43 protein-coding genes and 1 pseudogene (2 of these 44 running past the window's edge) are annotated in these 57,671 nt (G+C 59.6%); 11 read left to right on the forward strand and 33 right to left on the reverse strand.

Annotated features, from left to right (window positions below):
- The 20 genes and pseudogenes from HMPREF2971_RS08740 to dinB form a co-directional block, all read right to left on the reverse strand.
- On the reverse strand, window positions 1-73 hold the start of the coding sequence (locus HMPREF2971_RS08740) for a DivIVA domain-containing protein (protein WP_049360269.1). It extends 467 nt beyond the left edge of the window; the window shows 73 of its 540 coding nt (coding positions 1-73); it begins with the start codon at window positions 71-73; its stop codon lies beyond the left edge, outside the window.
- A gap of 456 nt (window positions 74-529) precedes the next feature.
- Window positions 530-829 (reverse strand): YggT family protein, encoded by a 300-nt coding sequence (locus tag HMPREF2971_RS08745; RefSeq protein ID WP_049360266.1) that lies wholly within the window; start codon window positions 827-829, stop codon window positions 530-532.
- Between the two features lie 10 nt (window positions 830-839).
- Window positions 840-1,148, reverse strand: a pseudogene (locus HMPREF2971_RS09430) (cell division protein SepF); the annotation flags it as partial.
- 792 nt (window positions 1,149-1,940) lie between these two features.
- Entirely contained in the window at window positions 1,941-2,774 is an 834-nt protein-coding gene (locus HMPREF2971_RS08755; protein WP_070692583.1) for a YggS family pyridoxal phosphate-dependent enzyme, read from the reverse strand.
- Window positions 2,775-2,810: 36 nt separating this feature from the next.
- Window positions 2,811-3,659 carry a purine nucleoside phosphorylase YfiH/LACC1 family protein gene (locus HMPREF2971_RS08760; protein ID WP_070692586.1) on the reverse strand — a complete coding sequence of 283 codons (849 nt, stop codon included), beginning with the start codon at window positions 3,657-3,659 and terminating at the stop codon, window positions 2,811-2,813.
- Window positions 3,660-3,811: 152 nt separating this feature from the next.
- A complete protein-coding gene (gene ftsZ / locus HMPREF2971_RS08765; RefSeq protein WP_005506541.1) occupies window positions 3,812-4,993 on the reverse strand; it encodes a cell division protein FtsZ in 1,182 nt (393 codons plus the stop codon).
- A 196-nt stretch (window positions 4,994-5,189) separates the two neighbouring features.
- Window positions 5,190-6,860 carry a cell division protein FtsQ/DivIB gene (locus HMPREF2971_RS08770; protein ID WP_246825109.1) on the reverse strand — a complete coding sequence of 557 codons (1,671 nt, stop codon included), beginning with the start codon at window positions 6,858-6,860 and terminating at the stop codon, window positions 5,190-5,192.
- A 9-nt stretch (window positions 6,861-6,869) separates the two neighbouring features.
- Window positions 6,870-8,369: a UDP-N-acetylmuramate--L-alanine ligase gene (gene murC, locus HMPREF2971_RS08775; RefSeq protein ID WP_049360250.1), complete on the reverse strand. Its 1,500-nt coding sequence runs from the start codon at window positions 8,367-8,369 to the stop codon at window positions 6,870-6,872.
- Window positions 8,369-9,469, reverse strand: coding sequence for an undecaprenyldiphospho-muramoylpentapeptide beta-N-acetylglucosaminyltransferase (murG, locus tag HMPREF2971_RS08780; RefSeq protein WP_070692591.1), 1,101 nt, complete (start codon window positions 9,467-9,469; stop codon window positions 8,369-8,371). Before murG ends, murC begins: the two co-directional genes overlap by 1 nt.
- Window positions 9,470-9,679: 210 nt before the next feature.
- The gene (locus HMPREF2971_RS08785) at window positions 9,680-11,851 is read right to left on the reverse strand and encodes an FtsW/RodA/SpoVE family cell cycle protein (RefSeq protein WP_070692594.1); all 2,172 of its coding nucleotides are present in this window, start codon (window positions 11,849-11,851) and stop codon (window positions 9,680-9,682) included.
- Window positions 11,852-12,000: 149 nt separating this feature from the next.
- Window positions 12,001-13,587 (reverse strand): UDP-N-acetylmuramoyl-L-alanine--D-glutamate ligase, encoded by a 1,587-nt coding sequence (murD, locus tag HMPREF2971_RS08790; RefSeq protein WP_049337565.1) that lies wholly within the window; start codon window positions 13,585-13,587, stop codon window positions 12,001-12,003.
- Window positions 13,587-14,792, reverse strand: coding sequence for a phospho-N-acetylmuramoyl-pentapeptide-transferase (mraY, locus tag HMPREF2971_RS08795; RefSeq protein WP_049337563.1), 1,206 nt, complete (start codon window positions 14,790-14,792; stop codon window positions 13,587-13,589). Before mraY ends, murD begins: the two co-directional genes overlap by 1 nt.
- A gap of 6 nt (window positions 14,793-14,798) precedes the next feature.
- Entirely contained in the window at window positions 14,799-16,418 is a 1,620-nt protein-coding gene (gene murF / locus HMPREF2971_RS08800; RefSeq protein ID WP_049345233.1) for a UDP-N-acetylmuramoyl-tripeptide--D-alanyl-D-alanine ligase, read from the reverse strand.
- Window positions 16,411-18,156 (reverse strand): Mur ligase family protein, encoded by a 1,746-nt coding sequence (locus HMPREF2971_RS08805; RefSeq protein WP_049345234.1) that lies wholly within the window; start codon window positions 18,154-18,156, stop codon window positions 16,411-16,413. Before HMPREF2971_RS08805 ends, murF begins: the two co-directional genes overlap by 8 nt.
- A gap of 168 nt (window positions 18,157-18,324) precedes the next feature.
- Entirely contained in the window at window positions 18,325-20,190 is a 1,866-nt protein-coding gene (locus tag HMPREF2971_RS08810; RefSeq protein WP_049345236.1) for a peptidoglycan D,D-transpeptidase FtsI family protein, read from the reverse strand.
- Between the two features lie 62 nt (window positions 20,191-20,252).
- Window positions 20,253-21,251, reverse strand: coding sequence for a cell division protein FtsL (locus HMPREF2971_RS08815; protein ID WP_049345237.1), 999 nt, complete (start codon window positions 21,249-21,251; stop codon window positions 20,253-20,255).
- 20 nt (window positions 21,252-21,271) lie between these two features.
- Window positions 21,272-22,336 (reverse strand): 16S rRNA (cytosine(1402)-N(4))-methyltransferase RsmH, encoded by a 1,065-nt coding sequence (gene rsmH / locus HMPREF2971_RS08820; RefSeq protein WP_070592910.1) that lies wholly within the window; start codon window positions 22,334-22,336, stop codon window positions 21,272-21,274.
- Between the two features lie 104 nt (window positions 22,337-22,440).
- On the reverse strand, window positions 22,441-22,872 hold the full coding sequence (mraZ, locus tag HMPREF2971_RS08825; RefSeq protein ID WP_005506565.1) for a division/cell wall cluster transcriptional repressor MraZ: 432 nt from the start codon (window positions 22,870-22,872) through the stop codon (window positions 22,441-22,443).
- A gap of 529 nt (window positions 22,873-23,401) precedes the next feature.
- Window positions 23,402-23,803, reverse strand: coding sequence for a DUF3040 domain-containing protein (locus HMPREF2971_RS08830; RefSeq protein WP_049350360.1), 402 nt, complete (start codon window positions 23,801-23,803; stop codon window positions 23,402-23,404).
- Window positions 23,804-24,042: 239 nt separating this feature from the next.
- Window positions 24,043-25,452: a DNA polymerase IV gene (dinB, locus tag HMPREF2971_RS08835; protein ID WP_049350361.1), complete on the reverse strand. Its 1,410-nt coding sequence runs from the start codon at window positions 25,450-25,452 to the stop codon at window positions 24,043-24,045.
- 185 nt (window positions 25,453-25,637) lie between these two features.
- Between dinB and HMPREF2971_RS08840 the strand changes: the two genes are divergently transcribed.
- Window positions 25,638-26,870 carry a polyprenyl synthetase family protein gene (locus tag HMPREF2971_RS08840; protein WP_049350362.1) on the forward strand — a complete coding sequence of 411 codons (1,233 nt, stop codon included), beginning with the start codon at window positions 25,638-25,640 and terminating at the stop codon, window positions 26,868-26,870.
- A 125-nt stretch (window positions 26,871-26,995) separates the two neighbouring features.
- Here the strand turns inward: HMPREF2971_RS08840 and HMPREF2971_RS08845 are convergent, their stop codons facing one another.
- Window positions 26,996-27,364: an Rv2175c family DNA-binding protein gene (locus HMPREF2971_RS08845; protein ID WP_005506572.1), complete on the reverse strand. Its 369-nt coding sequence runs from the start codon at window positions 27,362-27,364 to the stop codon at window positions 26,996-26,998.
- Window positions 27,365-27,612: 248 nt separating this feature from the next.
- Here HMPREF2971_RS08845 and HMPREF2971_RS08850 point away from each other — a divergent pair, with 248 nt between their 5' ends.
- Complete coding sequence (locus HMPREF2971_RS08850) at window positions 27,613-29,313, forward strand: serine/threonine protein kinase (protein ID WP_239663355.1); 1,701 nt, start codon at window positions 27,613-27,615, stop codon at window positions 29,311-29,313.
- A gap of 167 nt (window positions 29,314-29,480) precedes the next feature.
- Here HMPREF2971_RS08850 and HMPREF2971_RS08855 read toward each other — a convergent pair whose 3' ends face one another.
- On the reverse strand, window positions 29,481-30,845 hold the full coding sequence (locus HMPREF2971_RS08855; protein WP_070692596.1) for a class II 3-deoxy-7-phosphoheptulonate synthase: 1,365 nt from the start codon (window positions 30,843-30,845) through the stop codon (window positions 29,481-29,483).
- 335 nt (window positions 30,846-31,180) lie between these two features.
- On the reverse strand, window positions 31,181-31,930 hold the full coding sequence (locus HMPREF2971_RS08860) for a lysophospholipid acyltransferase family protein (RefSeq protein WP_049353010.1): 750 nt from the start codon (window positions 31,928-31,930) through the stop codon (window positions 31,181-31,183).
- A gap of 225 nt (window positions 31,931-32,155) precedes the next feature.
- Between HMPREF2971_RS08860 and HMPREF2971_RS08865 the strand changes: the two genes are divergently transcribed.
- Both HMPREF2971_RS08865 and HMPREF2971_RS08870 read left to right on the forward strand, forming a co-directional pair.
- Window positions 32,156-33,022 (forward strand): alpha/beta hydrolase, encoded by an 867-nt coding sequence (locus tag HMPREF2971_RS08865; protein ID WP_070692598.1) that lies wholly within the window; start codon window positions 32,156-32,158, stop codon window positions 33,020-33,022.
- Window positions 33,023-33,172: 150 nt separating this feature from the next.
- A complete protein-coding gene (locus tag HMPREF2971_RS08870) occupies window positions 33,173-35,335 on the forward strand; it encodes an AMP-dependent synthetase/ligase (protein ID WP_070692602.1) in 2,163 nt (720 codons plus the stop codon).
- A gap of 126 nt (window positions 35,336-35,461) precedes the next feature.
- On the opposite strand, the gene HMPREF2971_RS08875 is transcribed toward HMPREF2971_RS08870, so the two are convergent.
- From HMPREF2971_RS08875 to HMPREF2971_RS08900, 6 genes are all read right to left on the reverse strand, one after another.
- Entirely contained in the window at window positions 35,462-36,919 is a 1,458-nt protein-coding gene (locus HMPREF2971_RS08875; protein ID WP_070692606.1) for a mycothione reductase, read from the reverse strand.
- 286 nt (window positions 36,920-37,205) lie between these two features.
- Window positions 37,206-38,018: a ParA family protein gene (locus tag HMPREF2971_RS08880; RefSeq protein WP_049345252.1), complete on the reverse strand. Its 813-nt coding sequence runs from the start codon at window positions 38,016-38,018 to the stop codon at window positions 37,206-37,208.
- Window positions 38,019-38,222: 204 nt separating this feature from the next.
- Window positions 38,223-38,870, reverse strand: coding sequence for a MerR family transcriptional regulator (locus HMPREF2971_RS08885; protein WP_049350369.1), 648 nt, complete (start codon window positions 38,868-38,870; stop codon window positions 38,223-38,225).
- A 716-nt stretch (window positions 38,871-39,586) separates the two neighbouring features.
- Window positions 39,587-40,360, reverse strand: coding sequence for a transcriptional regulator FtsR (locus tag HMPREF2971_RS08890; protein WP_049337539.1), 774 nt, complete (start codon window positions 40,358-40,360; stop codon window positions 39,587-39,589).
- Window positions 40,361-40,957: 597 nt separating this feature from the next.
- Window positions 40,958-41,350 carry a glycine cleavage system protein GcvH gene (gene gcvH, locus HMPREF2971_RS08895; RefSeq protein ID WP_049337538.1) on the reverse strand — a complete coding sequence of 131 codons (393 nt, stop codon included), beginning with the start codon at window positions 41,348-41,350 and terminating at the stop codon, window positions 40,958-40,960.
- 334 nt (window positions 41,351-41,684) lie between these two features.
- Complete coding sequence (locus HMPREF2971_RS08900) at window positions 41,685-45,176, reverse strand: bifunctional proline dehydrogenase/L-glutamate gamma-semialdehyde dehydrogenase (protein WP_070692610.1); 3,492 nt, start codon at window positions 45,174-45,176, stop codon at window positions 41,685-41,687.
- A gap of 513 nt (window positions 45,177-45,689) precedes the next feature.
- On the opposite strand from HMPREF2971_RS08900, the gene HMPREF2971_RS08905 reads away from it, so the two are divergent.
- Window positions 45,690-46,616, forward strand: coding sequence for a LysR family transcriptional regulator (locus tag HMPREF2971_RS08905; protein ID WP_044150600.1), 927 nt, complete (start codon window positions 45,690-45,692; stop codon window positions 46,614-46,616).
- 181 nt (window positions 46,617-46,797) lie between these two features.
- On the opposite strand, the gene HMPREF2971_RS08910 is transcribed toward HMPREF2971_RS08905, so the two are convergent.
- The 3 genes from HMPREF2971_RS08910 to HMPREF2971_RS08920 form a co-directional block, all read right to left on the reverse strand.
- A complete protein-coding gene (locus tag HMPREF2971_RS08910; protein WP_049359850.1) occupies window positions 46,798-47,577 on the reverse strand; it encodes a hypothetical protein in 780 nt (259 codons plus the stop codon).
- Between the two features lie 11 nt (window positions 47,578-47,588).
- Window positions 47,589-48,965 (reverse strand): hypothetical protein, encoded by a 1,377-nt coding sequence (locus tag HMPREF2971_RS08915; protein WP_005507717.1) that lies wholly within the window; start codon window positions 48,963-48,965, stop codon window positions 47,589-47,591.
- Window positions 48,966-49,227: 262 nt separating this feature from the next.
- Complete coding sequence (locus HMPREF2971_RS08920; protein ID WP_049359844.1) at window positions 49,228-50,175, reverse strand: sugar-binding transcriptional regulator; 948 nt, start codon at window positions 50,173-50,175, stop codon at window positions 49,228-49,230.
- Window positions 50,176-50,297: 122 nt separating this feature from the next.
- Here HMPREF2971_RS08920 and HMPREF2971_RS08925 point away from each other — a divergent pair, with 122 nt between their 5' ends.
- From HMPREF2971_RS08925 to HMPREF2971_RS08940, 4 genes are all read left to right on the forward strand, one after another.
- Window positions 50,298-52,043 carry a glycerol-3-phosphate dehydrogenase/oxidase gene (locus HMPREF2971_RS08925; protein ID WP_070692614.1) on the forward strand — a complete coding sequence of 582 codons (1,746 nt, stop codon included), beginning with the start codon at window positions 50,298-50,300 and terminating at the stop codon, window positions 52,041-52,043.
- Between the two features lie 343 nt (window positions 52,044-52,386).
- The gene (locus HMPREF2971_RS08930) at window positions 52,387-53,184 is read left to right on the forward strand and encodes an MIP/aquaporin family protein (RefSeq protein ID WP_049362827.1); all 798 of its coding nucleotides are present in this window, start codon (window positions 52,387-52,389) and stop codon (window positions 53,182-53,184) included.
- Window positions 53,185-53,227: 43 nt separating this feature from the next.
- A complete protein-coding gene (gene glpK, locus HMPREF2971_RS08935; protein WP_070692617.1) occupies window positions 53,228-54,784 on the forward strand; it encodes a glycerol kinase GlpK in 1,557 nt (518 codons plus the stop codon).
- Window positions 54,785-55,450: 666 nt separating this feature from the next.
- The gene (locus tag HMPREF2971_RS08940; protein ID WP_246823643.1) at window positions 55,451-55,765 is read left to right on the forward strand and encodes an N-acyl-D-glutamate deacylase; all 315 of its coding nucleotides are present in this window, start codon (window positions 55,451-55,453) and stop codon (window positions 55,763-55,765) included.
- Between the two features lie 107 nt (window positions 55,766-55,872).
- Here HMPREF2971_RS08940 and HMPREF2971_RS08945 read toward each other — a convergent pair whose 3' ends face one another.
- Entirely contained in the window at window positions 55,873-56,454 is a 582-nt protein-coding gene (locus tag HMPREF2971_RS08945; protein ID WP_049362804.1) for a hypothetical protein, read from the reverse strand.
- Between the two features lie 337 nt (window positions 56,455-56,791).
- On the opposite strand from HMPREF2971_RS08945, the gene HMPREF2971_RS08950 reads away from it, so the two are divergent.
- Window positions 56,792-57,403 carry a methylated-DNA--[protein]-cysteine S-methyltransferase gene (locus HMPREF2971_RS08950; RefSeq protein WP_049337520.1) on the forward strand — a complete coding sequence of 204 codons (612 nt, stop codon included), beginning with the start codon at window positions 56,792-56,794 and terminating at the stop codon, window positions 57,401-57,403.
- Between the two features lie 215 nt (window positions 57,404-57,618).
- A protein-coding gene (locus HMPREF2971_RS08955; RefSeq protein ID WP_070692620.1) for a DNA-3-methyladenine glycosylase I crosses the window boundary here: on the forward strand, window positions 57,619-57,671 show its 5' end (the start). Its footprint extends 736 nt past the window's final position; only the first 53 of its 789 coding nucleotides appear in the window; its start codon is at window positions 57,619-57,621; the stop codon falls past the right edge of the window.

The raw sequence follows: 57,671 nt of genomic DNA on the forward strand, positions 1-57,671 counted from the left end.
TGCGGTCGTAACCGGCCTCTTCGGTCACGATCTTGAAGCTCTTAGTGATTAGGTCTTCAGGGGTGATTGCCATGGGCTTCTCCTCTAGGTATCCCTACGGGGTTTGGTGATGAAGTTGAGTGCCGCGGATTCACCAGCCAGATAGCTCGTGGTCCCAATAATTCAGGGTCCCGATGGCTCAGGGCACGGCTATACCGCGATGCAGTCGTTGGCACCAATTCTACTATTCTTTGGGTTCTGCACCGGGTTTTATATCGGTTGAACCGTAAAATATTCGCTCTGCGCAAGGGTGGGATTCACCACGTCTAATATCCTCCCTAGTCCCCGCTTGTCCCCCTTGTATTTTCTGCCCTGCGGCGCATTTTGAGAAGGTTGTCGAGAAGACATTTTGACGATCCCCCAGGTAGAACACAGGCGCAAAACACAGGCACAGAAAACCCCCGCTCTGCACTCAACCCGTGAACGGGTCAGGCAGGCGGGGGTCTATCGTTTGTGCTCGTCAGCTGTCGCCTCTTAGCGGAGTACGCGCTTACGAGAAGGCCGCGGTCATCCGCATCATGACGCTCAGCAGCAAAGACAACAGAACAATCAGAATCAGGAAGCCGGTGTCCAACGCAACGTTACCCACACGAACTGGCGGGATCAGGCGGCGCAGCTGGTTCATCGGCCAGTCAGTCACCGCATACACACCGCTGGCGAAGAGCAACACAATGCCCTTGGGTCGCCACTCCGGAGCGAACATGCGCACCCAGTCAAAGAGCATGCGCAGCAGCATCGCAATGTAGAGAACGTAGACAACGATCGTAATGAGGGCGAAAATATAACCCATCTATCAGTCCTTAGCCCTGGTCGAAGGGGAATTCGCCGTCGGTCTCAAAGCCGGCGGGAACCTCGGAGTTAGCCACACCCAGAACCTCCAGGTTGGAGGGGGTCAGCAGGAACACCTTAGCGGTGACGCGCTCAATGCGGCCCTCCAGTGCGAATGCCAGACCGGATGCGAAGTCCACCAGGCGCTTTGCGTCTGCGTCAGGCATTTCTTCCACGTTCATAATCACGGGGATGTTCTCGCGGAATGCCTCACCAATGATCTTTGCGTCATTGTAGGAGCGGGGGTGGATAGTGGTGATGCGACGCAATTCGTCCTCTTCTTCCTCGTAACCGTAGGTGTATCCGTTGGTTTCTTCGGGCTCGTAGCCCTGGTCGTAGTAGCCGTCGTTGGAGTACGTCTCGGCGTACTGCTCGGTGTATTCGGTATTCGGCACCGGGGTGTCCTCCCAATTATCTGCGCTGGCGTCGTCCCAAGTCTGCTCGGTTTCTGCCAGATCAGCTGTGGTTTCAGGTGTATGAGCGGTGGCGTATGCCGCTGCATCTACGGTTGCTCGTCCGTCGGCAGATTCTTCTGCGTCCAGATACTCGGTTTCTGTACCGTCATCGTAGCTATCAGCCTGCAGGTACTCTTCCTGTTCAGTATAGGCGGGTTCGTCCTGCAGGTGGTAGGTTTCGCTCTGCGACTCGGCATCGCTGTACTGTGCCGAGCCGGGCAGCACTGAGAGCCTGTTGGCGCTGTCGGTCTTCTGCGCTGTAGCAGCCTGCCCTGCGGAGGCGTTTGCCTCCCGGCGGGAGTCAGCCTGCACAGCCTGCGGGGATTCTTCCGGCATCGTCTCAGCGTTCTGGTATCGTTCCAGGCCGAGGAAACCCGCCAGACGGCTTTGTTTCGCCATGATTCTCTCGCTGTTCTTTCACGTTGGTGGTGTACAGGTTCTGCCGTAGTGCGTCATCAGAAGGTGTGTGCGTAACGGTACGCCATGCACCGGCATGTATATATTACCAGCGCCCACCCCGCGCAGGCGGTCAAGGGCACCGATGAGTATGCCGCCAGTCTGCATCTAAAGTAGCCCAGCGCTCGAAGAGACAACGCACGGCGCGTAGCTTAGGCGAGGCTAGAGCGCCGGGCGCTTACCCATGATGTCGCTACCCACGCGCACGCAGGTCGAGCCCCAACGCACCGCCGCCTCCAAATCCCCGCTCATGCCGGCAGAAATCTCGGTCGCGTGCGGCACCTGCTCACGCACCAGCGACGCCAAACCGTAAAGCTTCTCAAACGCCTCATCCGGGTTCATGCCCAGAGGCGCCACCGCCATCACGCCACCGCAGCGCAGATGCTCGTGATTCTCGATGCGCTCCACCAGCTCCAGCAGCTCGGAGGCGCTCGTACCGCCGCGCGCGCCCTCAGCGGCGTGGCCAGCCGTCGCAACCTCCGCCAGGGACACCTGCACCAGGCAGGTCAGCGCGCCATGCTCCGCCGCCGCGGGTGCGGGCGCCTCTCCCGCCTCAAAGCGGGAGAGCTGGTTCGCGTACGCCTTCGCCAGCGCGTCCGCCAGGGAGGGGCGGTCCACCGAATGCACGCTGGAGGCGTACTTGACCACAGACTTCGCCTTGTTCGTCTGCAGCTGACCGATAAACGCCCAATGCGGGGGCTGCACCTCACGCTGGGCGCAGTAGGCGGCAAGCTCACGAGCCTTCCCGCTCGCCTCCTGGTCGCGGTTCTCACCGAAGAGGGTCACTCCCCCATCCAGCAGTGCCGCCGCGTCGGAGGCGGGGAAGAACTTCGTGACCGTCACCAGCTGCACCGGGGCGCTCGCCTCGGTACGCACAGCGCTGTGGTCCTGCTCCGCAGTGCGGATACGCTCAAGCACGCGGCGGTAGTTCTGCAGCAGCTGCTCGGCGCGTTCGGGAGTGTACTGCAGGTTCTCTTCTACGTTCATTTCAGACATCTTCTCTCCTTCAGCGGCTTTCTATCTTTAGCAGCTCTAGGCGGCGGGCTCTGCCGCCTTCTCAATCCACACCAGACCCGCAATACGGCCTGGCTTCTCACCGCGGTTCGTGAACCCGCGATGCGAATACACCTCGGGCTCCTCAAACGTGCACTGCGCACAGTCCATGCTCACCTGCACGCCCGCCTCCTCCAGCACGGCGCGGGCACCGGCGGGCAGATCCAGGCCGGGGGTCTGCTGGCTGGTCACCGAATGCACCTGCGGAATCAGTTCGGTGGACTCGGTGCGCATCGCCTCGGGCACCTCGTAGCAGCTACCGCAAATACTCGGACCCAGCCAGGCGGTAATTTTCTCCGCGCCGAGCTGACGCATCCGCTGCACAGTCTGCTGAAGCACGCCATCAAGCAGGCCGCGGCGGCCAGCGTGAGCCACCGCCAGGATTGGTTGCCAGTTCGCGACCCGCTCACCCACCAGCACCACGGGAATGCAGTCCGCCACCATAATCGCCAGGGGCACGCCCTCACTGCTAATCGCCGCATCGGCGACCGGGGAGTTCTCCAGCACCGCGCGGGCACGCTCAGCGGTACGCTCCTGCGGGGCACCGGGCGCGTAGGATTCCGCCTCGTAGTCTTCCGGGTAGGCAATCTGCACGCCGTGCACCTGGTTCAGGTAGAAGAACGGCTCGGTGCCCAGCGCCTCCTCCAGGGCGGCACGGTGGTTGAGGGTGCGCACCAGGGAGGCGTCCATGCCGCCGCCGAGCTCATCGTCCACGTGCAGACCCAGGTTGCCTGCCGCGCGGGAAGTGAAACCCACCCGCACACGCCAAGAGCCCAGGGTGCGGGTATCGGCTGAGGCAAGTAGTGGAGTTTTGGGAGCGTCGCTCATCGTCTATTCCTTCATCAGATGTCAGCAGGTATAACGGCGGGTATAGCAAAGGGGAGCCGAGAACAGCACAATGTGCGTGTTTCTCAGCTCCCCTATAGCTTCATAAGACTCTCAGCCGTGCAACGCCTAGGTGGCGTTCACAGCCGGGCAGACTACTTCAGGAAGTCAGGGACATCCAGGGTGTCGCGGCGAGCCGGAGCTTCCTCCACAACCGGGGGAAGGTCAACGTCGAAGCCAGCAGCGCCGGTGGAAGCCGGAGCAGCAGCGGGTGCGTTGTAGCCGTAGCCGTTAGCAGCCGGAGCGGTGGAACCGCCGAAGGATGCCTGGGTGCGCTGAGCCTGGGTAGCTGCAGCAGTGGAAGCGTTGGAGTTGGTCTCCGGGTTTACTGCGTCGAAGCCAGCAGCAATCACGGTCACGCGAGCCTCATCGCCCAGTGCGTCGTCAATAACAGCACCGAAGATGATGTTTGCGTCGGGGTGAGCCACTTCCTGAACCAGGCGTGCAGCCTCGTTGATCTCGAACAGACCCAGGTCGGAGCCACCCTGAATGGACAGCAGAACGCCGTGTGCACCGTCGATGGATGCTTCCAGCAGCGGCGAAGCGATAGCCAGCTCAGCTGCCTTCACTGCGCGGTCCTCACCGGATGCCGAGCCGATACCCATCAGAGCCGAGCCTGCACCCTGCATGACGGACTTAACGTCAGCGAAGTCAAGGTTGATCAGGCCGGGGGTGGTGATCAGGTCGGTAATGCCCTGCACACCGGAGAGCAGAACCTGGTCAGCGGACTTGAATGCGTCCAGCATGGAGACGTTGCGATCCGAAATCGACAGCAGTCGGTCGTTCGGAATAACGATCAGGGTATCAACCTCATCGCGCAGAGCAGCGATACCGGTCTCAGCCTGGTTGGAGCGGCGACGGCCTTCGAAGGTGAAGGGGCGGGTCACCACACCAATGGTCAGAGCGCCGAGGGAGCGGGCAATACGTGCCACGACGGGTGCGCCACCGGTACCGGTGCCACCGCCCTCACCTGCGGTCACAAAGACCATGTCTGCGCCCTTGAGGACTTCCTCAATTTCCTGCGCGTGATCCTCGGCTGCCTGACGGCCAACCTCGGGGTTTGCGCCCGCGCCAAGACCGCGGGTCAGCTCACGACCAACGTCCAGCTTAACGTCTGCATCGGACATCAGCAGAGCCTGAGCGTCAGTGTTGATAGCAATGAACTCAACGCCGCGCAGACCAACCTCAATCATGCGGTTGACTGCGTTGACGCCACCGCCGCCGATACCAACGACCTTGATGACTGCCAAGTAGTTCTGGGGAGTTCCAGCGTCCATGTATTCCTCGATTGTTCCGTGTTCCAGCTTCGGAAGACCCGCAGCTTAATCTAAGCCTGAAGGTTTCCTCTAAAGAATGACTTTATCTGCTAGGATACCAAACTGTTTTTGTCGGTTCCTAGTCACACAGCGCAATTACCCCCTCTTTTTGCGGATTTCACACAAAAAGGGAGGATAAAGCGCCTGAATGGTTCCCCTAACGGGTCACCGGTACGCGCGGGGCAGACACGTCATAGACGGTCACCTTCTGCGTCTGTGCCTCGGAGGAGGTCTCCTCCTGGGCACGCTTAGCAATAGCCTGGCGCAGGGAGAGCAGGACCTTAGCCTTCAACTCACTCTCTTCAGCGGTTCCCCACTGCACCGTAGTATTATCCCTCAAGGTTAGAGTGATACTTGAGGTTGACGTAGCGCTGGCTTCCTTAACCTGAGCTAGAAGTTCAGAGGGCATTGCCGAAAGCGCGGTAGAAATAGTGTGGAACTCAGCCGAAGTCTGCGGGTCATCACCGCTGAAACGAACCAGCGGCACCGACGTATCGGGCTGAGTTGCCGACTCCAGAAGGCTCACACCATCGCTATCAACAGTATGGTACGTATCGCCCTGCTTCACAACCGCAACCGCGGTACGCTCCTTCAGAGTCACCACCAGCTCATGCGGCGGACGGCTCTCCACCTGCACGCTACGAATCACATTATCCTGCCCGAGCAGCTCACGCACCTTCTTCTCATCGATGCGAGTGAGCGGAACGCCGCGCAGAGGCTCAAGCTTCTGCTCCACCTGGGTGGTTTCCAGCAGGGATGTGCCGCGCACCGTAATCTTCTGAGTCGCCAACAGGGGCGAGAAGAAGACCAGCACCACATACAACACCGCGATAATAGCCAGTGCCGAAGCGGTGTACAGCAGCTTACGGGCACGAGTCAGAGGCGCACGCTCCTTACGGGGGCGCTCCTCAGCACGCAGACCGTCCAGACCCGGATCCTGACGCAGACGCTCACGGTGAGCCTGACGGCTCGCACGCTCGCGCTCCTTCTCAATCTCCGCGGCGCGCTGCTGCTCACGCTCGGCACGCCAACGACCAAAACGACTCGTGGGGCGAGGCTCTTCAACAGCCTTCTCCCCCGCCTTATCGGCGCGTTCCTCAGCCTTCTGAGCGGCAGACTCTTCGCGAGATTCAACAGAATCGGCAGAAGACTTCTTGTCAGAACTCTTCTGAGTAGCCTTCTGATCGGCTACTTCCTTTTCTGCGCTCTTCACCGACTGCGAGGATGCAGTCTGAGCAGATGCACCCTTGGCGGATGAAGTCTTCGACGAAGAATCCTCAAACGCCTCAACATCAAACAGCTCGGGCGCATGCTCAACCTCAGACACGGTACGACCGGTCATCAGCGCAGAACGCACCGAATCCTTCAAAGACTGTGCTGAAGAATGAACCGCCGCAGCGCTCTTGGACGCCGAAGAATCAGCACCGTTCTGACTGGGCGACTTATGCACCACCGGCTTACGCGGCATGTGTCGCACGGAGCTCGAAGACTGAGTAGCGGAAGGCTGATTAGCGGCAGACTGCGCACCAGAAGGCTGAGCAGAAGCCTCCGAGGATGCAACCTCGACAGGCTTCACGGCGTCCACAGACTTCATAGCTTCCGAGGGCTTTGCAGTCCCAGTAGCTTCTGCGCTCTTCACAACCTGAGGCTGGGTGGCCTGCGGCTGAGTCAGCTGAGACTGCGCAGATTCAGCCTGCACAGACTCAGATTTCTTAGCCTCAACCTGCGCATTCTCAGCTACCTGCTGGGCGCGCAAACGAGCACGCGAACGCGGAGCCTTCGGCGCGCGCGAGGAGGAATGCCCCTCCGAAGAGAGACCAGAACTCATCGGCACAGCCTAAGCCTCCGACTTCTTCGACTCGCCACCGTGACGGATTTCCAGGGACTCCAGCAGACGCGCACCCAAAGCGGTCACATCGCCAGCGCCAACGGTCATCACAATATCGCCAGCCTGAGCGCAGGTCACAATATCCTCAATAGCGTCCTCAGCGGTAGCGTAACGAACCTCAGAGAAACCAGCACCGGTAATCAGCTCACTGGTCACACCCTCAATCGGCAGCTCACGAGCCGGGTAAATATCCAGCACATGAGCACGGTCAGCCATCGACAGGGCCTCAGCGAACTCCTTCGCGAACTCGCGAGTACGAGAGAACAGGTGCGGCTGGAAAATCACGTACAGGTTGTGGCCATCAGCCACGGTACGGCCCGTCTCCAGAGCGCGGAACACCTCGGTCGGGTGGTGCGCATAATCATCAAAGACCTTCACGCCAGCAACCTCACCACGCAGAGTGAAGCGGCGGTCAGCGCCCACAAACTCAGCCAGTGCACGAGCAATATCAGCAGCCTCGTAACCAGAAATCAACGCCGAGGCAAAAGCAGCCGAAGCGTTCAGCTGGTTATGAATACCGGGCACCTTCAGAGCAAGATCCTGCTCGCCTTCATAACGCACACCGCGGCACTCAAAAGACCAGGACAGATGCGAAGAAGAGGAAGAACCCGCACTGGTAATCTCGCTAATGCGCAGGTCAGCATCCTCAGACTCACCGTAGGTCACCACGGGCACACCCGCCGCACGAGAACGAGCCGCCAAATCAGCCGCACCCGCATCATCAGCGCAGGTCACCACAACACCGTTAGGAGACAGCGAACCCACAAAACGGTTGAACGCCTCAAAGACACGCTCATCGGTCTCATAGAAATCCAGGTGGTCCGGCTCAACGTTCGTCACCACAGCAATAGCCGGGCGGTAACGCACAAACGAGCCGTCCGATTCATCAGCCTCAGCCACAAAAATCGACTCCGGGCCCTGAGCACCCAGGTGAGCGTTCGTGCCGCGACCAGCAATCACGGTGCCCACCGCAAACGACGGGTCAGCACCCAGCTGATCAAACATCACAGAAATCATGGAGCTGGTCGTGCTCTTACCGTGAGTACCGGCAACAGCAACCACCTGAGACTCACCCATCACGGCGGCAAGAGCCTCAGAACGATGCAGCACACGCAGACCCTGCGCACGAGCGGCAACAAGCTCCGGGTTATCCTCACGAATCGCGGTAGAAATCACCACGGTATCAACATCCACAATGTTCTCAGCCTGCTGAGGAACACCCACACGAGCACCCGCAGCACGCAAAGACTCAACAGTAGCCGACTCCGCACGGTCAGAACCGCTCACCGTCACACCAGCCTGCAGCATCAGAGCGGCAATAGCGCTCATACCCGCGCCACCAATACCGATGAAGTGCACACGGCCCAACTCGCTCATCTTCGCACGCTCAGGGAACGGCGGGTTCAGCGGTGCAGGCAACACCATCTCAAGATTCATCAATTCAGTCATTACTTCTCAGCTGCCTTCAATACTGCTTCAGCCATAACGCGCGCCGCGTCACGGATACCAAGTTCATACGCCGCAGCGCCCATACGCTCCAGCTCCTCCGGGTTCGCCATAAGAGCCGGAATTTCACGGGCAAACCACTCACCGGTGACCTCTGCATCCTTCACCAGCAGAGCCGCAGACGCCTCCACCAGAGAACGAGCATTCAGAGCCTGCTCACCATTACCAATGGGAAGCGGCACAAAAATCGCGGGAACACCCACCGCAGCAACCTCACTGACGGTCGCCGCGCCCGAACGCACCAGCAGAAGATCAGCGGCAGCGTACACATCCTGCATGCCATTGCTGAACTCAATCTGACGGTAATTCGGCGCGCTCAACGGCTCACCATTCTTATCCAGAACAGCCTTACCCTTACCGGTAATATGCAGAATCTGGAAGTCCCACTCCGCAAAGTGATCACGGCACGCCGCCACCGCATTGTTCAGGCTCTGCGCACCCAGCGAACCACCGGTCACAATCACGGTCGGCTTCTGCGGGTCCAGGCCCAGGTTACGGCGAGCCTTCGAACGGTGCGCCTCACGGTTCAGGTAGGCAATCTCATCCTTCATCGGCATGCCCACCAGGGTTGCACGCGGGAAAGGAGTATTAGGGAACGCCACACCGGTGAACTTAGCGAACGTACCGCCCAGGCGGTTCGCCAAACCGGGCTTCGCATTCGCCTCATGAATCACCACGGGAATCTTAGCGCTCAACGCCGACAGATACGCCGGCGGGCACACGTAGCCGCCCACGCCAACAACCACGTCTGCATCTGCTTCTTTGAGGATGCGGCGGGTCTTCGACAGGCCACCAAAGAACTTAGCGGGGAAAGCCAAAGCGGCACGGTTAATGCTACGAGGGAACGCTGCACGAGGAATGAACTCAATATCGAAACCAGCTGCCGGAACCAGCTCGGCTTCCATCTTATCCGCAGTGCCCAGCATCAGAATCTTAGCGTTCGGTTCAAGATCACGAACCGCACGCGCAATCGCGAGCATCGGATTAATATGACCGGCGGTGCCACCACCGGCGAAGACTATAGAGGGCGCCTTCTTCGTCATAGGTCTTTCTCCCAACACATCGGTACAGCATCATTTTACGCTATCGCACCTGTTCAAAAGAGCGCCCCCGCCATTGAGCTACAACTCAACAGCGAGGGCTTTATCTTATATTCAGCACATATTCATCACGGGTAGAGGCACGAACCGCAGCTCACTCCCCCGAATGTCAGCCCCCGATATGCAGGCTTCACGGAGCGGGTTCCGCGGGGTTTAGCCCTGCTTACGGGTGCCGCGCTGATCCGAGTTCCGAGCCGCGCCCTGAGCCGGACGCTGCGCCTGCTGAGCGCTGTTCTTCGGAGCGCCCTTGGCCTGAATACCCTTTGCCTGGGTGCCCTGTCGCGGCGCTACCTGACGTTGAGCGCCCTGTCGAGGATTACCCTGTCGAGGATTGCCCTGTCGCTGGGCACGACGCTGACGATCCTCAGGATGCAGCGGCTGCAGACCCGCAGGTAGCGAACCCGACGGACGGTGCTGTGCGCTACGGGGCTGAGCACCACGAGCCTGCTGCACTCGCTTCTGAGCAGCAGGTTTCTGAGCAGTAGGCTGCTGAGCGGTACGGGGCTGAGCAGTACGAGGCTGAGCAGGCTTACCCTGTGCCGCTCGAGTAGAGGCAGTACTCTTCTGGGCAATACGAGTCTGCTGACCGGTACGAGGCTGAGCGGGAGCCTTCTGCTGAGCTGCCTTCTTCGGTGCAGGCTTCTGCGGTGCAGGTTTCTGCGAGGCCTTCTGCTTCTGAGCTTCAGCCTTCTGCTCCGCCTTCACACGGGCAGCTTCCTCACGAGCCAGACGCGCTTCCTCACGAGCCAGACGCGCCTCTTCTCGAGCCTGCGTCGCCTCCTGGCGAGCCTGTTCCTCCTCACGACGAGCCTGCTCCCGGGCCTGGCGCTCCTGCTCACGAGCCACACGAGACAACTCGCGCTGCTGATCCGGCGCAAAACCCAACCAACGGCGCAACGTACTCTCCGGACCGAAAACAACCTTCAAAGGATTATGTTCCTTCAACAGGTGGCCACCAGCAGCCGCACGAGCAGCCTCTTCCTGATTCAGCACATCCTGCAACGGCGTACGACGCTGCCATTCAGCATTCTCACGACGAACCTCACGCGCGCTCTGGGTCTCAATATTCGACGGTTTCGTCGCGCCACGCAACGGAGTCTGCCGCGCAAACGCCAACAACAAACCCGCCGCAAACAACGAGGACAACAGCGACGAACCACCATAGGAGACAAACGGCAAAGGCACACCAATCACCGGCAAAATACGGGACACCATGCCCATATTGATAATCGCCTGAGAGGTCAACCAAATCATGATGCCGCCCGTAGCCAAACGCACCAGCGGATCAGTAGTACGCAGCATAATACGAACCGCGCAGTACACCAGGCCCACATACAGCAGCAGAACCGCCAGCGTACCCAGCAGACCCAGCTCCTCACCAATAATGGCGAAAATATAGTCGTTATGCGCCTCAGCCAGGTAGTTATACTTCTGGCGCGACTGGCCCAGACCAACACCCAAGAAGCCACCGGTCGTCAGCGCCACCTCACCAGAATTCGCCTGGTCACAGTTAGCGTTCGTGCACGAGCCCCAAATACCGAAAATACGAGCCACACGGTTCGCGCTACTGAGCACACCCACCAGCGCCAACACCGCAAACGCGCCGCCAATCTTCAGCAGCGAGCTGCGAGAAGCACCCGCCAGCCACATCATGCCCACAAAAATGAAGCCATACACCATGGCGGTACCCATGTCACCACCGAGCATAATCAGCAGCACCAGGGCACCCACACCATAAATCGAGGGGAACAGCGTGCGCCAAATACTACGAGAAATATCGCCGTGACGGCTGTACACCCACGCCAGCCACATAATAATCGCCAGCTTCGAAAACTCCGACGGCTGGATCTGTCCGATGCCGGGGATCTTCAACCAGTTACGGTTACCGTTCACCTCAACGCCAACGACCACCACAGCAAGCTGCATGACCAACGCGACAATCAGCATCGCGTACACCACAGACTTCTTGTGGTAATACCCAACAGGGATACGCGTAATACCCGCCATCGCGAGAACGCCCACGACCAAGAACATAATCTGAGACGAAACCTGCGAGAACGGCGACTGCCCCTGCGAAATCATGGTGACGCTCGACGCCGACAGCACCATAATGCAGCCAAAAATAGCCAGACCCAGGGTCGTCACCAGCAGCATCACCGGCACATCCCACAGGTCAGCCTTCAAACCACGACGGTACAGCCTATCGGCACGAGCACGGAACGGCGCAGAGAAATCCTCCCAACCGGCTCGCAAAGACGCCCAACGACCACTCGCGGTCGAACGCGCCGAAGAAGCCGAACGCTCCGAAGATGCGCTGGTACTCACATGCCCTCCTATAGGCCTCAACTGCCACGGATTCGTCGTGGCGACTACACGAAAAAGGTTCAGGGGTGGGACACCATTACCATCCCACCCCCGAGAAGAACCCGCAAAAAGCACCCCGGTCACCCGAGACACCCCCTGCAGGTAGCGTCCTAAGAGTCAGCCAGCTGGGCGGCGACAGCGTTCGCAAACGCATCACCGCGCACCGCATAATTCTTGAACTGGTCCATCGACGCAGACGCGGGAGCCATCAGCACGGTATCGCCCGGATGCGCCAGCTCAGCAGCCTTCGCAACGGCCGCGTTCATCACGGCAATGCCGTCCGAAGAATCAGCCACAGCGGCGGTCATATTGTAGGTCGGAACCTGCGGAGCGTGGTTAGCCAACGCCGACTTCAACGCCGCAGTATCAGTACCGATAATCAGTACAGCCTTCAGGCGCTGAGCGTGAGCAGCAATCAGCTCATCGTACTCAACGCCCTTCGACAGACCACCGGCAATCCACACCAGCGAGGGGTAACCGCTCATCGACGCATTCGCGGCGTGAGGATTCGTAGCCTTCGAATCGTTCACCCACATGATGTCGTTCGCATAACCCACCAGCTGGTTGCGGTGCGCACCGGTCTTGAAGGAACGCAGGCCCGCGCCCACAGCCTTCGGGTCAATATCAGCCGCACGGCACAGCGCCGCAGCCGCCAGAGCGTTCTCCACGGTGTGCTTCGCAGGCATCTTACCGGGAGCCGGAGCCAAATCCTCCAGAACCGCCAGCTCATACGCCTCGTTGTAACGGTTCTTCAAGAAGGCGCGGTCCACCATAATGTCCTCAGCCAGGCCGAGCATCGACACGGCGGGCATCTCAGTGGAGCTGAAGCCAATCGCGCGAGCGCCCTCAATAACGTCCGCGTTCTCAACCATGCGCAGGGTGTCCACATGGTCGGTGTTGAAGATGCAGGCAACCTGAGTGTGCTCGTACACGCGAGCCTTATCAGCCTTGTAACGCTCGAACGAGCCGTGCCAGTCCACGTGATCCTCAGCGATGTTCAGAACCACCGAAGCGTACGGGGACATCGAGTAGGTCCAGTGCAGCTGGAAGCTGGACAGCTCCACCGCGAAGAACTCGTAGGGCTCATCGTCGGCAATGGCGTACACGATGGGCATGCCCACGTTGCCTACCTGAATAGCCTTCTTACCGGCAGCCTTCAGGATGGAATCAACCATGCCCACGGTGGTGGTCTTACCGTTCGTACCGGTCAGGCACAGCCACTTGGGGGTCAGGCGGTCGCTACGCTCATTCAGGCGCCACGCCAGCTCCACATCGCCCCAAATCTGGATGCGACGCTCGTAAGCGTCCAGCATGACCGGGTGGTCGGGACGCACGCCCGGGGAGGTCACCACAAGCTCGGGTTCCTGACCGTCTACCAGGGGCAGTGCACGCATGTGCTCGGGACCAAATAGGCCCTCAACGTTGCCGTAGGCGTTAGCGTACAGGTCGATGCGTTCACGCTTCTCCGGGGTATCAGCCCCGTCGATGACAACGATCTTCGCGCCCAGCTGGGCAAGCACGTCGGTCACAGCGTCGCCGCTGGTGCCCATACCCACCACGACCACGCGCAGGTTAGCCCAGGGCGCACCCCAGTGAGTCAGCTCCGCGAGGCGCTCGTTCTCGTACACCGGGTTCACCGCAATAGCGGCGGCGTTCGCTTCAATGCGAGCTGTATCCGGCTGTTCAATAGTTGACATTAGTGAATCACTCCAGAAGTCTGCGAGAACCAGTCACCGAAGAACAGCGCCAGGGCAACGAGCACGCAGAGGGCATTAACAACCCAGAGGCGGAACACGGAGTTCACTTCGCCGCTGCTGACGGTACCGGGGGCAATGCCTCGCTTATCAATTGAGTACATGCCGTTGACGCCGACCTTCTCCATGTGATGGTGGAAGGGGGTCATACGGAAGTAACGGTGCGCGTGTAGGGGCTTCTCCCCCGCTGCCACCGAACGCTTACGGCTGGTCTTGAACACGAACTTCTGCACAATCACAGAGAACACTTCCAGCACGGGAATCAGAGCGATAACCAGCAGAAGCAGCTCGGTGCGGGTGAACAGCGCGAAAGCAACCATTGCGCCGCCCAATGCCAGGGAGCCGGAGTCGCCCATGAAGATCTGTGCCTTCGACACGTTCCACCAGAGGAAGCCAGCCAGCGAACCCACCAGGGAAGCAGCAATCAGCGCCAGCGAGCCGGGGTCGCGCACATCGTAGCAGGCGGTGCCAGCGCCAGCGGAGCAGGCGTGCACGTACTGCCAGATGCTGATGGTCAGGTAGCCGGAGAAGATGGTCATCATGATGCCGCCGGCCAGGCCGTCCAGACCATCGGTGAAGTTCACCGCGTTCGTACCGGACAGAGAGATGAGGGTAATCCACGCAACCAGCAGGATGCTACCGAAGACCGCGCCCGCCGCGAACAGGTCAATGGGAAGGTCACGTACGAAAGAGATAGCGGTCGACGCCGGGCGAGCACCCGACTCGTTCGGGAACTGGAACGCCAGGTATGCGAAGGGCAGGGTCACGCCCAGAAGACCAATGGTCTTCTGCTTCTCGGTCAGACCCTCGTTGCCCTTATTGCGGAACTTCATGATGTCGTCCGCCGCGCCCACACCGAGCATGCCCAGGGTGAAGGCGATGGTCAGCCACGCGGTAGCGGTCGGCACCGGCGCGGTACCGAAGAACAGGGCGCTCACCGCAAGGGTCAAGAAGTAGGCGAGAATCGCCGCGGGGATGAAAATCAGACCCGCCATGGTGGGGGTGCCCGCCTTGTGCTGGTGGGCCGCCGGGCCTTCCTCACGGATGAGCTGGCCAAGCTTGAGGGACTTCATCTTCTTGATGAACACCGGCAGCGCGGTGAGGGAGATGAGGAATCCGAAGATTCCAGCAATCAGCACGGTAATCATAAAGCGCTACCCTTCGTTCGTGGTCTGTTCGGTCGAAGTACGGTCGCCATTAGCGGTACCGTCCAGGTGAGCGGCAAGGTGGTCGCTCAAATCGGTGGTTTCAACAAAGTCACCGGCAGAAAGCCAGGTCGGTGCCTGCTCTTCCTCAGCGCCGAAGGTGTACTCGGCGAAAGCAACCTGGTCACCCAGAATGCCCAGCTTCGCGCCGTTCGAGGACTTGAAGAGCACAATGTCGCCGGGGTGAACCTCGGCGCGCAGGATCTGCTCTGCCTCTTCCGGGGTCTTCACCCAGGTCGCCTCATTACCCCAGGAGCCTTCCAGATGAGCAGCGTTGTAGATGGGCTTCGTCTCGTCGCCCACAGCAATCAGCTTGGAAATGTTCATGCGCACCACGAGGCGACCGATGCGGTCGTGCTCCTCCACGGAGGCGTCACCGAGCTCCAGCATGGCACCCAGAACAGCCCAGGTGCGGTGCGGCTGACCGGTCGCCGGGTCGACGGTGCGACCCAGCTGCGCCAGAGTGCGCAGTGCAGCCGCCATCGACTCGGGGTTCGCGTTGTAGGCGTCGTTAATGACGGTCACGCCGTCAGCGCGGTCGGTGCGCGCCATACGCCACTTCGAAGCTGCCGCCGCTTTGTTGAGCGCGCGAGCAATCTTCTCACCGGAAATACCGCTGTTGTAGGCGATTGTCGCAGCAGCCAGCAGGTTGTGCACGTGGTGCTCACCGATCAGCTGCGAGGAAATCTCGTACTCGCTACCGTCGGGCAGGCGCAGAGTGAACTCGGGGCAGCCAGCGTCGGTGGTGCGCAGGTTCAGCGCCGCCACGTAGCGTTCGTAGGGCTGGCCGTTCGCGTCGGTCTTCTCGCCCACGCCGAAGTACGTAATGGGTGCAACCGAACGCGACGCCATGCGTAGCACGCGCTCATCGTCAGCGTTCAGAGCCAGGGAACCGGTCGGCTGAACGCCCTCAGCCAGCTCGCCCTTAGTACGCTCAATATTGTCCACGCCGCCGAACTCGCCAGCGTGCGCGGTACCAACCTTCAGGATTGCACCGTGATCGGGGTGCGCAATATTCGCCAGGTACTCGATGTTGCCCACGTGGTCGGCCCCCATCTCAATGACCAGGTAGCGGGTAGACTCATCCGCACGGAAAACGGTCAGGGGCACGCCCACCTCACTGTTATAGGAACCAACCGGTGCAACGGTCGGGCCCTCCGGGGCGAAAATGGCGGCAAGAAGGTCCTTGGTGGTGGTCTTACCGGCGGAACCGGTAATACCGATAACGGTCAGCTCACCCTGAGCGCGCATCTGCTCAATGGAGTAGCGCGCCAAATCACCCATCGCCAGCACCACGTCGGGCACCTGGATGCTCGGGTAGGGCATGCCCTGCTCGTCGAGTACTTCGCGCTCGACCAGCGCCAGGGTCGCACCCCTCTCAAACGCCATGGGGATGAACCTGTGACCGTCAGTGACCGCGCCGGGCTTCGCCACGAACAGGGTACCGGTCTGCACCTCACGGGAGTCGGTAGTGGCGAAGTCTGCGTGCACCTGCTCCTCGCGGCCCTCCAGGCCGATAGCGGTGCCGCCGGTTGCCTCAATAATCTGGGCGGCGCTGAGCTTAATCATTCTTCACCATACCTTCAGCGGTCTTAGAGTCACTTTCATCGAGCATGCGCTGGTAATCAGGCAGAATCTCGAAACCGTGCGCACGCAGGGCACGTGCGGTTTCAACGCGGTCGTCCAGGGCGATATCCACGCCGTCAACATCTTGTTCGGTTTCGTGGCCGCGGCCAGCAATCAGGATGGCGTCGTGTTCGCCAGCAAGGGCAATCGCCGCATCAATAGCAGCCGCACGCGGAGAAATGTTCAGAATCTGGGTGGCACGGCGGTTCTCAGCCTTCTGCGCGCCCTCCTCAACGGCGGCACGAATCGGCGCGGGTGCCTCACCGTGCGGATCATCATCAGTCACGATGACGATATCTGCATTCTGCGCAGCAATCGCACCCATAATCGGGCGCTTGAGCTGGTCACGCTCACCGGTCGCACCGAAAACAATCATGACCTTGCCATCACCGGGGCGATCCATCGCCTCCAGGGCACGAGTCAGGCCGTCAGGGTTGTGGGCAAAGTCCACAATCGCGTGCGGAGCCAAAGAAATCAGCTGCATACGACCCGGCACCACCGGAGTCAGAGCCGAACCGGACGCCAGCTCGGGCAGCAGGCGCTCACGCTCAGCGGAGTCAGTGTCCAGGTACGCCATGAGCGCCGCCAGCGCAGCATTCGAAACGTTAAAATCAGCGGGCAGACCGGTGTAGCATTCAACGCTCTCACCGGTGCCATTAGCCACGTGGAAGCGGTGGCCCAGACCCTCACGCTGAACCTTCACCACAGCCCAGTCGCGGGCACCAAACTCTGCGGGCACCTCAGCCAGACCGGCACCGCGCGCAGTCACCAGACGGTGCACCTGCTGCGCACCCATCTGCTCGCAAGCGGCGGAGAACATCTTCTCGCCCCACTCGTCATCAGCAGTAATCACAGCCAGCTCGGCACGCTCGGGGGTGAACAGCTGAGCCTTCGAGTCGAAGTAGTGCTCCATAGTGCCGTGCAGATCCAGGTGATCCTGAGTCAGGTTCGTGAAGCCAGCAACCGCGTACTTCACGCCGTCCACACGGTGGTAATCAATCGCGTGTGAGGAAACCTCCATTGCGGCGCAACGCACCTGATGCTGACCCATAATCGTCAGCAAAGAATGCACGTGAGGAGACTCCGGGGTGGTCATCTTCGAAGGAACCGACACACCATCAATCAGAATCTGAATAGTGCCAATCAGACCGGTCTTCACCCCCAGACCGGTGCGGAACACCGACTCCAGCATGTAGGTGGAGGTGGTCTTACCGTTCGTACCGGTCACAGCATAACGGTGAGTGGCGGGGAACGACGCCGAACCATAAATCAGCGCAGCCAACGGACCCACGTACTCGCGGAGGTTCTCCGTCACCAGGACAGGCACCGGCGCCTCGCCCAGCAGCTGCGCACCGGCAGCATCCGTCAAAATAGCGGAAGCACCCAGCTTCAACGCAGCCTCAGCAAACTGTGCGCCGTGCACCTTCGCACCGGGCAGAGCCACGTACAGGTCCTGCGGACGCACGCCTCGGGAGTCCATGCTAATACCGGTAACCTCAACAGAATCACCGGATTCAGAACCCTGAACGCCACTAGCCAGCTGGGAACTCACCTGAGCACCCAATCCCTGCAGATGTTCGCGAAGGTGCGCCAAACTCACCGGGCGCACAGAATTCGGGCGCAGAGTCTGAGCGTCGCCGCCCAGCAGGTTCTGGCCGGGTGCGTGAGATGCGGTATCCATCGTCCTTCTTTCCTCTCCGCTGTCCGAAGCGGTGAGCTCTGTATGGTCAATGCGCTCAAGGCACACAGGGTCATTCAATATTCTACGGGCTTTAGGCTTCGACAGGTGTTCAGTCCCGGGGCTTCTTCATCACGAATCAGCTACCGGGAACCTCTCCCCCGCTCGCCTTTAGCTCGTCTTATTGGGGCTATCCTCAGCAAAAAGCGGAATCAACTCCGGTTCACCGGTAGAACGCGGCACATTATAGGTGTGCAGGGTCTTCTCCATAATCTTGGAGAACTCAGCCGTCGTACCGTTCGCACCCACGCTACCCTCAGGACGCTGCATGGTCACCGCCACCAAGAACTGCGGGTTCTCAATCGGCGCCACACCAATAAAGGACGTCGTGTTGCCGTCGTAGCCGCCCTTCTCACTCGGAGTTTCCGCAGTACCGGTCTTACCGCCCACGCGGTAGCCGGTCACCTTCGCCGGACGGGCGTGGCCTTGCTCCACCACATTCTCCATGAGAGTCAGGCAGGAAGCGGCAGTCTCCTCGCTGACCATGCGTTCGCCAGGCTCTACGGCACGCTTATGTTCGGTACCGTCGGCGTCAATGATCGCGTCCACAATGCGCGGCTTCAGACGAACGCCCTTATTGCCCAGCGCCTGGAAAATCATGGCGGTCTGCAGCGGAGTCTGCGCAACACCCTGACCGAACAGCACAGTGTACTGCTGACGGCCATCCCAATCACGCCAATCAGCGATTATACCCTGCTCCTCACCGGTCAGCTCAATGCCGGTAAACTCGCCGACGCCGTACTTCTTCAACCAGTTGTAGCGCTCTTCCTTGCTGAGCTTCTGACCGACCAGCACCGTACCGGTGTTCATCGAGTCATGAATAATGCCCGAGAAAGTACGCCGCTGCGCCCCGTGCTCAAACGCATCCTTGAAAGTCTGGCCGTCAATCGTGAGGGTCGCGGGCACATCATACACACTAGTCGGAGTCGTCAGGCCCTGCTCAATCAGCGCCGAAGCAGTTAGCATCTTCTCGGTCGAACCGGGCTCCACGCTCTGCGAAATAGCGCGCGGGGTCATGTCCGCCGCGTCCTCAATGGTTGCCGCGCCCGGGTCCATCGTGGAGGAATCAGCAAGAGCCAAAATGGAGCCGTCACGCACATCCATAACAATGGCGGTACACCATTCAGCTTTCAGCTCCTCGGCGCGGGCACGCACCACCTGCTGCGCAAAATACTGCACATCACGGTTAATGGTTAGGCGAATATTCTTACCGTCCACCGCCAGGCGCTGCTCTTCCTTCGCTACGGGGATACGCACGCCATCAGCGCTAATCTCGTAGGTGCGCTCACCGGGGGTACCGGCAAGCTCCTTCTCAAAGACACGCTCAATGCCCACGGAGTAGTTACGGGACACCGTACCGCCCGTACCGTTGCCGTCTGCCTCTTCAACAATGTTGTACTTACCGACCACGGAACCGCCCACACTACCGTTGGGGTACAGGCGCTGAGAGAACGCCTCACCGTAGATGAAGGGCGCACCCAGGGCATCAATCTTATTGAAAATTTCCGGGGTGATATTTGCTTTGATCACCGAGTACTTTGAGGTGCCGTCCAGCTTGGACTTGATGAACTCGTCGGTAATGCCCGGGTCAACGGTCTTGAGAATATCGACCATCTCGTACACCAGCTGGTTGGGGGTGACCTCAACCTTCTGGGTGCGATCCTCGTTGTAGCGTTTGAAGGTCGCCACGGCGCTCTGGTCAGCAGTCAGGTTATAACGCTGCACAGTACGCGCCATGACGTTGCCGTTGATATCGAGAATCTGACCGCGCACAGCAGGCAGCACCTGGGAGCGCAAACGCTTCTGACGGGACGCATTCGCCACTGCACCGGGGTCAAAGCCCTGGCGGATAAACAGGTTCGCACCGATAACGCCCAGAGCGCAGGTGGCTGCGGCGCCTGCGACGAAGCCACGGCGGGTCAGATCCGGCTGACCGGATGCCGATTCGTTCGCGTTCTTACGCGCGTCGGAGCTCATGCGGTGGTCCTTTCGCTGGTCTAGTCTATCGGTGATGCTACGCATCCTGTGGTCAATATTGTTTATCGTGCAACCTGGCTTGCCGCGGGGCTAGCTGCGGGCTGCTGAGCGGCGCTCGGTGCGGCGGAAGCAGCCGGGCTAGCAGGGGCGCTATTCGCCGGTGCGGGGTTGGCCTGCTGAGCTGAGTTAGTTTGCTGAGCAGGGCTCGCCGAGGCGCTTGCAGATGCCTTAGCCGCCGCGCTCGCCTGGCCGTGGCGCTGCTGAACGGACTTGTCCGCGTCCACAATGCTCTTGGCGTAGCTTTCGTTCGAGCCAGCTGCCGGAGGCGAAATCAGATTCTCCTGCTTGTTTCCCTCAGCACCGGTCGGGCTTGCCACCGGGGCGGGGGTGCCCTCAATCGTGGAGGACTGCAGGTTCAGGGTCGCCTGCGAAGAGCTCACAAACATGCCCAGGGTACTGGCGCGTATCGCCAAATCCTGCGGGGCTTCCTTGAAACCAATCTCCTGCTGCAGCGCCTGGTTCTCCTGCACGAGGCGCTGTTCCTGCGCGCGCAAATCCACCATGTCGTACTGTCGGGTCACAATCAGCACGTTAAGCAGCAGAATAAAAATCAGGGTCAGCGGAATTGCCGCAAAAACAGCGAGCATGGTGGGCGGGCTGAGCTTACGGGCTCGGCGGCGCACAGTGGACAGCGGGTTACGCTGCTTGGGCTTCGTTTCGCGTGCTTCTTCGGTGCGTGCTGCCGCACGGACGCTCGAGGGAACACGGCTCGCGTTCGTTGAGGTGCGCTTACCACCGTGAGATGCGGCGGTGCTGACGGGGCGGACCACCGGCTGGGAGGCGGTGACCGGCTCCAGACGCGCGGTACGGGTGCGGCCGGAGTGGGCTCGGGTGGAGGTGCGGCTCGCCCCGGTAGAGCCGCCGGTAGAGCCAGTAGAGGATGCGCGGGTAGAGCCAACGGCGCCGGGGGTGCCGGCGGCAGGGCGCGAGGAACCGGCGCGTCGACTCCGCGGGGCGCCCTGGGTGCGGGTGGGGCGCTGGGATGCGTGCTGGGTGCTCACTCTTCTTCGCTTTCTGTCTTCTACTTGGCGGGGATGCGGATCTTCTCGGCGGCGCGCAGCTTGGCGCTGGCGGCGCGGGAGTTCTGTTCGATTTCCTCGTCGGTAGGCGGTTCGGCGCCGCGGGTAATGAATTTGACGGTGGGCTTGTGTTCTTCAAGCTCTACCGGGAAGCCCTTGGGTGCCTTGGAGGTTGCCTCCGCGGTCAGTGCTCTCTTGACGATTTTGTCTTCGAGGCTGTGGTAGCTCATGGCGACGAATCGACCACCGAGGTTGAGCGCCTCCAGGGCTGCCGGTACGGCGCGTTCGAGGGCTTCAAGCTCGTGGTTCACTTCGATGCGCAACGCCTGGAAGGTGCGCTTGGCGGGGTGGCCGCCGGTGCGCTGCGCGGCGACGGGCACAGCCTTCTGAATAATGCGTACGAGCTCACCGGTGGTTTCCAGGGGCGCGTTGGCGCGGGCGGTGCAGATGGCGCGGGCGATACGCGATGCGAACTTCTCTTCGCCCCAGTTGCGGATAATGCGGCGCAGCTGGTCTTCGCTGTATTCGTTGACAACAATACGGGCGGTGAGCTCATCTTCGGAGTTCATGCGCATGTCCAGGGGCGCGTCGTAGGAGTAGGCGAAGCCTCGGGTGCGTTCGTCCAGCTGCATGGAGGAGACGCCCAGGTCCATCAGGATGCCGTCGATGCCCTGCACGCCGGCGGTTTCCATGGCGCGGTCAATTTCGTCGTAGACGGCGTGGACGGGTACGAAGCGGTCACCGAAGCGTGCCAGGCGTTCGCCGGCAATGGCGTGCGCCTGCAGGTCGCGGTCAATACCGATGAGTACAAGGTTTTCGAAGCGTTCGAGCAGCGCCTCGGAGTGGCCACCCATACCGAGGGTGCCATCAATAACGTAGGCGGTGCCGCGCTCCTCAACGGCGCGTTCAATGCCGGGTGCCAGCAGGTTAATGCAGCGGTCCAGCATGACGGGCACGTGGCGTTCGCTGGCTTCACGCTGGGAGAGGTTCTCAATGGATGCGCCGGTGACCTTGGCGGCAGCGCCGGATGCGGTCGTACCGGTTTCGGGGGCGTGGTCTACGCTCATGGGTGCTCCTGTGAGAGTTTGTCCTGCGGGAAAGCTTACGGAAGAGTGGTGCGGTAGTGGTAGAGAGATGCCGGGCGGTAGCCATCGCACCGGCGGGGTGCCGACTAGAGTAGCGGGCTGAACGGGTCCTCGTCGAGGGCAGCGAATTCAGCTTCGGTGCGGGCGAGGTATTCCTCCCAGGCGGCTGCATCCCAGATTTCTGCGCGGGTACCGGATCCGATGACGACGAGGTTGTCGGTCAGTCCTGCGTATTGGCGCAGTATCGGCGGGATGGTGATGCGTCCCTGCTTGTCGGGCAGTTCGTCTGAGGCTCCTGAGAGGAAGACTCGCAGGAAGTCTCGGGCGGCTCGTCCGGGCAGGGGCGCGGTGCGCATCCGTTCGTGGATGCGTTCAAATTCTGCGGCGGGGAAAACGTACAGGCATCGTTCTTGACCGCGGGTCAGAACGAGGCCTGCTGAGAGTTCCTCACGGAATTTGGCGGGAAGGATGATGCGTCCTTTGGCGTCCATTCGTGGTGAGTAGGTACCTAAGAACATTCACTTCACCTCCCCGATGTGTGCCCCTGATGTGTGCCGTTGTGCTGAAGCCTGCGGGAGCGTGGTTGCTCCACACATCCTGTAGGTGCCGGTGGCGGGGTGTGCCGGGCCGACGCCTCCGCCGTCTGTTTGAGGGCACGGCGATAGGACTGACTTTCAGCTTTCCCCTCCACTTTACCCCACTTTCCACCACCTACCCCACCCGGCAGAGTATCTTTTAGTGTTTTTATGCTCTCTTCTGCATTTTTAACGCTGCCGCACAGCTTCTACACAGCTTCGGGCGTATTCCCGCTCAGTGTGCAACCCTCAGATTGCCTGCTTCGAGGGGGCTCAGGTCTGTTCACCGTTCGGGTCTGTTCACGGTTCGGGGCACAACACCCGGCACCGGGAACTGAGTGCAGAAAATGGGCACAAGAAAGCGGAGGTAAGAGAATTCTTACCTCCGCTTAATCAGTCTTGAGTTTTGAGATGTTCGCATCGGGGGTCAGCTCTATGAGCTAAGCCGCGAAGCTTCTGCACCCTAAATGCTTTAGAGCTGGCCGTTATTACGCTCGTCCCAGCGGTTCTCCAGGCGGTTCATGAAGGAAGACTGATCCTTCTGCTCGCGCTGACGCACACGGGCTGCGCCTTCTGCCTTACCGCCGAGGAAGGAATCCACCGGGGTCTTCTTGCTGGTGGTTGCGAAGTACACGCCACCGGCCGCGAAGAGGAAGCCGAATACGCCCAGCCAAATCATGTTAGATGCGACCGCGCCAATAATGATGCCCAGGCCGATGAGAACGAAGAGAATACCGAGAGCCAAATGGCGAGCACTAAAAACCGGCGCAGTATTGCCGGTTGAAGACATGGAGGAGGCAAAGTGCGGATCCTCATTGCTCATGAGTTCTTCAAGCTGGTCCAGAACCTTCTGTTCGCGCTCGGACAGTGCCATCGTTTTCTCCTTTGAGGTGTCTCTGCTCAAGATGACGTCGGTATCAGCCGGGTTAGCTAGTGCATCAGCTGGCGCGGTGAGCGCTTCTTCCCGTCGTATGCTTCCCATGGTACCGCGCCGGGTGGGGTTGGCGCATTCTTTTCAGGCAGAAGCGCCTTAAGGTCTTCTGCGGAGGGTGCCATCCTTTCGGCGGAGCTTTCCTCAGCATAGTTCCCTTCCTCAGCCTTTTGCCCAGTCTTTTACTTGGCTTTTTGTCCAGCCTTTTCCTCGGCTTTCTGTTCCGGCCCAGCCACCCCGGAGGCGGGTTTGAGGCTTTCGCGGCTGTACTTGCGGTGAATGGCGTCCATGACATGCTCCACCTCGGACCATCTGCCGCTTTTCACGAGGCGCGCGCCAGATCCCAAGTGAATACCAGACCCCGAGTAAATACCAGCCCCTGTGCGAGTACCGTTCTGCGGACTATTACCAGCTCCCCCGCCGCGTCGTTGTGCGGAGCCAGTTTGTATGGAGCGCGAGTTTGCCCCACTCTCGATGGAGTCGAAGAGAGTTTGTTGCACCCCGTCTTCTGCGCGGGCAAGCTTTTCGGCACGCACGCCGATAAGTCGCAGGGCGCGGGGCGCCGCTTGCCCTACCAAGATTTCATCTGCGCGCAAGGCTTCCAATGCCAAGGAAGCAATCTGCATGCCGGAGTCTACGGGCACGTTCAGGGCAATAGCGCGGGTGTGCGTTTCGAAGGTGCTGTAGCGGATTTTGAGGCTGAGCCCTCCGGCGAGTTTCCCGGCGGTGCGCAGGCGCTTTCCCAGTTTGAGACTCAGCTCCCGAATAGCAGCGCTCACCTCCTGGGCATCGGTCGTATCCGTCTCGAAGGTGTGCTCGCCACCCATGCTTTTCTCTTCACGTTCGGTGATTACGGGGCGTTCGTCAATGCCGCGCGCCATGGCCCAGAGGTGCTCGCCCTGGGCGGTACCGAAGCGTTCTTTGAGCCAGTCCAGGCTCATGGACCTCATCTGGGCGATGGTGTGAATACCGTATCGGGAGAGCTGCTCGGTACTCTTCGCACCCACTCCCCACAGGTCGGAGACTTTTCTCGGGTCAAGAAATTCTTGAACGCGCTCGGGTGGAATGACCCACAGCCCGTTCGGTTTACTACCGGTGGACGCCATTTTGGCAAGCAGTTTATTGGGCGCAACCCCCGCGGAGGAGGGCAGGGAGAGTTCCTGCGCGATGCGGTCGCGAGCGCGCTGCGCCAGGGCGACGGGATCGTGGCCGTGCAGATAGGCGCCGGTTAGGTCCACGAAGGCTTCATCCACACTAACCTGCTCAACGTAGGGACTCAGATTGTTCAGGATTGCCATGACGGCACGGGAGTAGTGCCGGTAGTCGCCACGCAGCGGCAGGACGGTGGCGTTGGGGCTGAGGTTCCGGGCGCGGCTAAGCGGCATGCCGGAGCGCACCCCGTGGGCGCGCGCCTCGTAGGAAGCGGAGCATACAACCGAACGGGGTCCCAGCGGCGCCACGATAATGGGTTCGCCACGCAGAGCGGGGTTTTCGAGGAGCTCGACGTTGACAAAGAAAGCGTCCATGTCCAGGTGCATAATGACGCGGCCGTTCCTTGCGCCGCTGTTCTTGCCGGTTCGCGCCTGCCCCATGTCGCCTCCTCTCATAGCTTCTACGCCCACCTACCGAAAATATAGCACATTTCTACGAAAAATGGGAGTAATCTATCGTAAACATGTTCGTAAATGCGTTCTCTTGGACTTTTCTCCACTAAGCTAGAAGAAGTGCACACCGCACCGCATCAGGACCGTACACAGCGACCATCAGCAAGGATAGTATGACTCCCCATTCTCCTTCCGGAGCACCCACTCCCCAGGCGACCGAGAGCCTCACCGTAGCGGCGCCGAATATCCAGGCGGATTCTGCGCACCTCGCTGAGCGCATTGCTGAAGAGCAGCGAGCCTACCTGCACGCTTTTGACACTCTCATGGCGGAGTTTTTTGCCCGCCAGCGCGAGTTACTCGAGGGTATCTCCCCCGAAACCCTGCCCCTGCTGGAGGCCATCGAGTCCCTCTCCACCGGCGGCAAGCGTCTGCGCGCGCTGCTGAGCTACTGGGGTTGGCGAGGTGCCGGCGGTGCACCCGTAACCGAGGAACGCGCATCCTGGTCTATTGTGAAAGCTGGCATGGCGGTGGAGCTGTTCCAGACCTCCGCGCTGATTCACGACGACATTATTGACCGCTCCGACACCCGCCGCGGCGCTCCCTCCGTGCATAAGCGTTTTGAGGCGGCACACGAGCAGAATAGCTGGCGCGGCGATGCGTTCAACTACGGTCTGACCGGCGGCATCCTTGCCGGTGACCTGACCCTGGCATGGTCTGCCGAGGTTTTCGCGTCCCTGGGTGAGGGCGCAATCTACGGCGCCCCGGCGCGCACCATTTTCGACCGGATGCGCACCGAGGTTCTGGCGGGTCAGTACCTGGACGTCTACTCCGAGGTTCTCGAAACCGAGGACGCCCAGGCGGCTCTGCAGCGTGCCCTAAACGTGATTCGCTTCAAGTCCGCCAAGTACTCCTGCGAGCACCCCTTCACGATTGGTGGCGCTCTGGCTCTGCAGGCTGCCGCACTGGAGGACGGCACGGGTGCCGTGAGCGAGCAGCACCCGGTACTCGCCGCCTACCGCGCGTTCGGTCTGCCGCTGGGTGAGGGCTTCCAGCTGCGTGATGACGAGCTGGGCGTCTTCGGTCAGCCCGAGGTGACCGGTAAGCCCGCTGGCGATGACCTGCGTGAGGGTAAGCGTACCGTGCTGGTGGCGCTCACCTCCGCTGCCCTCAACGAGAAGGATGCGGCGCTTCTGCACAATAGCTTGGGCGACCCCGAGCTGAGCGATGAGCAGGTGGAGCGCATCCGCGAGCTGATGGTTTCTTCGGGTGCTTTCGCCAAGCATGAGCAGCTGATTGAGCAGAAGTCTCAGGCTGTGTTTGAGGCACTGGAGGCGATGAACCTGGACGAGCTGACGCATGCGGCACTGACCGATATCGTGGGTCGTGCTCTGCGCCGCAAGGCATAGATGCGCTACGTCGCAAGGCGTAGAGGTCCACCACATATAAACGTTAAACAAGTTGAGGCGACATACCGGAGTATGCCGCCTCAACCTATTTAGCTATAGTACTGAGCCGCTATTACCAAGCCGGATTACCAAGCCAGTGCCTGCGCACGGCGACGAATCTCAGTCTTACGACCGTCAATCAGTGCGTCGATGGGACGACCGGGCAGGGACTCGTCGCTGGTGTACAGCCACACGATAGCTTCTTCATCGCTGAAGCCGGAATCCTTCAGGACAGCGAGGGTGCCCTTGAGGGATTCGAGCACACGCGAACCGTTCATGAACAGTGCGGGTACCTTGCGCACGTTGGTTTCCGGGTCGCGCAGAGCGATGAGCGTACCGTCAGAAATCAGGTTGTGAACGCGGGTCACCTTCAGGTCGAGTGCCTGCGCAATTTCGGGGATGGTTACCCAATCGCCAACGAGGGCGAAGGTCTGAGCAATATTTTCGTTAGTCACCTTTTAAGAGTGCCAGAGCTGGCACGTATTTACCACTTTTGACCCGCCGCAGGTTCGCTGCCCCTCCCGGGTTCTTTCGTTCTTGTACTTTGCCCGTTGTTCTTGCGTTGGAGTCGGGTCCACCGGCACTTTGTAAGAATTCGCTGAGTGTTCACCTGCCCGGCGCCCTCTAGTATCGCTTCTGCCCAGGTGGGCGGGCTAAAATGTTGAGACGTATGAATACTCCCAGCCCACGCCGGATTTCTCCCGTGAACCCTCGTTCTTCTGCAAATACTTCTGTTCCTCCCGCCACTCGTCCCGCTGCCCCGGATACCGCTATTGGTTCTTCGCAGTGGCTCAGTGGCGCCATTATTGAGGGTCACTACCAGGTGGGTTCGCTTATTGGCCGCGGCGGCATGAGCGAGGTGTATTATGCGCTGGACCTGTGGTCGAATAACCCGGTTGCGCTCAAGGTTCTCTCCCCCGCTCTGGCTGAGGATGCAGCGAACCGTCAGAAGTTCCACCGTGAGGAGCGCTCGATGCGCCAGGTGGGTGGCGGCGGGCATACGGTGGGTGTGATTTCGTCGGGTACCGAATATTTTTCGGGCGAGATGGTCATGTATATCGTGCTCGAGTATGTGCACGGTTGTACGCTGAGCCAGTTGCTACGTGTACGTAATGCCCTCTCGCTGGGTGAGGCTCTGGATATCCTCATTCCGGTGGTGGAGGCGCTCTCGGAGGTGCACGCTAACCGCTACCTGCACGGCGATATTAAGCCGGGCAATATTCTTCTCGACGCTAACGGCCAGGTGAAGCTGACGGACTTCGGTCTTTCCCGCCGTGACGATCAGGTGGATGCTGGCGCCCCCATGGGCACCCCCGCCTACGTAGCGCCGGAGGTTCTTGATCCGAAGGTGAAGGTCGGCGCACAGGCCGATATTTTTGCGCTCGGCGTGATGATGTACCGCATGCTTTCAGGTCGTCTGCCCTTTGTGGGTCTGGAGAATGACCAGCAGGTGCTCTACCACAACGCCAACATTGAGATGCCCGCGCTGACCGATGTCGCACCGGGTGCGGACCGCGATATTGCGGGGCTGATTTCGTGGTGTACCCGCAAGCAGCCTCACGCCCGCCCCGAGGATGCGACCGAGCTGTTCACGGCTCTACTGGAGATTTCTGAGTCACTGGGTGAGCATGAGCGAGCCTGGCGTGCCCCCTCATGCCCGGAGCCGGAGCTTCCTCTTTGGGAGGCCGTCGCCGATATTGCGGAGCGTAGCGGCGCCGCGCAGATGGTGCGTAACACCCCGATTAGTGCTTTTAGCGATGCCCGCGATTTGCTCGCCTACGATGTCTACTCCCCCGATAGCCTCGTGTACGATGCCTCGACGGCGGGTCAGGGCGTGCACCTTGCCGACGTGGATGCTGAGGACTCGGTGCTCAACCGCCAGGGCATTCCGCCTCTGGTGAGTTCCGCCTCCGATAATGACGATTCTGACACTGATCAGGAGCAGGAGGGCTCAAAGGGCAAATCCAGCAAGCGTGGTCTGGGCTCATTCATGAGCCGCCGTACCGCCGCGGCGAAGGGTCCGCTGACTCAGTCCGTTGGTATTGGCCCGCAGACGGAGCAGGAGTTCATCTCAGCTCATGGCGAGTACGCCCCAATCCATGCGGAGCGTTCGTTGAGTCCCTCCGGCACACGTCGTTCGAAGTCTAAGGGGGCGGCGAGCGCGTCGGAGGCTTCACCGGCAGAGGAGACCGCTTCTTCTCAGGAATCCGAGCAGTCTTCGCAGAAGGATCCTCGCCTGCCCGCCAAGCAGTTTAGGACCCCGCCCTCGGGTATGGCGGTGGGCGGTTGGGCTCTGGCACTGATTCTGCTGGGCATGGGTTCGAGCTTTACCGGTTGGTGGCTTGCGACCTCACTGGTGCAGTCGCAGTGGTGGCACAATATTGAGGCGTTCCTGACCTTCTAGTAGTGCTCCCCCCTCGAGCACTCCGTCCTCGTCTGTGCACTCCGTCCTCGTCTGTGTGGTGCACAGGTTAAACGCAATGCCCGGGTCTTCATTCACAATGAGTGAAGACCCGGGCATTGTTTTTCTGCTATTTCTCACCGACTAGTACGGCGAGGCGTATGAACGTTTTATGCGCGGTTCTTGAGGTACTCGGAGACCAGGAACGCGATTTCCAGGGACTGCGAGTGGTTCAGACGCGGGTCGCACAGGGACTCGTAGCGGTCAGCCAGTGCTGCCTCGTCGATAGCGTCGGAGCCGCCCAGGCATTCGGTCACGTCGTCGCCGGTCATCTCCACGTGGATACCGCCGGGGAACGAGCCCAGAGCCTCGTGCACCTCGAAGAAGCCGCGAACCTCGTCGAGCACGTCGTCGAAGCGACGGGTCTTGTAGCCGGAGGGCACGGAGATGGTGTTGCCGTGCATCGGGTCGGTCACCCACACGACCTTCGCGCCCTCGGCCTGCACGCCTTCAACGATGGAGGGCAGCTTCTCGCGAATGTTCTTCGCGCCCATGCGGGTGATGAAGGTCAGGCGGCCGGGCTCGCGGTTCGGGTCGAGCTTGTCAATCAGTGCGAGTGCGTCCTCGGTGGTGGTGGTCGGGCCGAGCTTCACGCCGATGGGGTTGCGGACCTTGGAGAGGAAGTCCACGTGGGCGTCATCGATGCCGCGGGTGCGCTCACCAATCCACAGGAAGTGTGCGGAGGTGTCGTAGGGCAGGTGGGTGCGCGAATCGATGCGGGTCAGGGCGCGCTCGTAGTCCAGAACTAGTGCCTCGTGGCCGACGTACATGTCGGTGGTCTTGAGTGCTTCGAAGTTCACGCCGCATGCTTCCATGAACTTGAGGGCGCGGCCAATTTCGTTGGCGGTCTTCTCGTAGCGCTCATGCGCGGGGTTGGAGGTGAAGCCGCGGTTCCACTGGTGCACGGCGCGCAGGTCTGCGAAGCCGCCCTTGGTGAAGGCACGGATCAGGTTCAGGGTGGAGGCACTGGTGTGGTAGCCCTGCAGCATGCGCTTGGGGTCGTGTACGCGGGCTTCGGGGGTGAAGTCGAAACCGTTGACGGTCTCGCCGCGGAAGGAGGGCAGGGTGACGTCGCCGCGGGTTTCCATGTCTGCGGAGCGCGGCTTGGAGAACTGGCCCGCCATGCGGCCCATCTTCACCACGGGCATGGAGGCGCCGTAGGTGAGCACTGCAGACATCTGCAGGATGGTCTTGATGCGGCCGGAGATCTTGTCGGCGGTTGCACCAGCGAAGGTTTCTGCGCAGTCGCCGCCCTGCAACAGGAATGCGCGGCCTTCAGCGACCTCACCGAGTGCCTGGCGCATGGCGTCGACCTCACCGGCGAAGACGAGCGGCGGTACCGAGTTCAGCTCGGCGATAGTGCTCTCAAAATCTTCGTGCTCGCTCCAGGTGGGCTGCTGGTCAATGTGCAGCTGACGCCAGGTGTCTAGGCCGTGGTCGGTGGCCTGCGAGGTGTTGAGGTTTTGATTGCTCATCTTCACTCCATCGGGATGGTCTTGTGCGTTTTCTGATTCAGCCGCGTTTCGGGTGCTCGGCGCGCCGTGTGCGGCGTGCTGGCTTGCGATTCTTCAGGCCGAATAGACCTAATTGTACTCTTGCTTGCTTCAACACCTAACCCTGCAGTCAGGTACATCTCACATGTTTAGATAGCGCCACCCGGCGGCGGCGATAAGCGGGTTGATGAGCGCCGTTGCAGAACGGCATACGAAAGGGCGGGATGCGGCATGTACCGCATCCCGCCCTCTGGCGTATGTGCGCATCTGGAGTATATGCGCACCCGAGGTGTTGTCTCAGGGTGCTGTCTCAATGCCTAGTGCTGCAGGTGTGCGACTGCCTCATCAGCGCTCATGTTTTTATCAGTCATGAGCTTCTTGACGCGGTCGGCGTACACGTCCACGTATTCCTGGCCGCTGAGGGCACGGATCTCGGAGCCAATACGGTCGGCGATTTCACGCTGAACGCGGTGGCTCAGGTCTGAGCCGTCGGTGTATTCCTCGAAGGTGAGGGGCTTACCGATAATGGTACGCACCTGGATGGGCTTGCCGTCATGGCGCAGACGGATACGGTTCGAGCCGGAGGGCTGAATCAGGTCGGTACCAATCTGTCCGACGGGCACTACGGGCACGCCTGCTTCAACTGCGAGGCGGGCGACACCGACCTTGGGGCGGTAGCCGCGTCCGTCGGGGCTACGGGTGCCTTCGGGGTAGATGCCGATGATGCCGCCGTCCTTGAGGACCTGCGCGCCGGCGTTAAGGGATTCCTGGCTCTTCTGGCCGCCGGAGCGGTCCATGGGAAGCTGGCCAACGCCGCGGAAGAATGCCGCCATGGCGCGGCCCTTCACGCCGGGGGTGGTGAAGTAGTCGCTCTTGGCGAGGAAGTTCACGGTGCGCGGCATGGCGAGAGGAATAAAAATGGAGTCGCAAAATGCCAGGTGGTTGCTGGCGACGATGTAGGGCCCCTCGGGCAGGTTTTCCAGGCCAACCACGTCGTGGTGGTACAGTCCCTGCAGCAGGGGTGAGCCAAGAACCTTGAGCGTTGAATAGAGGGCGGTGTTAGGCATTGGGGACTCCTCTCTGAATATTCCCGGGTCAATTCTATCTTGTCTGGAGCGTAGCGAGAGAACGCGCGATAATTAAAGAAAAGAGAACGATTTTTCTGCGCACCGGTGTATCGGGTGCGCTGGGGGCGATATACCAGCATCGGTGCTGTATCCGTGGTAGCCGGTCAGGGTACGCTATAGAGCCTCACCTGCGCTCATACTCGCGCAGGTTGGCGGAGGAGGACCATGAGCATTTTCGATAATTCGCTGGAACCGATTAAGAGGATTCGGCGCAAGGCTCGCGAGCGCAGGCTTCTTGCGACCCAAAATGTTAAGGAATCTTTGGCGCGTCGCCTCGGGGAAGAGCAGGATGCGTTCGACCACTCCCCTGTTTCTTTTGCCCCTGATTCGGTGCAGCATTCCGTGGGTATTTTGCTGGTGCATGGTTTTACGGGTTCGCCGCATAGCATGCGCCCGGTGGCTCAGCGTTTTATGGAGCTCGGCTATGCGGTGGAGATGCCCGTGCTGACCGGTCACGCGACCCGTTGGCAGGATTTGCGTGATAGCACGTACCAGCAGTGGCTGGCTTCTGCCGAGCAGGGGTACCGCCGCCTGACCGATCAGGGCCTGCAGGTGGTGGTCATTGGCATGTCGATGGGCGGCACGGTGGCGACTCATCTGTCGGCGCGTCTGCCGGTGGTGGGTACGGTGCTGATTAACCCCTATATGGTGGATGTGAACCCGATGATGCGTCACGCCGGTAGGGTCTCGAAGGTTCTGCCGGTCCTTAAGGCAATCGGTTCCGATATTGCGGTTCCGGGTGTGAATGAGGGCGCTTACTCGCTGGTTCCGACGGCGGCGGTGCATCAGCTGCATCTTTTGGGTGCTGAGACTCGCGCCCTGATTCCGCAGTTGAAGTCGCCGGTCCTGTATTTGCGTTCACTGGGCGATCATACTGTGTCGGATAGCTCCCACAAATATTTTCTCGAACATTGTTCAGTTCCTGTAGAATTTAGGTGGCTGACCCGCAGCTACCATGTGGCAACCCTGGACTATGACGCAGAGTATCTTCTCTCCACCATCCAAGATTTTGTCGCATCCCTATACCACTAATTCTGCGGCTCCGCTCGCTGCAACTGGCGCAAGCATCACCCGCCGTGGCGAGTAGAACAGCAGATAGATATTACGGCTCCTCGGGCCATCGAGGGCACCCCGCGGCACCGGATCCGCCACGGGCTCACGCCCTGATTTGAAAGGCGCATTATGAAAGTCTTCTCCACTCCCGCTGAGGTTATTGTCGACCCCTCGCTGAACCTGACAAGCATTGTTGAGCGCCACCGTGCCGATAGCTCCAATCCGGTGCTGTACCGTCGTCAGATGTCTCCGGGTAACTGGCAGCCGGTTCGCGCCCAGCAGTTCCACCAGATGGTGACCGACCTGGCTAAGGGCATGATTGCCGCCGGTATCCGCCCGGGTGACCGTGTGGGTATTATGAGCCGCACCCGTTTTGAGTGGACTGTCATTGACTTCGCGATTTGGTATGCTGGCGCTGTCTCCGTGCCGGTGTATGAGACGAACGCTGCCGCACAGGCGGCGTGGGCGCTGTCCCATTCTGAGGCAGTCGCTATTTTCGTCGAGGATGAGAAGCTCCTGAATCGTGTGGCTGAGGCGGAAGAATACGCCGCTTCTACTTCTGAGCCGTGCCAGCTCAAGCACCGCTGGGTCATTGAGAACGGCGACCTTGATGCCCTCAGTGCTCGCGCCTCCGAGGTCAGCGATGAGCAGCTGGAGCAGGTACGTTCCGCAGCCGGTTGTGACGACCTCGCGACCATTGTGTACACCTCCGGCACAACCGGTCGCCCTAAGGGTTGCGCGCTGACTCACGGCCACTTCCTGAACCTCAGCGCCAACACCAGGCTGGTCGAGCCGGAGATTGCGAACTCCCGCAACTCCTCCATTCTTTTTTTGCCGCTGGCGCACGTTCTCGCGCGCCTGATTCAGGTTCTGGCGCTGGATGCTGGCCTGGTTATTGGTCACTCCCCCAACATCAAGAACCTGGCGTCTGACCTGGATAGCTTCAAGCCGACCATGCTGCTGGTGGTGCCCCGCGTCTTTGAGAAAGTGTACGAAGGTGCCATGGCAAAGGCGGCTAAGGGCGGCAAGTTCAATAAGTCTCTGTTTGAGCGTTCCACCGATATTGCGGTGCGCTGGTCGCAGGCGAAGGTTGAGGGTCGTGTGCCCCTCAAGCTGGCGGCGCAGTACGCTCTCTACGACAAGCTGGTCTACTCGAAGCTGCGTGCGGCTCTCGGCGGCGAGCTGCGTTACGCGGTCTCCGGCGGCGGTCCCCTCGGCGAGCGCCTGGCGCACTTCTTCCACGCGGTGGGTGTGCAGGTGGTTGAGGGTTACGGCCTGACCGAGACCTGCGCCCCGATTGCGGCTGGCCGCATCAACCCGTACCAGATTGGCATGATTGGCCCGCTCATCCCCGGTTCCGAAGGCTATATTGCTGAGGACGGCGAGCTTCTGGTTCGTGGCGTGGGCGTGATTAGCAGCTACTACAAGAACCCCGAAGAGGACGCTCAGGCGTTCACTGAGGACGGCTGGTTCCGTACCGGTGACCTGGCTCATTTCGATGAGCGCGGCTACCTGAAGATTGTGGGCCGCAAGAAGGAAATCATTGTCACCGCCGGCGGGAAGAACGTGATTCCGGGTATTGCGGAGACTCATCTTCGTACCTCTCCCCTGGTTTCTCAGGCGATGCTGGTAGGCGATGAGAAGCCGTTCGTTGCGGCTCTGGTGACCCTGGATCCGGATACCCTGCCCGAGCAGTTGGAGCACTTGGGTCTGCCGCGTTCGCTCTCCATCCCGGAGGCTGCTGTTCACCCGGCGGTTCGTGCTGCAGTTCAGAAGCTCGTGGACGAGGCGAACCAGTTGGTTTCCCGCGCTGAGGGTATTCGCGAGTTCCGCATTATGAACCGCGATCTGACCGAGGCGGACGGCTATCTGACTCCTTCGCAGAAGTTGCGCCGCGCGAAGATTCTGCAGGACTTCTCCTCCTACGTGGATGAGATGTACGGCAAGGTTTCCGATAGCACGTCGGATTCTTTGGCTCGCCTGCAGGAGTACGCGGCGGAGCAGTCTGAGAAGTTCGCTGAACTGCGTGAGCAGGCGGCAGAGCGTCTGCACGAGTACGCGGACCACCAGGCGGAGCGTCTTGCCGAGCTGCGCGAGCAGGCGGCTGAGAAGTTTGAGGAGCTACGTGAACAGACCGCCGAGATGATGCAGAAGCCTCAGGAAGAGGAGGCTGAAGAGGTAAAAAAGGCTGAGAAGTCTTCCGCTAATGCTCCCGCTGAGAAGCCCGCGCAGACTGAGAAGAAGACTGTTGCAGAGCAGAACCCGCAGAAGTCTGACAGCGACAAGGCATAACCGGCTCTGGCCACCAATAACGAGAGGAGGGGGTCGTACCGCTTAGGTACGATCCCCTCCTCTCTGTTTGTTCGCTAGAAACCTCGATTTTCGGACGTTATCTAGCCGTCGTTAGATGGCGGGTTCTTAGTTTGCGGGCTCGTCGAATTCCAGACCGAGTAATGCGTTCTCAACGACTTCGGTCAGTGCCGGGTGGATCCAGTACTGGCCGCGTGCGAGGGTGCGCGCGTCCATGCCGAAGCTCATTGCCTGCAGTAGCGGCTGAATGAGCACGGAGGATTCTTCACCGACCAGGTGTGCGCCGAGCAGCTCGCCGTTGTCCTTGCGGGCAATGAGCTTGCACAGGCCGATCTTGTCTTCCATTGCCCAGCCGTAGGCGGTGTCGCCAAAGTTCTGCGCCTTGACGGTGATCTCAAAGCCTTCACGTTCAGCCGCCTGGCGCGCCTGCTCTTCGGTCATGCCGACCACGGCGATCTGCGGGTTGCTGAAGACCGCAGCCGGTACGTAGCGGTGGTCGCTGGCACGCAGGTCCTCGGGGTGGCTGAGGTTGTGCTGCACAACGCGTGCCTCGTGGTTTGCCACGTGCTTGAGCTGGTAGCGGCTGGACACGTCGCCGAGGGCGTAGACGCCGGGTACGGGCGCGCCGTTGTAGAGCACGCGCTGGTACTTATCGACGCTGAGCTGGCCGCCGTCCTGCACGTCGAAGTAGTTCTTCGCGTTGAGGGTGTCGGTGTTGGGGCGACGACCGGTTGCCACGAGCACAGCGTCTGCCGGGATTTCGAGCAGTTCTTCACCGTTCTCGGTAGTGTGCTTAGCTACGACGGTCACACTGCCGTCGGCGTTCTCACGGATTTCGGAGAGGGACGCATCCTTGACGATGTTCCACTGCTTGCTTGCGGCTTCTTCGAAGCGTGCCACGACCTCTTCGTCCACGCCACGTAGCAGGCGGGAGGAGCGGTTCAGCTGGGTTACTTCGGTACCGAATGCGGAGAAAACGTGGGAGAATTCTGCCGCAATCACGCCGCCGCCGATGACGACCATACGGGCGGGCAGCTCGTCCATGCGCATGACGTTGTCATTGGTGTAGACCTTGGAGGAGTCGATACCGGGTACGGGAGGCAGCACGGCGCGTGAACCTGCCGCAACAACAATCTGGCGGCCCTGCAGGCGGGTGCCGTCGGTCAGCTCGACGGTGTGGGAGCCGACGAAGCGCGCGTACTGGTCGTAGAAGTCGACGTTGGGCAGACCGGCACGCCAGTTGCGGCCGCCTTCAACAATCTGGTCAATGCGGGAGGCAAAGATACGGTCACGAATCTGCGCCCAGTGCACGGCGTCTACGTGTGCGTCGACGCCCAGGTGCTTGACCTCGCGGGTCTTCTGCGCGATGGTCGCCGGGTAGACGTACATTTTGGTGGGGATGCAGCCAACGTTCAGGCAGGTGCCGCCGAAGATACCGCCGTCGATGAGGGCGACCTTCTTGTCGTCCCATTCGGGGCCGATGAGGGTGTTGCCGGATCCGGAGCCGATGACGATGAGGTCGTACTGTGCTACGCCGTCAATGCGTTCTACGTTCTCGATGCTCATGTGGTCCTCTCGTTGATGATGTTGAGGCTGGGCTCGTTCCCAGCGTGCCCCTCGATGGCGGGGTTATTTCTGTTACTGCCACTATAACGCGTGGAAGCTTCCGGCTATTCCCACTTCTGGTGTCAATGTTGACGGATATGCGAAAATGCGCCGTCCTAAAGAACACAGCACTGAGAACACAGCGCTGAGAACACAGCGGTTCTTTGAGAAGACGCACTCAAGCGTTGAGAACTATTCGAGCCCGCGGATTAGTGACGCGTATATGTCTGCGCTAAGAGGTCAGCGATTAGATGTCTGCCATAAGCCCAGCCAGCAGACGGGTGAAGTCAATGGCGGGATCAACCGATTCTTCGTCGGGCCAAAAATGAATCGGGTACGCCGCACCCTGGGCGCGTTGCAGCACGGGGCTTTCAGCGAGCACCGGCTCTGCGACAAGATCGCCGAAAAGGGAGCGCATTTCGTCGCGTCGGTAGCGGTGTTCGCTGTCGTTGGGGCGCATCTTGTTGATAACTACTCCCGCACCGTCAATGCTGATGCCGCTTTCCTGCTGAAAGCGCACGATGGCGCGCAGGGTTCGTTCGGTGCCCGCTACAGAGAAAAGGGAAGGCTCAGCGACCGAAAGGATGCGCTCGCTCACTGCCCAGCCCATTGAAGACAGGGTTCCGAGGAACGGCGGGCAGTCAATCAGGATGACGTCGTAGGCGTCCGCAGCCGCCTCCACCATGCGCTTGAAGCGGCGGATGAACGGCGCGGCTTCCTGACGGTCCACGAGGGTGGAGCGCGCCGAGCCTCGCGCCACCTTCACGCTACCGGTGGTCACGGGGTTATTGGTCAGCAGGGTGGGTTTGCCGACGAGCGCGTTCCAGGAGGAGCTACCGGCTTCCTCCGCGAAGGCACGCTCATTGGAACTAGCGATCAGGGAGGCGACGTCGGGGATGGTTTCATCCACTGCCAGGCCGGTGCTGGCGTCGCCGTGGGGGTCGAGGTCAATAACGAGTGTGGAGAGTCCGCTGTGTAATGCCGCGGAGGCGAGCCCCAAAGTGATGGACGTTTTGCCAACGCCACCTTTGAGACTGCTGATACTGACGATGCGGGGCATGCAGGTCCCTTTTATGAGTGAGGTGTAATGCCCCTTTATTTTAGCGAATCTTCGCTTTTCTTCCGGGTCTGACAGGGGTGTATCTTGAGTTTTTTCTCAAGCGGGCATTGAATATTCCCTCGGGTTTAAAGCTTCAGCCCGCGCTCGCCACCTGGTAGGTAGTGAGCGCGGGCAGGTTCAAGTTTTGTGGTTTAGGCCTGTGCTTTATGCCTGTGCACGGCGGGCACGGCGGGCGGCGAGTTCGTCGCCTTCGAAGCTTTCGTGCATTTCTTCGCCGGGCTGGCCGTTGAGGTTCATTTCGATTTCGCGCCAGACGCGGCCAATCGCGATACCGAAGACGCCCTGACCAGCCTGAACCAGGTCGATAACCTCGCTCGGGGAGGTGCATTCGTAGACGGTGGTACCGTCACTCATCAGGGTGATGTTCGCGAGGTCGTCAATGCCGCGGGTACGCAGATGCTCGATGGAGGTGCGAATCTGCTGCAGGGACACGCCGGTGTCGAGCAGTCGCTTCACAATCTTAAGCACGAGCACATCGCGGAAGCTGTAGAGGCGCTGGGTACCGGAGCCGGAGGCGCTACGCACGGTGGGTACAACCAGGTCGGTGCGTGCCCAGTAGTCGAGCTGACGGTAGGTGATGCCTGCTGCCTTGCAGGCGACGGCGCCACGGTAGCCGAGGTTTTCCTCGACGACAGAGACCGGGTCGGTGAAGAGTACGCCTTGTTCACCGCGCGGAGGCGGCGCTACGGGGAAGAGGGTGTCGAAGCCATCCAGGGGCTGGTCGAAGCCCTGGGGTGCCTCATGGGTGCCTGCGGCCTCGCCTGCATTTTCGGCTACCTGCTGCTCTAGCACGGTCCCTCCTTTTCGTTAACCCGTTTAATGCGATTCACCGCGCCCTATCAAATGTGGTCGACTTCGTTCCGGTGTAGCCCCGATTTTCGGGGTGAGATTCTAGGGCTAGGCCTTAGAATCTGCATCTATGATTCGCGTGGCTTCCCTCTGCGAGGTTAGCTACGCGGTTTTCAATACTACACATTGGCTCGACTATTCGGTTCGTAGAACACGATTCGATAGTGCGACCGATGCGCGATAGGCGCGGTTGTTCAATCTATTTTAACTGATAGAGGGCTCTACTTAAAATTGAACCCACCGAAGCGAATGATCTTTTCAGATTCATTCGTACCTCTTTAACGCCCTGTGGGGGTGCTCCTCCCCCGCTATTCTCCTCGCTTTTTCTGGGTATCCATCCCACAGGGGAGTTTAAAAAGTAAATGCGTACGGAGCAGTCCGTACGCATTTACAGCTGAGTTGAGTGAACAGCCTTGGCAGGCCGGGAGCCCCCTGGTGAGAAAGCTCTTCGTGTTGGACGAAGGGGTAGAAATTCCGAGCGTGCCAGCGTCGGCTTCGTCCAAGTCTAGAGGCCGCTACCCGTTGGTAAGGGGTAGGGACTATAGAGGGAATCACCATGGTCAGTGGTGTTTCCCGAGGGAAATCCCCGTTTGGGGTGTGGTAGAACCGCTGAGGGTTTACGAGCAGCAGACTGTCCGGTAGTCTGCGTCTTCGTGCGCCTACTCGTAGGTAGGCATCGCCGATTCGACCAGAGTTGCGTGCAGCTGCAAGCACAACTTGCGGATCTTGTCGGCTCGTTCCTGCGCCTGAGCCTGAGAGGCTGCGTCGCGGCGTGATGCCAGCGGAGCCACCGCAATTTCCACGAGGGAAATTTCGCGGTCTGCCGCTGACTTGAATGCGCGCAGGTGACGAGGCTGAATGCCGTGCTGGGTCAGTTCTGCACTAACGCGGGCAATCAGCACATCGTAATCGGTGTACTCCACATCCGAACCGTCTTCGAGCAGTCCAAAGTCAATCAGCTCGCGAATCAGTTCGGGGGTGGTGTTAGCGTATTCTGCCAGCTCGCGGAGAGTGTAGGTGCGACCTTCCTGCTCGTTCGGGCCAAGGACGGTGTCTAGCACGTCTTCGCTTACGGTGGCAGGCATGGAGTTCAGTACGCGACCGGCTTCCATGTCCTCCAGGTGCTGACGGATTACCTTGAGCGGCATGTAGTGGTCGCGCTGCATGGTGAGGATGTAGCGCAGGCGCTCAATATCCGTCTGGGAGTACTTGCGGTAACCGGTTTCGGTACGGCTGGGGTGCACGAGACCGCGCTCCTCCAGGAAGCGGATCTTGGATGCACTAATTCCGGGGAACTCCAGGTCAAGCTGGCTAAGAACCTGACCAATGGTCCGGCTCTTAACGTCACGCGGGTTACGGTCAGAGCCGCCGTTCTCCACGTCCTCTAGTTGAACCTCAGCGTTAGTGAGGTTCTCATCGATGCGTGAGGTCATCTATGTCTTTCGGGTACTTGTTCAGACGATGTCGATACGAGCCGAAATTTGAGTGAGTGGCTCGTTCCCCTGGCGAGGGGTTATCGCAGCGTACCGAACATCTTTGCTTAGTGTTGAGAGTGTGATAGATAAGTTTAGTTGTTTATCACGAAATGATAAACCGCAAACCTTCGAGACAATCTTATAGCCTCACAAGGCATTTTGCTATTCAGTTCACCCTTTTCAGGGGCGTTTTGAACCCAAAAATAACCACACATTCAGACACTTTCCAGCAGTGGCAGTACCAATTTTAACAAAATTCCACTATTGTGAACATACTTTTCCCACATTGGACTGCTTTACAAGGAAAATTTTATCTTCTCGCGATAGTTGAAGTTTTCATCACATTTAACTTGAAAGAGGCTCCCACTTGGGGTTTAGCCATCTTTCAAGCCTCTTCAACAGGTTTAGACACCCTCAAGAAGAACCTTAAATGCGCCCCACTATTTGCGTTTGTGTGCATTTTAAAAGAAAAACGGCGAGACCAATCGGTCTCGCCGTCTCACCACTACGTACCTCTTATCTGAGGCCTATAGAAGGTCTTAGAAGTCTATCGACTTAGAGCTTGTCCAGCTCGGCCTTGTATGCTTCTGCATCCAGCAGGTTAGCCAGATCATCAGCGTTCTCGGGGCGAATCTCAATGATCCAACCCTCGCCGTAGGGATCGGAGTTGACCAGTGCGGGGTCATCCTCCAGGCCCTCGTTCACTGCGACAATCTCGCCAGCGATGGGAGCAAAGAGATCGGAGACAGACTTGGTGGACTCAATCTCACCGAAGCTATCCTCAGCAGCTACAGAATCGCCGACAGAGGGAAGGTCGACGTAGACGACGTCACCCAGTGCATCCTGAGCGTGGTCGGTAATACCAACACGTACGGTGCCCTCGGCGGTGAGAGCGGAAACCCACTCGTGCTCAGAAGTGTACGAGAGTTCTGCGGGAACGTTGCTCATAGCAGCGGTGTCCTTTCAGTGTGTTCTTGCGTAGCGCGGATCGTCCCGCGCACGGTGTCGTTCCGTATGTGGGATGACGGAACGTCCTACACCAATTATCACATAAGAAGTAATGCGGGGCACGTCCAAACACCCCCGTACCACTTCTAAGACACTATATTTTCCTTATCCTATCTAGCCGCTCAACAATCACCCCTTCCCAAGGCCCTAGAAGCACCCCTATTACTCACCTCCAGCAGGACAGCCATTCAGACACACCAAAAGGCTCAGGGCCCCACACCATGAAGGTGCAGGGCCCTGAGCCTAGGCTAGAGAGCTAAACTCTCACAGCGCCTTAGCGGGAAGAAATGACGCGCTCGGAGAAGCGGTTCGGGTTACCGAAACGGTGTGCGGTAATCGAAACAGCCTGCTCGCGGAGGAAGGGCAGCATCTCGATACGGCCAGCCTCGGTGACCGGTGCGAAGTACACTGCAACATCCGGGCGACCACCCAGTGCCGAGTAGATGGACTTCACGTCGTTACCGATGTAGCGGATACGGGTGCCTTCCAGCGGAGTACCAGCCAGTGCGCGAACCGGGGTCTTAGCGTTCGAAGCCAGGTACTCGCGGAACTGAGCGTCCGACTTGACTTCGTACTTGATGCCCTTGTTCTCGAGGACGCCACGGACGTCGACCGGCAGGTCCTTACCGACGGACAGAGCAACCGGTGCGTTAGCTGCCAGACCGGCGAGCACAACGCGCAGGGTCTCTGCTGCAGATGCGGACTCGTCTGCACGAACCAGAACCTGGGTGGGTACGTAGCGCAGGATGTTGCGCTCCACGCCCAGCTTCGAGGGATCGTGGCCGAAGCCGAACTCGGTGTCCCAAGCGTGTGCGTCAGAGGAGACACCGCGCTTGATGAATGCGAAGTCCTCGCGCTTGCCCAGTTCGGAGTTCTCGATGGTAGCCAGGGTCTCGCGGACGGTCACGGAGTGGGTGACAGCGGTTGCGGTTGCCTGTACGGGCTCCCAATCGGACAGAGCGATCAGGTAGCTGGGGCCACCAGCCTTGGTACCGGAACCCACGGTGGACTTCTTCCAACCACCGAAGGGCTGACGCTGAACGATTGCACCGGTAATTGCACGGTTGACGTACAGGTTACCTGCCTGGACCTTGGAGAGCCACAGCTCGAGCTCATCAGCATCCAGCGAGTGCAGACCTGCGGTCAGGCCGTAATCTGGTGCGTTCTGCAGCTCGATTGCTTCTTCCAGGGTGTCAGCGGTCATGATACCCAGGATGGGGCCGAAGTACTCAGTCATGTGGTACTCGGAACCGGGCTTGACGCCTTCACGAACACCGGGGCTCCACAGGCGGCCAGTCTCGTCCAGTTCCTTCGGCTGGATGAGCCAGCGCTCGCCCGGGCCGAGGGTGGTCAGACCGCGCAGCAGCTTCTCTTCCGGCTTCTGAACAACGGGACCCATCTGGGACTCAATGTCCTGCGGGTGTGCCACGTGCAGGGAGCTGACGGAGTCAATCAGCTGGCGGCGGAAACGCTCGGACTGTGCCACGGAGCCAACCAGGATAACGGTCGAACCAGCGGAGCACTTCTGACCTGCGTGGCCGAATGCCGAGTAAACAACGTCCTTGACGGCAAGGTCGATGTCAGCGTTCGGGGTGACGATAATCGAGTTCTTACCCGAGGTCTCACCGAACAGGGGCAGGTCATCACGCCAGGAGCGGAAGAGCTCAGCGGTCTCGTAACCACCGGTCAGAATCAGGCGGTCAACCTCGGGGTGCGAGATGAGCACCTTACCTGCAGCGCGGTCAACAACCTTGATGAGCTTCAGAACTTCCTTGGGAACGCCTGCTTCCCACATAATCTCTGCGATCAGCGCACCGGTACGTGCGGTAATGGTTGCGGGCTTGAAGATGACAGCAGAACCTGCAGCCAGACCAGCCAGAACACCACCGGCGGGGATAGCGGTCGGGAAGTTCCACGGGGGAACAACCAGGGTCAGGTCCACGGACTTGTGCTTTGCGCCGTCGATCTTCTCGAGGTCCTCAGCCAGCATTGCGTAGTAGTATGCGAAGTCAATTGCCTCAGAGACCTCGGTGTCGCCCTGCTCCAGGGTCTTGCCAGCCTCAGCTGCCATAACCTCCAGCAGGTCACCGCGGCGCAGTGCAATAGCCTTACCGACCTTGCGCAGAATCTCTGCACGCTCGTGGCCGGAGAGCTTACCCCATGCCTTGCCAGCTTCTTCGGCTTCCTTGATCAGCTTCTCAGCCTCAGCCTCGCTGGTCAGCTCGTTAGCCTTGAGGGTGTCGATGCCCAGCTTGGTGGTCTTGGAACGCTCGAGGATTGCGCGGCCCCACTCACGGTTACCTGCCAGTGCGGGGTCGGTGTCGGGGGTGTTCTCGAAGCGACCAGCCGGTACGAAGACGTTGTCCTCGTTCTCGGTCAGACGGTTCTGGGAGCGCTTGGATGCGGGAACCTCGTCGGTGACGGAGTTCAGTGCACGCATGAAGCGGTCCTCTTCGCGCTTGAAGATGGACTCGTCGGTTGCCAGGTCGAAGATACCGGACATGAAGTTCTCGGAGGAAGCGTTCTCCTCGAGGCGACGGATCAGGTATGCGATTGCAACGTCGAATTCCTTGGGGTTCACGACGGGCACGTACAGGAGCAGGTGGCCAACGCGGCGGCGGATAATCTCAGCCTGCTGCTCAGCCATACCGATCAGCATCTCGAACTCGACGCGATCCTTAACACCGCGGTCTTCGGACAGCAGCAGAGCGAAAGCAACGTCGAAGAGGTTGTGGCCTGCAATACCGAGGCGGATGTTCTTCACGTGCTCGGGGCGCAGTGCGTAGTCCAGAACGCGCTTGTAGTTGGTGTCAGCAGCCTGCTTGGTGTCCCAGGTGGTCAGCGGCCAGCCGTGCATAACAGCTTCCACGATTTCCATGGAGAGGTTTGCACCCTTAACCAGACGGACCTTGACGCCTGCGCCGCCAGCAGCAACGCGCTTTGCAGCCCACTCCTGCAGGTGCTGCATTGCAGCCAGGGTGTCGGGCAGGTATGCCTGGAGCACGATGCCTGCTTCCAGGTCCTTCAGCTGGGGCTGGTCCAGGATCTTGGTGAATACCTCAATGGTGAGGTCCAGGTCCTTGTACTCCTCCATGTCCAGGTTGATGAACTTCTTGGGGGAGGAAGAAGCAGCCAGCTCGTACAGCGGGGTCAGGCGGCGAACAGCAGTCTCAACAACCTCGTCGAATGCCCAGTGCTGGTGGGGGCCGGAAACTGCGGACACCTTGATGGAGACGTAGTCAACGTCGTCACGTGCCAGCAGGCGCTTGGTCTCAGCCAGGCGGTGCTCTGCTTCCTTGTCACCCAGAACTGCTTCACCGAGCAGGTTAACGTTCAGGCGGTTACCGGTCTTGGTCAGCTCTGCGATAGCGTCGCCCAGCTTCTCCTCAGAAGCGTCAACAATCAGGTGACCGACCATCTCGCGCAGCACGCGACGTGCAACGGGAACGGTGGGCCATGCGACCTTGCCAGCCAGCTTGCCGCCGAAGCCAACAGCGGACTTCATGTACCAGGGCAGGAAGGAAGGTGCCAGACCGGAAATGCGGGAGAGGTTGCGGCCGGAGACATTGTCGTCTTCGGGGCGAATAACGCCATCAACAAAGCCGACGGTGAAGGGAAGACCATTGGGGTCCTTCAGAACACCGGCGAGCTGCTCAGCTGCGAAGGTGGGCTTGATCGACTGGGACTCGTTTACCCACTGGCGAACAAGCTGACGAGCTTCCAGAGCCATCTTCTGGTAGTGCTCAGATGCGAAAGGATGGGTCATCCTTGACTCCTAACTATCTTACTGTGTGCGGTGCACACCACGTTTGGCGATGTCTCTATTTCACCACAAAAGGGTAATAAATACCTCATTAGAAAAACTGAATGTTTTTTCCAAAATCCATTTAGTTTTTCTAAATGATTGTGCGGTGAGGTTTTCACCCCGCGCCCCCTCCGAACCTCCTGTTCGAAGAGACAAGGTGAAGTTTGTAGCGACATCGCTATCCATCTCTCTCAGGCTAGCACTTTCAGAAAGCAAATACCGAACCGATTTCGTAACAATCGAACACTTCAAAACCAGTCCCAAAAGCATCTTCAACCCCAAGAATCATCACATTCAGCGCGAAAATACTCGCTACACAAGCCAACATGCCGGCACCCCACTTCAGTCGTCTCAAAAAGAGCCGGCCAGAAGCCCGCGCGGTACCATAGACAAGAGTCCACGATGAGAGACGCACCACGGAAGAACTCAGAGGCACAATCTGCAGAACAACCGGGCGCACCAGGGAGGAAACACATGTCAATCTACGACATCCGACGCATGCAAATGCTCCTCGAAATCCAAGAACGCGGCACCGTCATCGCTGCCGCAGAAGCGCTCAGCCTCACCCCCTCCGCCGTCTCCCAGCAGATTGCCACCCTCGAAAAAGAAACCGGCACCCCGCTTCTGCAGCGCATCGGCAGGCGCGTACAGCTCACCAGCGCCGGACTCATCATCGTCGACAGCGCCCGCAGCATCCTGCGCGAACTCGACCGCATGCAAACCTCCGTCGCCAACCTCACCGGCGAACCCGCAGGCATGGTCCGCCTCGCCATCTTCCAGTCCGCGGCCTTCGCACTGCTACCGGAAACCCTCAGCTACCTTGCCGAACACGCACCCTCACTCACCCTGCAAGTACTGCAAATCGACCCCGAAACCGGAACCTCCCTGACCCGAAGCCGCGAATACGACATGGTGCTCTCCGAAGCCTACCCGCACCACCACATCCCCGAATACCCCGAACTGCATTCCGAGCTACTCACCGAAGACCCGCTCAGCCTCATCGTGCCCAGCACCTCCACCATCACCTCGATTGAGGAAGCGCACGCACTGCCCTGGGTTCTCGAAATGGAACAGAACACCTCCCGCAGCTGGGCGCTCAACCAGTGCCGCACCGCAGGATTCGAGCCGGTCATCCGCTACAGCGCCAATGACATGATTACGAACTCCAACCTCGTCAAAGCAGGATTCGCCGTCACCATCGTGCCCGGCTTCATCCTCTCCTCCCTATCCACCACCGAGGGGCTACGCATCGTGGAGCTGCCCGGCAAGCCCTGCCGCAAAATCTTTACCGCCGTACGCCGAGAGTCCGCCGCCAACCCCGCCATCGCCATGGTGCGCGAAGCACTGCACCACGCGGTCAAGGTAGCATTCGGCGAGCATGAAAAGACCGAAACCGCATAAGAAAAACCAGCTGCCACCCATGCCGGCAGACTAGACAATGCAAAGGTCGGGGCCGTTCCCACGAACGACCCCGACCTTTCAATATGCCTTTTTGAACAGGCGCCTATATATACGAGGTATAAAAACACACAACGGAGCTACTCCCCCGCCGTGCCATCCCTCACAGGAGCCAGCCCAACTGCTAGTTCAGCGAAGCAACCACAGCCGGGCTCTGTACCTCGTAGAACGAAGAGGACAAACCAGCCGCCGCCATATCCAGCACAGCGCTCACATGAACCTGCTTCAATGCAGAACCGGCAACACCCGAAGCCACCTGATAATTCAGCTGAACATCCAAGCGGTGACCGCGAGGAATAGCAGTGCGCAACTCCAGAACATTCTCGCTACCGGCACCAGCTTGACCGGTCTGCTCGCTACGGCGCACCGCATCAAGATTCAGAGCATCCACAGGAGCCACCAAAGCCGAAGCACCCAGGCTACCCGAAGGCAGCACCGCCTGCCCCGAGGTGACACGAAGAGTCACCGCGGGATTCAACAACAAACCAGTCTTCGGATCCTGCGCGCGAGCACGCACCATCAGGCGAGTACCCACCGGCAGCGTCGAATTACCTTCATTAATAATGCTCAGGCGAGTCGGCAGATTCCGGAAAGCAACAGTACGCGCAGGCTGGCTCTGCATAGACACAGCCTGCACACCGTTAGCAACCTTCAACTCCAGGCGGATGCATGACTCGTTATAGCGCATCGGAACCTGCACCAGCGCAGAACTCGCCGCGCCACCGTGCTGTCCACCACGCTGTCCGCCAGGACGCTGGGTCACAGGGGTCACGCGAGCGCGCTTACCGCCCGAACGAGTTGCCGCCTCCGCAGCGCTCACGCCGCCAGCTACCAGGGCAGCCGAAGCGCCCGCAACCTTCAACGCGGTACGGCGAGAAGCGTTCATCAGATTATTCTTAGTCATTTTCTACTCCTCTAAGCCTTCGCGATACGGTACACGCCGCTAATCGTGCCCTGCCACCAGGTGCCGTAGCGGTCAATCGTGCCCACCATCTGCAGGGTGTCGCCACCGCCAAGTAGCAGGCTCACATGCTGAGGCAGGCGCTGCTCGTGCATCGTCTTACCGGTTTCCATGTCCAGCGCGACAGCCCACGCGTAAGCACCATTCGCCAAACCAGCCGGGCCGCGGCGACGCTCACAGGTATAAATCAGCCCGTCAGCGGTGGAATAGCGAGGAACAGCCGAAGAGTACACGTCCTTACGGTCCCAGATCTTACGCAGACCGCGGTCGGTAATATCCCAACGCTCCATACCGGGAGCAAAAAGCGCATTCGCAGGAACCGACGGGCCGGCACCCTCCGGGTACTTCGGGTAGGGGTAGCCGTAGGTGCTTGCACCGACCATCGTGTTACCCACACCGATCATGGAGTTCTCAGTGCCAGAGGTACCGGCAGTAAACAGGCCGACGCTACCGACCTTCGCGCCGTTATCGGTGCGGTACACAATGACCGATTCCTGAATATCAGAGTTATCGGTCAGCATCACGTAATCCGAACCGTGCGGACCGAAGAACGTCGGGGAGGCACCGGAACCCCACGCGAGCTTACCGGGCTTGCGGGCGCTACCGCGGTCGTACGCATGCCACCACTTGAGGGTGGGCGCGCCGGTTGCGGTAGCGTTCAGCATATAAATAGCGTGGGAGGTCACCACGCTCACGCCCTGCGGGCACGCCGAAATCGAGTTATCGATACGCTCACCCGCAATCGACGCCTTATTCAGGCGCATCGAGCGAATCGTGCCGCGGGCAGAATCAATCACCGCAATGTAGCCGTTCTTCGTCGCAACCCAAATGCGTCCGGACCAGTCGGGTACCAGACCAACCACAGCGTCATTAGCGCTCTGCGCGAGCATGCGGCTCAGGTCAATACGCTCATCAACTCGGATGCTGCGTCCGTCAGCAGAGTGGGAGAGGCGCAGCAGACACTGAGAGCCATCCACCAGAACCATTCGGTCCTGCGCGTCGAGGTAGGCGTACACGCCGCCCAGCAGTGCGCCCTTCGGGATGTCCAAGTGGGAGAGCTCGCGGCCGGTATGCGGGTCAAGGATAGAGAGCTTCGGGGTAATGAACTCGCCGTGGGCGAAAACCTGGGTGCAGAGCACCTGAATGAAGCCGTCGCGTCCAGCAAGGATCGTCGGGCAGGCGCCGCCGAGCTTCGTGCCGGTAATCTTCCAGTCGCCAGCGCCGGGGCCGGCAAGAGGAGTAGCGTCGGAAGACTGGGCATCACCGTGCATGGTGGTAATGCCGGGTGCGCCCAGGTGCGGATTCGCCTGGGCGTTATAGGTGGGAGTCATGGTTGGTTCTTTCTAACGGTGAGTGGCGCACACCTTCATTGGATTCAACGGAGTGCACTAATATGCACTTTCACATGCGCAAACGTTTCACATTGTAGGGTCAGAAAGCAGTTTTTGACGACACTAAAGGGCACCTTGAAACATTGTTCAGGCGACACTTGAGAGCTTCACCTGGAAAGCTCTCAAGCACTACCCTTTCAGATTCAAGGTGCCCCTTTACCCCATCACCACGGACTCTCATACCCGCGGCGATTATTTTTAGCTATTTCTCCATGAGCGCCTTTGCCAGGGCATCATCAAGAACCAAGTCAGTAATCGCACCCGTACGCAACGCGCCGCGCAAAGCACGCACACGGTGAGTACCGGACGCAACGCAAATACGGCGCGGAATGCGGGCAAGCTCCTTCGGAGTCGGACCGGACGCACGCTTATTCAACTCAAGATCAGCCCACGAGCCGTCCTCACGCAGAAGAATCGTGCACATATCCCCCACAACGCCCAGCTCACGCAACTGACGCTGCTCCTGCACCTCAAAATAGCCACCCGAATACACGTGAGAAGGAATAGGTCCACCAAAAGCACCCACACCAAAAATAGCAAGGTCAACGTTCTGCTGGGCATGCAGATTCTTCTGCACGCTACGCTCACGCCACATGGCAGTCTTCGTGTCCGCATAGTCAAAGAACGCGGGAACCGGAAAATGGATAGTCTGCGCATCATAGGCATTCACCAACTGCCCCAGCAAGGAACCCAGGTACGGAATACCCGAATGGTGCGCATTACCGGCACCATTCATCTGCACCACAGTCACGCCCTTCAGAGGACGACGCGGCAGATGACGAGAAATCTCGGTCATCGTTGACCCCCATGCCACACCCAGACTCGTTCCGTTATCAATCAGAGAATCAAGTAGCGCCGCTGCGGTGCGGGATACCTGGCTCATGCGAGCAATCGGGGTGGCATCCGAACGGACATTCACGAGGGTAACGCGCACCTTATAGCGCTCACCGATGCGGCGCTCAAGCTCGCTACGGGCGCGGAAGGAATCATCTAGACGGATCTGCACCATGCCGCTTTCACGAGCACTTTTAAGGAGGCGCGATACAGTGGCGCGGGAGACTCCCAGACGAGCCGCGATAGCATCCATCGTCATGTTGTGGATGTAGTACAGCTGCGCTGCCTCATAGGTATGGTTAGCGCGTTCGTTCATTGAGTACAGACCTCCGATGAAAATCCGTTCATGTGGCTTGGTTATTATTTCACCATTGGGTTTTACTATTTGCAAGATGAAACCCCACGCCGCGCACGCGGCACGACAAGAAAGAGCACTACATGAGCTCCCAGCACATTGCACAGCAGTCCCAGCTGACCGCTGAGTCCCGCGCCAAGGCACTCAAGAGCATGGTCAACGAAGAACTCGACATCCTGGTTGTGGGCGGCGGCATTACCGGTGCAGGTATTGCCCTCGACGCAGCGACTCGCGGTCTGCGCACCGGTATCGTCGAAGCAGGTGACTGGGCTGCAGGCACCAGTGCATGGTCCTCCAAGCTCGTTCACGGCGGCCTGCGTTACCTCTACAACCTCGACTTCAAGCTCGTGACCGAAGCTCTCACCGAGCGCGGCCTGCTGCTGAACAAGATTGCACCCCACCTCGTGCACGCACAGCCCTTCCTGTGGCCCCTGAAGATGCCCGTCATCGAGCGCGCATACTCCGCAATCGGCATCGGCATGTACGACACCCTGGCATTCCTCGGCTCCCGCGGCAACAAGGGCGTCCCCTCCCAGCGTCACTTCACCAAGGCTGGCACCAAGACCGTCTTCCCCGACATCAAGGACTCCGCATTCAGCGGCGCAATCCAGTTCTACGACGCACGCGTTGACGACGCACGCCTCGTCATCGACGTCGTCCGCACCGCTGCAGGCTACGGCGCACTGGCTGCATCCCGCACCCAGGTTGTCGGCTTCACCAAGGACGCATCCGGCCGTGTCATCGGCGCAGAGCTGGCAGACCTGGAGACCGGCGAGCGCCTGAACGTGCGCGCAAAGCACGTCATCAACGCAACCGGCGTGTGGACCGAAGAGTCCGAGTCCCTCGCTAACCCCGAGGGTGGCTTGGAGGTTCTGGCATCCAAGGGTATTCACATCGTGGTTCCTCGCGACCGCATCAACGCAACCAGCGGTATCTTCACCAAGACCGAGAAGTCCGTTCTCTTCATCATCCCCTGGCAGCGTTACTGGATTATCGGCACCACCGACACCCCCTACACCGAGGACCGCGAGCGCCCCGTCGCAACCAGCAAGGACATCGACTACGTCCTGATGCAGGCCAACAAGCTGATCGCTAACCCGCTGACCCGCGAGGACATCATCGGCACCTACACCGGTCTGCGCCCGCTGCTGCAGCCCAAGGTCAAGGACGGCGCAGCATCCACCAAGGTTTCCCGCGAGCACACCGTGACCGAGGTTGCACCCGGTATGAGCGCCATTGCAGGCGGCAAGCTCACCACCTACCGTGTCATGGCTGCCGACGCTGTCGACTTCGCACTGGGCGAGCAGGCTAAGCAGAACCCCTTCGTGACCGCAACCATCGGCCTGGTCGGCGCAGACGGCTACCACGCAATCGCTGCTAACCGTGCACGCTACGCAGAGCGTTACGGCTGGGATGAGGACCGTATCACCCACCTGCTCGAGCGTTACGGCGCACAGATTGAGGACCTCGGCGCTCTCATCGACGCTGACCCCTCCCTCGGTGCTCCCCTGGCTAAGGCACCCCAGTTCCTGCGTGCAGACGTCGTCTTCGCTGTCCGCTACGAGGGTGCCCTGCACCTGGAGGACGTTCTGGTCCGCCGCGTACGCCTCGACCTCGAGCAGCGCGACCGCGGCCTGGCAGCAGCAGACGAGATTCTCGACATCCTGCGTGCCGAGCTCGGCTGGGACGATAAGAAGGTCAAGGAAGAACTCGACCTCTACGCCGCACGCGTACAGGCTATCCGCGAGGCAGAGTCCACCTCCACCGACGCTGAGGCATCGGCAAAGATTGAGGCTGTCACCCCCGTGGCACCCCGCGTGAAGCTCTAATCCTTAGAGATTCCGCATACCTTTCGTAACCGGTTATTTGGTACGAACCGACCGTTCGCCCCTCACCGTTATGGGCTAACTCATATTTTTCGGTGAGGGGTGGACGGACGGTTAAATAGCCGTTTACGATAATCCCCTGCACAAGAAGCAGAGAGCTAAATACAGGGTTAGCTCACTGGTACGATCTGCTTCTCAACCAGAAACATCTATCAAATTTTCGTAGCAACCGCTACACATTTCAGCACAGCGTTGTGCCCCGATCCGCCCGTGCGGTGAGGACGCACGGGAACAAACAAGCATCGGTTCGCTTGCCTTCCAGACGCTTCGTCTTCAAGGAGCATCAATGTCTCTTCTTGCTTCCGCAGGAACTGTACTTGCAGCCGGCTCATCCGCTCTCGTGGATGCATCCGGTGCCCCCACCACTCTTGGTTTTGTACTTTCCGAGTTCTTCGGTACCTTCATCCTGATTCTGCTCGGTGCCGGCGTATGCGCCGCAGTGACCCTGAAGAAGTCCTATGCTAAGGACGCAGGCTGGGTTGTTATCACCTTCGGTTGGGGTCTGGCAGTGTTCACCGCCGTATACCTCTCCTTCCACTCCGGTGCACATCTGAGCCCCGCTGTGACCGTTGGCCTGGCAACTGCAGGCCGCGACCTGGCAACTGGCGTTCCCGCAACCCCGCTGAACATCACCCTGTACATCGTCGCTCAGATGCTCGGCGCAATGGCTGGTGCAACCGCAGCCTATCTGACTTACAAGAAGCACTTCGATGAGGACCCGGGCGACCGCCTCGGCATCTTCGCAACCGGCCCCGCTATCAAGTCCTACGGCTGGAACTTGCTCACCGAGATTATCGGCACCTTCGTCCTGATTGGTTGGATCATCGCATCCGGTAAGACCCCCGCCCAGATTGGCCCCTTGGCTGTTGCCCTGGTCGTTGTTTCTATCGGCATGAGCCTTGGTGGCGCAACCGGTTACGCTATCAACCCCGCCCGTGACCTCGGCCCCCGTATCGCCTACACCTTCCTGCCTATCCCCGGTAAGACCGGTTCCAACTGGTCTTACGCATGGGTTCCGGTTGTTGGCCCGATCATCGGCGCAGTCCTCGCTGGCCTAATCGTTCCGGCAGTTCTGCCCCTCTAAACCTCTCTAATAACCCCCGTTCTTTTGTTCTAAGGAAAAATCAATGACGACTTCTCTGCACTCCGCAACCCTCAACGTCGAACGCAAGTACATCCTCTCCATCGACCAGGGCACGACGAGCTCCCGCGCGATCCTGTTCAACAAGGCGGGCGAGAACGTGGCTCAGGGCCAGCTCGAGCACGAGCAGATCTTCCCCAAGGCCGGCTGGGTCGAGCACAACGCAACCGAGATTTGGCAGAACGTCCGTAAAGTCGTAGCAATGGCTATGGCAAACGGCGAAGTCAACCACCACGAAATCGCTGCAGTCGGCATCACCAACCAGCGCGAAACCACCGTCGTGTGGGACAAGAACACCGGTGAGCCCGTCTACAACGCAATCGTCTGGCAGGACACCCGCACCCAGGAAATCGTTGAAGAGCTCGCAGGCGAAGAGGGTGTTGGCAAGTACCACGACATCGTCGGCCTGAACCTCTCCACCTACTTCTCCGGCCCCAAGATCAAGTGGATCCTGGACAACGTTGAAGGCGCACGCGAGCGCGCAGAACGCGGCGACCTGCTCTTCGGCAACACCGACACCTGGCTGGTCTGGAACCTGACCGGTGGTGTTGACGGCGGCGTTCACGTCACCGACGTAACCAACGCATCCCGTACCCTGCTGATGAACATCCGCACCCTCGAATGGGATCCGCAGATCGCTGCAGACATGGGCATCCCCATGAGCATGCTGCCCGAAATCAAGTCCTCCTCCGAGGTGTACGGCTTCGGCCGCGCAACCGGTCTGCTTAACGGCACCCCGATTGCCGGTATCCTGGGCGATCAGCAGGCTGCCACCTTTGGCCAGGCCTGCTTCGAGAAGGGTATGGCGAAGAATACCTACGGTACCGGTAACTTCATGCTCATGAACACCGGCAACGAGCCCGTCTTCTCCAACAACGGTCTGCTGACCACCGTCGCATACAAGATTGGCGACGCAGCACCCGTCTACGCTCTGGAAGGCTCGGTCGCAATGAGCGGCTCCCTGATCCAGTGGCTGCGCGACAACCTGCGCATGATTGAGCACGCTGCAGAGTCTGAGGAACTGGCTACCTCCGTTGAGGATTCCGGTGGCTGCTACGTCGTTCCCGCATTCTCCGGCCTGTTCGCACCTCACTGGCGTTCCGACGCTCGCGGCGTCATCGTTGGTCTGACCCGCTACGTGAACCGTGCACACATCGTGCGTGCGGCACTGGAAGCAACCGCATTCCAGACCCGCGAGGTTCTGGACGCAATGAACGCTGACTCCGGTGTTGAGCTCTCCGAGCTGCGCGTGGACGGCGGCATGACCGCTAACGAGTTCCTCATGCAGTTCCAGGCTGACATCCTCGGCGTTCCTGTGATCCGCCCGAAGGTTGTTGAGACCACCGCTCTGGGTGCAGCATACGCTGCAGGTATCGCTGTTGGTTTCTGGACCGGCGAGCAGGACGTTGTGGACAACTGGGCTGAGGACAAGCGCTGGCTGCCCTCCATGGAGCCCGCAGAGGTTGACCGCCAGTACCGCCTGTGGAAGAAGGCTGTCTCCCGCACCCTCGAGTGGGTTGACGAGGACGTTCCGACCGCCTAATCGCAGCACCCGTTGCCTAACGGCACGGTCCGCGTACTAGCGATGCCCCGGCTGCTTCTCCCCCTCTATGGGGTTGAAGCAGCGGGGGCTTTCCGCTGTTTTATGACGCATTTATTAGCCTTTATTGCGCGGTGATTTCAACAAAAATTGGCGCTGCGGTACCGTTGGTTTTTGTAAATTCTGTATCTTCAGCCGATCACCTGGCGCGGTGTTGTTCGTGAGGTGTCAGTACCACACAGGACGCGTACGCGACATATTCATGCGCTGTCCTGACAGGAATCGACGATTCGCGCTGATACTTTATTTACGCTCCCGTCCGCCGTGGTGCTTCACGTACTGCGGCGGACGGACTTTTATCTCTTGTTACTAGGTTCTCTGCATTAACGATGAGTGGGGTTCGCTTTTCGTGTTGCAGTTCTCGCTGTAAAAATCACTGGTTTTATGCCCCTTGTTGAGATACCCGTTTACATGTTGTGTGGGGTTGATCTAACAGCGTTTGTTTGCCTTTGATGTCCACTTCAAGCGCCGTATCATAGATATATAGGCTTATTGATTCTATTCTGGTCGCCGAAGATGGCGGTTGGTTATGCATCTGGCACCTTCCGGTGGTCGTGAGAACGGAGAGAGGCTCCGTTGGAAGGAGGGAGCGGGTTTCCCGCACCGATTATGGTTGATGTCCGTCGCCGCAAGCTTGCAATTATTGCTATGAACATTTCGGTTCTTGCAGCTGCTCTCTCCTGGCTGTTGGTGCTCTTCTCTGTCATGTATTCTCCCGCAGCTGTACCGTGGGCTCTGGGCGTTGCTATCGTACTGACTGTGATTGGCGCCTACGCGCTGTACCGCTACTACTCCAAGTACTCGCACGTGCTCCCGAACGAGGACCCGGACGCACACGATGTGCTCGGTCACGACCTGCACTCGACCCACCTGCCGCACCTTCACCACACGGAGGGCAATCCCAACGGAGCAGCTGCTAAGTAGCGTGCCTGCCATCCCCTAGACAGCATAAATGTGCCGCCTCACCGGTACCGGTGAGGCGGCACGTTTGCATTAAAATCGCGGTTCAGAGTCCGACCCTACACTCAAGATTATTTCTGGTTTGAGTCAGTGCTCCGCTGCGCTTCAGCTTCGGCTCTGGCTAGTTCTATCCTTCTGTTCTTTTCGACGATCAGAGCGTTATATTTCCAGCCGGGGATTCGTTCAAAAAGCCACCCAACCCAGAGAAGCGCAGCGGTAATGAGAGCGACAGGAATCAGGTAAATAAGGGCTCTCGGGTCGCGGGTGTGGTCTGAGGTGCTCCCCGCGGTGAGTTCCCACAGCGCAAGGATTGGTACCGCCATTATAGGCATCACTATAAAAAGGATGAGGGCATAGTAAATGCCCATCATGCTACCGGGCCTGCCTCTATTCATACGGGCTTGGGTGACGGCTCTCTTCAGACGTTTGTATTCCTCTAAGGTTTCGCCGTCTAGAAGCGAAGCGTTAGGGATCTTGGCCATGACGTACCGTACGGCTTCTAAATCTGAGGGCGAGCAAATAAAGATATGTCCCTGGGACGTAACGGTATATTCTTTCGCGATGTCGAGGCACGCCTGCGCGTAACGGTTATTGAGCTCTCGGCTCTCCGGGTTTTCTTTGAGTTGCCGGCGGATGTCTTTCAGATCTTCCATGTTTCTCCTTGCAATTTCAGTCGTCGTTGAACCCAACGTTGGGGCACGAGAAACACAGGTCATCCCCCACCCGGTGCGGGGTGGAGAAGCCGGAGTATTGAATTGCGGTGTATCGGTGTGTACTTCACAGAATGCCAGCTCTTGGGGCTCAGGCAAAATTGACGGGGCGTCTTGAGATGTTTCAACAGCGGTGCATACATCTCATATATACCGGTCAGTTATAGACAAAACCCGCCGCGGGTACGGTACGGAGGCGCGCCTCCCCTATGATGGTTGAAAGGGGTATTTGCCCTTTGCACCATCGGCAGTACACACCCACGAGCCTACGAGGAAGAGCATGACCAAAGCGACCGATTCGCCGCAGCCGCCGGAAGCGCTCACGCGCTGGTACACTCGCTACTCGAGCCCCGTCGGCGTGCTCTATATCGCCGCCCGCGCGAACGCGATTGTTGGCATCTGGTACGAGGATCAGGCACATTTTCCGCTCCCCCATGAGCTCGGTGGACTCATCGAGAATCCCGGAGCCTACCTGCGGGAGCACAACACGGCGGAAGAGGAAGAGCCTACCGAAGAGTATGCTGCGGCGCAGCTGCTGTCGCGTGCTGAGGTAGAGCTCTCTGAGTACTTTGAGCGCAAGCGCACTTCTTTTACATTGCCGTTAGACCCTGAAGGCACCGATTTTCAACTGATTGTGTGGGAGCATCTGAAGACTGTTCCTGCTGGGTACACCACCACTTACGGCGAGATTTCGCGTGCGGTTGGCCCGGGTGCTCCGGCGCAGGCTGTGGGTCAGGCGGTCGGCCGCAATAAGGTTTCTATTATGATTCCGTGCCACCGCGTTATTGGTGCTGACGGTAGCTTGACCGGCTACGCTGGCGGGGTTGAGCGTAAGCAGTTCCTCCTCGATTTGGAGGAGCCGGAAGAGGTGCGGGAGGCGCGGCTCTTCTAGCCATGTCACCCGGCAGTGATTGGGACTTATCAGAGGGCGGAGCGTGCATCGGATGCGGGCTCTGCCCTTTGTCGTACCTATTTTCGGTTTCGTTGCTCTGCACCACGACACATAATCGAATATACTTGCGATTTACTCACGCTAGAGCTACTGTTTAAGTAGAATATGCTTCCGAAATATTCGGATGAGCTCAGCACTCTCAGAGAGGAGAAACCGTGACCTCGCAACCTACTATTCCCGCCGACCCCCTCGAAAACGCCCCGAGCTA

The sequence above is a fragment of the Rothia sp. HMSC066G07 genome (assembly GCF_001814485.1).
Taxonomy (GTDB): domain Bacteria; phylum Actinomycetota; class Actinomycetes; order Actinomycetales; family Micrococcaceae; genus Rothia.

What these genes read in the sequence shown, in the direction of transcription:
- HMPREF2971_RS08745 (WP_049360266.1), bottom strand. Translation starts at nt 829, where the DNA reads ATGGGTTATATTTTCGCCCTCATTACGATCGTTGTCTACGTTCTCTAC.
- HMPREF2971_RS08755 (WP_070692583.1), bottom strand. Translation starts at nt 2,774, where the DNA reads ATGTCTGAAATGAACGTAGAAGAGAACCTGCAGTACACTCCCGAACGC.
- HMPREF2971_RS08760 (WP_070692586.1), bottom strand. Translation starts at nt 3,659, where the DNA reads ATGAGCGACGCTCCCAAAACTCCACTACTTGCCTCAGCCGATACCCGC.
- ftsZ (WP_005506541.1), bottom strand. Translation starts at nt 4,993, where the DNA reads ATGGACGCTGGAACTCCCCAGAACTACTTGGCAGTCATCAAGGTCGTT.
- HMPREF2971_RS08770 (WP_246825109.1), bottom strand. Translation starts at nt 6,860, where the DNA reads ATGAGTTCTGGTCTCTCTTCGGAGGGGCATTCCTCCTCGCGCGCGCCG.
- murC (WP_049360250.1), bottom strand. Translation starts at nt 8,369, where the DNA reads ATGACTGAATTGATGAATCTTGAGATGGTGTTGCCTGCACCGCTGAAC.
- murG (WP_070692591.1), bottom strand. Translation starts at nt 9,469, where the DNA reads ATGACGAAGAAGGCGCCCTCTATAGTCTTCGCCGGTGGTGGCACCGCC.
- murD (WP_049337565.1), bottom strand. Translation starts at nt 13,587, where the DNA reads ATGTCAACTATTGAACAGCCGGATACAGCTCGCATTGAAGCGAACGCC.
- mraY (WP_049337563.1), bottom strand. Translation starts at nt 14,792, where the DNA reads ATGATTACCGTGCTGATTGCTGGAATCTTCGGATTCCTCATCTCCCTC.
- murF (WP_049345233.1), bottom strand. Translation starts at nt 16,418, where the DNA reads ATGATTAAGCTCAGCGCCGCCCAGATTATTGAGGCAACCGGCGGCACC.
- HMPREF2971_RS08805 (WP_049345234.1), bottom strand. Translation starts at nt 18,156, where the DNA reads ATGGATACCGCATCTCACGCACCCGGCCAGAACCTGCTGGGCGGCGAC.
- HMPREF2971_RS08810 (WP_049345236.1), bottom strand. Translation starts at nt 20,190, where the DNA reads ATGAGCTCCGACGCGCGTAAGAACGCGAACGAATCGGCATCCGGTCAG.
- rsmH (WP_070592910.1), bottom strand. Translation starts at nt 22,336, where the DNA reads ATGAGCGTAGACCACGCCCCCGAAACCGGTACGACCGCATCCGGCGCT.
- mraZ (WP_005506565.1), bottom strand. Translation starts at nt 22,872, where the DNA reads ATGTTCTTAGGTACCTACTCACCACGAATGGACGCCAAAGGACGCATC.
- HMPREF2971_RS08830 (WP_049350360.1), bottom strand. Translation starts at nt 23,803, where the DNA reads ATGGCACTGTCCGAGCGCGAACAGAAGGTTCTGGACCAGCTTGAAGAA.
- dinB (WP_049350361.1), bottom strand. Translation starts at nt 25,452, where the DNA reads ATGGGGCAGGCGCGAACCGGCAAGAACAGCGGCGCAAGGAACGGCCGC.
- HMPREF2971_RS08840 (WP_049350362.1), top strand. Translation starts at nt 25,638, where the DNA reads ATGACTCCCCATTCTCCTTCCGGAGCACCCACTCCCCAGGCGACCGAG.
- HMPREF2971_RS08855 (WP_070692596.1), bottom strand. Translation starts at nt 30,845, where the DNA reads ATGAGCAATCAAAACCTCAACACCTCGCAGGCCACCGACCACGGCCTA.
- HMPREF2971_RS08860 (WP_049353010.1), bottom strand. Translation starts at nt 31,930, where the DNA reads ATGCCTAACACCGCCCTCTATTCAACGCTCAAGGTTCTTGGCTCACCC.
- HMPREF2971_RS08865 (WP_070692598.1), top strand. Translation starts at nt 32,156, where the DNA reads ATGAGCATTTTCGATAATTCGCTGGAACCGATTAAGAGGATTCGGCGC.
- HMPREF2971_RS08870 (WP_070692602.1), top strand. Translation starts at nt 33,173, where the DNA reads ATGAAAGTCTTCTCCACTCCCGCTGAGGTTATTGTCGACCCCTCGCTG.
- HMPREF2971_RS08875 (WP_070692606.1), bottom strand. Translation starts at nt 36,919, where the DNA reads ATGAGCATCGAGAACGTAGAACGCATTGACGGCGTAGCACAGTACGAC.
- HMPREF2971_RS08880 (WP_049345252.1), bottom strand. Translation starts at nt 38,018, where the DNA reads ATGCCCCGCATCGTCAGTATCAGCAGTCTCAAAGGTGGCGTTGGCAAA.
- HMPREF2971_RS08890 (WP_049337539.1), bottom strand. Translation starts at nt 40,360, where the DNA reads ATGACCTCACGCATCGATGAGAACCTCACTAACGCTGAGGTTCAACTA.
- gcvH (WP_049337538.1), bottom strand. Translation starts at nt 41,350, where the DNA reads ATGAGCAACGTTCCCGCAGAACTCTCGTACACTTCTGAGCACGAGTGG.
- HMPREF2971_RS08900 (WP_070692610.1), bottom strand. Translation starts at nt 45,176, where the DNA reads ATGACCCATCCTTTCGCATCTGAGCACTACCAGAAGATGGCTCTGGAA.
- HMPREF2971_RS08905 (WP_044150600.1), top strand. Translation starts at nt 45,690, where the DNA reads ATGTCAATCTACGACATCCGACGCATGCAAATGCTCCTCGAAATCCAA.
- HMPREF2971_RS08910 (WP_049359850.1), bottom strand. Translation starts at nt 47,577, where the DNA reads ATGACTAAGAATAATCTGATGAACGCTTCTCGCCGTACCGCGTTGAAG.
- HMPREF2971_RS08915 (WP_005507717.1), bottom strand. Translation starts at nt 48,965, where the DNA reads ATGACTCCCACCTATAACGCCCAGGCGAATCCGCACCTGGGCGCACCC.
- HMPREF2971_RS08920 (WP_049359844.1), bottom strand. Translation starts at nt 50,175, where the DNA reads ATGAACGAACGCGCTAACCATACCTATGAGGCAGCGCAGCTGTACTAC.
- HMPREF2971_RS08925 (WP_070692614.1), top strand. Translation starts at nt 50,298, where the DNA reads ATGAGCTCCCAGCACATTGCACAGCAGTCCCAGCTGACCGCTGAGTCC.
- HMPREF2971_RS08930 (WP_049362827.1), top strand. Translation starts at nt 52,387, where the DNA reads ATGTCTCTTCTTGCTTCCGCAGGAACTGTACTTGCAGCCGGCTCATCC.
- glpK (WP_070692617.1), top strand. Translation starts at nt 53,228, where the DNA reads ATGACGACTTCTCTGCACTCCGCAACCCTCAACGTCGAACGCAAGTAC.
- HMPREF2971_RS08940 (WP_246823643.1), top strand. Translation starts at nt 55,451, where the DNA reads ATGGTTGATGTCCGTCGCCGCAAGCTTGCAATTATTGCTATGAACATT.
- HMPREF2971_RS08945 (WP_049362804.1), bottom strand. Translation starts at nt 56,454, where the DNA reads ATGGAAGATCTGAAAGACATCCGCCGGCAACTCAAAGAAAACCCGGAG.
- HMPREF2971_RS08950 (WP_049337520.1), top strand. Translation starts at nt 56,792, where the DNA reads ATGACCAAAGCGACCGATTCGCCGCAGCCGCCGGAAGCGCTCACGCGC.